Source organism: Stenotrophomonas sp. Sm10 (assembly GCF_030985515.1).
GTDB lineage: Bacteria > Pseudomonadota > Gammaproteobacteria > Xanthomonadales > Xanthomonadaceae > Stenotrophomonas > Stenotrophomonas hibiscicola.
Genome location: NZ_JAPTFO010000012.1, coordinates 1 through 54535 on the forward strand (window position 1 = coordinate 1; position 54535 = coordinate 54535).

The following is a 54535-nucleotide window of genomic DNA, read 5'->3' on the forward strand; positions in this document are numbered from 1 at the left end:
CCCCCCCCCCCCCCCCCCCCCCCCCCCCCCCCCTACCGGGTTGGGCGGGCCGGGGGCGGGCAACTTCGTGATCCGGGTGCGGATCTGCTTTGGGTGGGTGCGGACCGTTGGTCCGCGCTGTTTGGGCTGGATGCAGGCTGACCTGCCGTGCCGACCAACGGTCGGCACCCACCGAAGCTGATCCGTAGCCTGCCCTCGACCCCACGTACACGCCCACGCTGGCAAGGTGGGCCGCATGGCTGAACCGCTCCCCCTGCGTCCGCCACCGCCATTGCTGGACGACGCCTGTGCGTTGTTCCTCGATGTCGATGGCACCCTGATCGAGTTCGCTGCGCGCCCGGATGCCGTGCAGCTGCTGCCGGATGTGCGCGACGCCATCGGCCGCATCAGCGACCGCCTGGAAGGTGCCGTGGCACTGGTCAGTGGTCGCCCGCTTGAGCAGCTCGATCAACTGTTCGCTCCCCTGCAACTGCCTGCCGCGGGCCTGCATGGCCATGAATTGCGCGGCGAGGACGGTCGTGTGCTGCGCGAGGAGCACGACGACGACACCGCCGAGTGGCTGCACGCGCTGCACCAGCAGGCGATGCGCTTCGCCCATGGCCACCCCGGCGTGCTGGTGGAAGAAAAGGGTGTCGGCCTGGCGCTGCACTGGCGCGGCGCGCCGCACGCCGCCAGCGACGTCCGCGCCTTCGCCGACCGCCACGTGCGCGGCCGTTCCAGTTACCGCCTGCAACCCGGCGACCACGTGGTCGAGTTCGTCCCGGTTGGCAGCGACAAGGGCCGTGCGGTGCGGAGAATGATGCAGTACCTGCCCTTCCGTGGCCGCCTGCCCGTCTTCCTCGGTGACGACCTCACCGACGAATTCGGCTTCGACGCTGCCAACGGCCAGCATGGCTGGAGCGTGCTGGTGGGCGAACGCGAACCCAGCGTGGCCGTGTTCGCGCTGCCCGACATACGCAGCGTGCACGCCTGGCTGCGTGAGAATGCCTATTGACCCGGCCCCCCCACGGCCGCAACCGAGATGTACCGCGTGATGACCCAACCCGATCTTGATCTGGGCGTGGTCGGCAACGGCAGCTTCGGCGCCCTGGTCGACAAACGTGCCCGCGTTGTCTGGAGCTGCCTGCCCACCTTCGACGGCGACCCCACCTTCTGTGCCCTGCTCGGCCCCAACCAGCAGACCGGTGGTGACTTCGCCATCGAGCTGGAAGACTTCGCCAGCAGCGAGCAGGAGTACCTGACCAATACGGCGATCCTGCGCACCGTCCTGCGCGACACGCACGGCGGCGAACTGGAGATCCTCGACTTCGCGCCCCGCTGGCGCCAGAACGACCGCTTCTACCGGCCGGTCAGCCTGATCCGCCAGGTGCGCCCGCTGGCCGGTAGCCCACGCATCACCGTGCGCGCCCGCCCGCTGGCCGATTGGGGCGCGCGCGTGCCGGAGTCCACCTGGGGCAGCAACCATGTGCGCTGGATCCTGCCCGAGCACGTGCTGCGGCTGACCACCGATGTGCCGGTCCGCTTCGTGCGCGACGGCCTGCCGTTCGTGCTCAGCCATCCCGTCCACCTGATCCTGGGCGTGGACGAATCGCTCAACCGCTCGATCAGCGGCTACGTGCAGGAAGCCTTCCAGCGCACCCGCGACTACTGGCGCGAATGGGTGCGCTACCTGTCCATTCCCCTGGAGTGGCAGGACGCGGTCATCCGCAGTGCGATCACGCTGAAGCTGTGCCAGTACGAGGACAGCGGCGCGATCATCGCGGCGATGACCACCTCCATTCCGGAAGCACCCGGCAGCGTGCGCAACTGGGACTACCGCTACTGCTGGCTGCGTGACGCAGCCTTCGTGGTGCGGGCGCTGAACCGTCTCGGCGCAACGCGCACGATGGAACAGTTCCTCGGCTACATCTTCAACCTGGCCACCACCGACGGCACGCTGCAGCCGCTGTATGGCATCGGCTTTGAAGCCAAGCTGGACGAGGATGAGGTGCCCAGCCTGTCCGGCTACCGCGGCATGGGCCCGGTGCGCCGCGGCAACCTGGCCTGGGTGCAGCGCCAGCACGACGTGTACGGCAGCGTGGTGCTGGCGTCCACGCAGCTGTTCTTTGACCGTCGCCTGCAGGATCCCGGCGACGCGCACACGTTTGCCCGCCTGGAACCCCTGGGCGAACAGGCCTTCGCCCTGCACGACGTCCCCGATGCCGGCCTGTGGGAATTCCGCGGCCGCACCGAAGTGCACACCTACACCAGCGCGATGTGCTGGGCTGCGTGCGACCGCCTGTGCAAGATCGCCGTGCGCCTGAAGCGTGATGACCGCGCACACTATTGGCGCGAGCGCGCCGACACCATCCACGCCCGCATCATGGCCGAATCCTGGAGCGAGGAGCTGGGCCACTTCACCGATACCTTCGGCGGCCATCGCCTGGATGCCTCGCTGCTGCTGCTGGCCGACATCGGCTTCATCGACGCGATGGACGCCCGGTTCATTGCCACCGTCGATGCCATCGGCCGCGACCTCAAGCACGGCAATTCACTGTACCGCTACGTCGCGCCGGATGACTTCGGCGAACCGGAAACCAGCTTCACCATCTGTACGTTCTGGTACATCGATGCGCTGGCGGCGATCGGGCGCATGGATGAAGCACGCGAGATGTTCGAGCTGCTGCTGAAGCAGCGCAACCACCTGGGCCTGCTGTCGGAGGATCTGGCCTTCGACAGCGGCGAGGCCTGGGGCAATTTCCCGCAGACCTATTCGCACGTCGGCCTGATCACCGCCGCGATGCGCCTGTCGCGGTCCTGGCAGGAGGCATCGTGAGTCGTCTGGTCGTGGTTTCAAACCGTGTGGCCGTGCCCGGCGAGAACCGCGCAGGCGGGCTGGCGGTCGGCCTGCTGGCCGCCCTGAAGGAGCGCGGCGGCCTGTGGTTCGGCTGGAGCGGCAAGACCGTAAAGGAAGGCAGCGGCACGCTGCACCGGCAGAAGGACGGTGACATCGACTACGTCACCATGGACCTGAGCAAGCGCGAGGTCGATGGCTACTACAACGGCTTTGCCAACCGCACACTGTGGCCACTGCTGCACTTCCGCCTGGATCTGGTCGACTATGACCGCGGTACCCGCGAGACCTACCACAAGGTCAATGCGCTGTTCGCCGACAAGCTCGCGCCATTGCTGCGCGAGGATGACATCGTCTGGATCCATGACTATCACCTGATCCCGCTCGGCGCACTGCTGCGCGAGCGCGGCGTCGGCTGCCGCATCGGCTTCTTCCTGCATATCCCGATGCCGTCGGCCGACCTGCTGCAGGCGATGCCCGATCACCTGCGGTTGTTCTCCGCGCTGTACGCCTACGACCTGGTCGGCTTCCAGACCCAGCGCGATGCCGATCGCTTCCAGACTTACCTGCGCCTGTTCGGCGGCGGGCGCGTGCTCGACAACGGCGAGCTGGAAGCGCCGGGCGGGCGCCGCTTCCGTGCAGCAGCCTTCCCGATCGGCATCGACACCGAGCTGATCGCACGCCAGGCCGGCACAGCCGCCACCAAGACCGCCGTGAAGAATCTTCGCGCCAGCCTGCGCGACCGCCAGCTGGCAATCGGCGTGGATCGCCTGGACTATTCCAAGGGCCTCCCCGAGCGCTTCCTTGGCTTCGAGCGCTACCTGCAGCGCCACCCTGACCAGCGCGGCTCGTTGACCTACCTGCAGATCGCCCCGGTCTCGCGCGGTGATGTCACCGAGTACCGGCAGTTGCGCAGCCAGCTGGAGCAGATCGCTGGCCACATCAACGGCGGCCATGCCGAGCCGGACTGGACGCCGCTGCGGTACGTCAACCAGAACTTCACACATGCCACGCTCACCGGCTTCTACCGGGCGGCGGCGGTCGGCCTGGTCACGCCGCTGCGCGATGGCATGAACCTGGTGGCCAAGGAATACGTGGCGTCGCAGGACCCGGAGGATCCGGGCGTGCTGGTGCTGTCACTGCTGGCTGGCGCCGCCGACGAACTGAAGCAGGCACTGCTGGTGAACCCGCATGATCTGGACGGCGTGGCCGATGCGATCGCCACCGCAGCCACGATGTCGCTGAGCAGGCGCAAGGAGCGCTGGCACGCGATGATGGAGCACCTGCGCACCTACGACATCAACCACTGGCGCCGCAGCTACCTGGACGCGCTGGAGGGTTGAAGCACGCGTTCCTGTAGAGCCGAGCCATGCTCGGCTGCGTTTTGTAGAGCCGAGCCATGCGCGGCTGCTATTGGCAGGAGAAAAAAGCAAGTCGAGCATGGCTCGACTCTACAAAAGACAGGCGATCAATCCAGGAACCGCGCGGCCTGCTCCGGTGCGGGCAGGTAACAGGCCTCATGCCGACCGAACCAGTGGTAGCGGTTGCGTGCCAGCGCGCGATACGCCGCATCACGCCAGCCGCGCGGCACGAGCCGCAGCACGCCGGCCAAGCGCCAGGCGCCGCCCAGCCCGGCCAGTACGCGCAGCATCGCATCGGTATCGGTCCAGGCACCCTGTGCGTCCAGCAGCAGGAACGACATCGGGTCCTGCGGATCAAGCCCGTGCGCGCGCAGCATCGCGCTGCCCTTCTGCCCCTGCATCGCTGCAAAGCGATAGCGCCCCCTGCCGTCGAAGCGCAGCAGGAAGCGCACCCAGCGGTTGCACAGCGCGCATACGCCATCGAATACGATCACCGCGGTCCCAGCCTCGGCGGCGGCCTCACCGCGGTTCGAGCCAGCCTTCATAGCGGATCAGGGCTCCCACCCAGGGCAGCGTCACATCGACCAGGAAAGTGTAACGCTCGCCCTGCCAGGCTTCGCGGCAACGCGCGCCATCAAACCAGCGCCTTGGCAGCGGCAGCAGCCCGAACGCCCAGACCCGGCGCACCGACCAGTCGATGCCACCCTCGCGGGCCTGCAGATCAAATTCGAAGCGCACCGCGCCCAACTGCTCACGCAGATGCCCGTCGTGCGCCCACAGCCGCGACACCATTGGCCAGCGGCCGAACCGCCGCGCCCATTGCTCGCCCTGCCCGTGTGTGCTGAATACCACTTCGGTTGGCAGCGCGTCGCCGCTCTTCGGCAACCGTGCCACTGCGGCCAGCAGCGGCACCAGCCCGTGACGCCCGCGCTGGATCCGCGCCTTCCCCACGTAGCGGCACGGCTGTGGTGCGGCGTGCAGCGCCTGCACCGGCGGTGCCAGGGTGGCGAAGGCCAGCCCCAGCACCCGTGCAAACAGGGGCGTAGTCAGGGTGCGATCCAGGCCAACGTCGCCATGCGTCCGGTGCGGCGGTCGCGCCGGTGCGAGTACAGGTCCGGATCGGCCATGGTCGACACCGTGCCGCCGTATACCTGCGCCGGGTCCATGCCCGCCGCCTGCAGGCGCTGGCGGGCCAACGCGAACAGGTCCACCTTCCAATGACCTGCGCGGGTCGCTGCGAACGCCACCTCGGCGGCCGGATCGTGTCCGACGAAGGCGTGGTAGACCTCTTCACCGATCTCGTAATCGGCCGGCCCGGCTGCCGGTCCCAGCCAGGCGCGCAACTGCGCCGGCGGCGTCTGCAGGGCGGCCACCGTTGCCTCCAGCATGCCGTCGGCCAGCCCCCGCCAGCCGGCATGGGCCGCGCCCACCTCGCTGCCGTCTGCGGCGGCGAACACCACCGGCAGGCAGTCGGCGGTCAGGATCGCCAGCACCACGCCGGGCACCGAGGTCACCGCGGCGTCGGCCACCGGCTCGGCGGCACCCGGCACCGGCGGCGCGTTGAATCGCAGCACGGTGCTGCTGTGCACCTGGCGCAGCCAGTGCGGGGCCGACGGCAGCGCCAACCCCTGATGCAGCAGCTGGCGGTTGTGCTCGACGTTGGCGGGGGTATCACCATCGGCCGCGTGCCGGTTGCCCAGGTTGAACTGCGCGAACGGCGCCGGCGAGATGCCCGCACCGTGCCGGCGCGTGGTCAGCGCATGGACGCCCGGAGGCGCCGGCCAGTCCGCCTGCAGCAAGGGCAGCGCGGCGGCCATCACCAGCGGTCCCGCTCGCGTGCGGCGAAGGCTTCGCTGTCTTCGCGCAGCACCTTCATCAGGTGCAGCATGTCCTCCGGCACCGGCGCAGTGTTGCGCACCGGCTCACCGGTGATCGGGTGCGTGAACTCCAGCGTCTCGGCGTGCAGGGCCTGGCGCTTGAAGCCGCGCAGCGCGGCCACCAGCTCGTCGCTGGCGCCCTTGGGCAGCTTCAGCGCGCCGCCATACAGCGGGTCGCCGATGATCGGATGGCGCACGTGCGCCATGTGCACGCGGATCTGGTGGGTACGACCGGTTTCCAGGCGGCACTCCAGCGCGGTGTGTGCCCGGAAGCGCTCGCGCAGGCGGTAGTGGGTCACCGCTTCCTTGCCGTCCTCACGCACCGCCATCTTCAGGCGATCGCGCGGGTGGCGGTCGATCGGGGCATCGGCAGTACCACCGGCCACCAGCGCGCCCATCACGATGGCCAGGTACTGGCGGTGCACGTCACGTGCCGCCAGCTGCTCGACCAGCGCGGTCTGCGCTTCCAGGGTCCTGGCCACCACCATCACGCCGCTGGTGTCCTTGTCCAGGCGGTGCACGATGCCGGCGCGCGGCAGCACCGCCACCGACGGGTCGCGGAACAGCAGGGCGTTGACCAGGGTGCCGCTGTGGTTGCCCGCGCCCGGGTGTACCACCAGGCCGACCGGCTTGTTGATCACCAGCAGGTGCTCGTCCTCGAACAGCACGTCCAGCGGGATGTCCTCCGGCTGGGCGTCGGTCTGGGTTTCCAGTACCACGTTGAGGGTCACCACCTCGCCGCCGCGCAGCGGATCGCGCGGGCGCACCTGGGCACCGTCCAGCAGCACCTCCCCGGCCTTGATCCATTCGGTCAGGCGCGAACGCGAGTATTCGGGGAACAGTTCGGCCACGACGGCGTCGAAACGGCGCCCGGCAGCGGTGTCGGGGACGATGGCCTGGCGGGCCGATTCAGAGGGTTGTTCAGACATGGCAGGGGGCATTCTTTGAAATTTTGGGGTCCCGGCGGCCGGTTTCAGTCGCTGGACAGGACACTAGGCTATCATCGACCCTTCGTATTCCAGCCGCGTCCCGCCTCGACCCCATGATCCGACGCTCCGCCATGCTCTCCGCGCCCGTCCGCCTCACCGCCCTGCTGCTGGTGCTGGTCATCGCCGCCACCGGCTGCCATCGCGGCGCCAAGAAGGGTGATCGCCCCGATGAAGGCGTGCCGGTCGAACAGCTGTACGAGAAAAGCCACAAGCTGATGCAGGGCGGCAACTGGAGCGGCGCCGAGGCCAGCTTCCGCCGCCTGGTGGCCCAGTATCCGTACGGTCCGTACACCGAGCAGGCGATGATCGAGACCGCCTACGCCCAGTACAAGGCCGGCAAGCACGATGACGCGGTGTCCAGCATCGACCGCTTCATCCGTACCTACCCGACCCACCGCAACATCGCGTACCTGTACTACCTGCGCGGCCTGGCGAACTCCAACCGCAGTACGGTTTTCCTGCGTCGCGTATGGGCGTTGGATGCCAGCCGCCGCGACCTGTCCACGCCGCACCAGGCGTATTCGGACTTCAACATCGTGGTGGACCGCTATCCGAACAGCCGCTACGCCGCCGATGCGCGCCAGCGCATGCTGGAACTGCGTGACGTATTCGCCCAGCACGAACTGGACAACGCCCTGTACTACATGCGCCGCGGCGCCTGGGTCTCGGCCGCCGGCCGCGCCAACTACCTGCTGGAAACCTATCCGCAGAGCGCGTTCCAGTACGACGCCGTCGCTGTCCTGGCCGATTCCTACACCCACCTGGGCAACAAGACCCTGGCCGATGATGCGCGCCGCGTCCTGCAGTTGAACCAGCCGGACCACCCGTGGCTGGAAGGCAAGTGGCCGAAGTACCCATGGATGATCCGCAAGCTGAACCCGTTCGCTGGCGAGAAGTCCGCCAGCACCGGCCAGCGCAACGCGCGACTGGAAAAGAAATAAGAAAAAGGCCCCGCAAGGGGCCTTTTCTTTGTCGGTTATCCACGCCATGCGTGGATGGTTCGTGCGCCCATGGACCACGACACTAGGAATTCTACGAATCCCCGGCGGATGCGACGCCGGCCCCAATCGGCGCGGGCGAGCCCCTCCACACTGCGGCGCAACGGCCATCCCGGCCGTGAAGGAGCGCCTCATGACCCCACCGCCACGCCATTTCCGTCCCCGCGCCTGCCTCCTCGCCACTGCCCTGCTGGCGCTGTCCTCGGCCTCCCTGGCTGCCGCACCGGCAGCACCGGGCGATCTGCTGTCTGCAGCCCCCTATCGCGCGTCGTGGGTGCCCTCCAAGGCCGCGCACGCCTACAAGCTGTACTACCGTACCCCGGATCATCGCGGCCAACTGGCCGAAGGCACCGGCCTGCTGTACCTGCCCGCCGGCACGGCGCCGGCGGGCGGCTGGCCGGTCGTGTCCTGGGCGCATGGCACGCAGGGCATCGCCGATCGCTGTGCGCCTTCGGTCTCCGGCCCGTACCAGCCCGCGCGCGACGGGCGCTTCCTCGATCAGTTCCTGGCGCAGGGCTATGCCGTGGTCGCGGCGGATTACCAGGGGTTGGGCAGTCCAGGCAGCCATGCCTATCTGCATGTGCGCACTGCCGCGCGCAACGCCATCGACATGATCAAGGCCAGCCGCCAGTACCTCGGCAACGGGACGCTGTCGCCGCGCTGGGTCTCGGTCGGCCATTCGCAGGGCGGTGCCGCCGCGCTCACGGCGGGCCACATCGCCCCCTCCTATGGTGGGCCGTCGTTGCAGTACCGCGGCAGCTTCACCACCGGAACGCCCACCGCAGTCGAACTGACCGCGCTGGTGATGAAGCCCGACAACCGCACCGCCAATCCGGGCGCGCTCAACGCGTATCACGCGTATCTGCTCGATGGCCTGCTGCAGGCCGCGCCGCAGATCGACCGCGTCCTCAGCGATGAAGGCCGCGCGCGGGTGGCGGTGGCACGCGAGCAGTGCCTGGGCGAACTGGCCGTCACCCTGGACGGCGCGGACACCGGCAGCATGTTCACTGCACCGCTGACCCACGTGCCGGGCATCTGGGCCGTGCTGTACGACTACCTTGGCGTACCGCGCCGCGGCTTCAGCCAACCGCTGATGCTGGGCCACGGCAGCGAGGACCGCGATGTGCCCTATCTGACCACCCTGCTGTATGCCGCAGGCCTGGCCCTGCGAGGCGAGCCGGTCGCGTTCCGGCGCTATCCGGTCGATCACCGCGGCACGCTGGACGCGGCGGCGGCGGATGGCCTGGCGTTCGTACGTGCGCGGTTTGAGGATGGCCACTTCAGCGACGCTGCGGAAACTGCCGGCATCGAAAAGCTGCTCGACGAAGTCCCGTAGATCCATGCCACGCGTGGATGATCTTCGACCACCGTGCGGACCAAGGTCCGCACCCACCGGAGAGGGCCGACGGGTTGCCGGCCAGCGGCCGGCACTGCCCACCCACCGTTGCCTCAGCCCTTGTAGCCGTTGCTGATCGGGTAGCGACGCTCGCGACCGAACGCCCGGCGCGACACCTTCGGCCCCGGCGCGGCCTGGTGCCGCTTCCACTCGCTGATGCGTACCAGGCGCAGCACGCGGTCAACCACGGCCGCGTCGTAGCCGGCGGCCACGATCTCCGTGCGCGACTGTTCCTGGTCGATGTAGCGGTACAGGATGCCGTCCAGCACGTCATAGGCCGGCAGCGAATCCTGGTCCAGCTGGTTCTCGCGCAGCTCGGCCGATGGCGGGCGGCTGATCACCGCCGGCGGAATCACCGGCGCGCCGCCCACGGTATTGCGCCATTTGGACAGGCCGAACACCTCGGTCTTGTACAGGTCCTTCAACGGCGCATAGCCACCGCACATGTCGCCGTAGATGGTGGCGTAGCCGACGGCGTACTCGCTCTTGTTGCCGGTGGTCAGCAACAGGCCGCCGAACTTGTTGGCCAGTGCCATCAGGATCACCCCGCGGCTGCGCGACTGCAGGTTCTCCTCGGTCACGTCCGGCGCGGTGCCTTCGAACATCGGCGCCAGCGATTCCATCAGGCCCTTGAACGCCGGCTCGATCGAGACCGCTTCCAGCTTCACGCCCAGTGCCTGGCACTGCTCGGCGGCCAGGTCGTTGGACATGCCGGCGGTATAGCGCGACGGCAGGCGCACGGCGGTAACGTTCCCAGCGCCGAGCGCGTCGACCGCCAGCGCCAGTACCAGCGCCGAATCAATGCCACCGGACAGCCCCAGCCACACCTTCTTGAAGCCGTTCTTGCGGCAGTAGTCCTGGATACCACGGGTCACGGCACGCCAGGCCAGCGCGTCCATGCTCTCGTCGCCATCGTCCATCCACACGTGCGGCATGAAGCGGCGGGTCTCACCGTCGTACTCCACCACCAGCCACTGGTCGACGAAGGCAGCGGCAGCCGGGTGTACCGTGCCGTCACCATCTGCCACCACCGACGCGCCGTCGAACACCAGCGCATCCTGGCCACCGACCACGTTGAGATAGGCGATGGCCGCCCCGCTCTCGCGGGTGCGTGCGGCCAGCACCGCGTCGCGCTGGGCGTGCTTGCCCCGCTCGTACGGCGAGGCATTGGGCACTACCACCAGTTGCGCCCCCGCGCGCACGGTGTCGGCCAGCGGCTCGGCGAACCAAAGGTCCTCGCAGATCAGCAAACCCACCGGAATGCCATTGACCTCGAACACACAGCTGCCGCCGTCCGGATCGACATCGAAGTAGCGACGCTCGTCGAACACCGCGTAGTTGGGCAGCTCGCGCTTGCGGTAGGTCTGCTCCAGCAGGCCATCGCGCAGCACGCTGGCGGCGTTGTAGACCACCGCACCAGCCGCCTGCGGCCAGCCGACCACGGCGGTGATGCCACGGCAGGCAGCAGCGATACGGCCCATCGCCTGCTCGCATTCGTACAGGAAGCCGGGACGCAGCAGCAGGTCCTCCGGCGGATAACCGCTCACTGCCAGCTCGGGGAACATCACCAGCTCGGCGCCATACTCGTCGCGCGCCTGTCCGATCATCTCGATGATGCGCTCGGTGTTGCCGGCGACATCGCCGACCGGGAAATCGAACTGCGCCATCGCGATGCGGATCGAAGCCATGGGAATCCAGCCTGTGGTTGCAATGCGCCCATTGTAGCGCCGCGTCGTGCGCGCGCCGGGGGCGTTCACTGCGTGGACAGCCCCGGCTCAGTAGATCCACGCCATGCGAGGATGGGCCGACCAGGCGGCCGCCAGACGCAGAAAAGCCGCCCGAGGGCGGCTTTTCCAAAGCAAGCCGAGCGTGGGCTCGGCTCTACAGAATCGGCTGCCAGAGGCAGTCGTTCTTATTTCACCAGCTTGGCGATGGCAGCGCCCAGGTCGCCCGGCGAACGGACGGTGACGACGCCAGCAGCTTCCATGGCGGCGAACTTGCCTTCGGCAGTGCCCTTGCCGCCCGAGGCGATCGCACCGGCGTGGCCCATGCGCTTGCCGGCCGGAGCCGACGCACCGGCGATGAAACCGACGACCGGCTTCTTCACGTGGTTCTTGATGTACTCGGCACCGGCTTCCTCGGCGTCACCGCCGATTTCGCCGACCATGATGATGCCTTCGGTCTGCGGGTCTTCGTTGAACAGCTTCAGGCAGTCGACGAAGTTCAGGCCATTGATCGGGTCGCCACCGATGCCGATGCAGGTGGACTGGCCCAGGCCGACTTCGGTGGTCTGCTTGACCGCTTCATAGGTCAGGGTGCCCGAACGCGACACGATGCCGATCTTGCCCGGCTTGTGGATGTGGCCCGGCATGATGCCGATCTTGCACTCACCCGGGGTGATGACACCCGGGCAGTTCGGACCGATCAGGACGGTGTCCGGGTAGGAACGGGTCAGCACGTTCTTGACGCGCAGCATGTCCAGCACCGGGATGCCTTCGGTGATGCAGACGATGACCTTGATGCCGGCAGCAGCGGCTTCCAGGATCGCATCGGCCGCGAACGGCGGCGGCACGTAGATGACCGACGCGTTGGCGCCGGTGCTCTGCACGGCGTCGGCAACGGTGTTGAAGACCGGCAGGTCGATGTGGGTGGTGCCACCCTTGCCCGGGGTCACGCCGCCAACAACCTGGGTGCCGTACTCGATCATCTGAGTGGCGTGGAAGGTGCCCTGCTGGCCGGTGAAGCCCTGCACGATCACCTTGGTGTTCTTGTTAATCAAAACAGACATGGGAATTTCCTTCGGTGTCGTGGATCAGGCGGCGTTCTTGACCGCTTCAACGACCTTCTTGGCGCCGTCGTTGATGTTGTCAGCCGGGATGATGGCCATGCCGCTGTCACGCAGCAGCTGCTTGCCTTCTTCCACGTTGGTGCCTTCCAGGCGCACCACGACCGGAACCTTGACGCCCACTTCCTTCACGGCGGCGATGATGCCTTCGGCAATCATGTCGCAGCGGACGATGCCGCCGAAGATGTTGACGAAGATGCCTTCGACCTTGTCCGAGGACAGGATCAGCTTGAACGCTTCGATGACGCGCTGCTTGTTCGCACCGCCGCCCACGTCCAGGAAGTTCGCCGGCTCGCCGCCGTTGAGCTTGATGACGTCCATGGTGGCCATGGCCAGGCCGGCACCGTTCACCATGCAGCCGATGTTGCCGTCCATGGTGACGTAGTTGATGTCCAGCTCCGAAGCAGTCACTTCGGTTTCGTCTTCCTGGGACTTGTCGCGCATCGCGACCAGTTCCTTGTGGCGGAAGTTGGCGTTGTCGTCGCTGTTGAACTTGCCGTCCAGCGCGTACAGGTTGCCATCGTCCAGGATGGCCAGCGGGTTGATCTCAACCAGCGCCAGGTCCTTTTCGTTGAAGATGCGGTACAGGTTCACCATGATGTTGGCGAACTGGCCGGCCTGCTTGGCGGTCAGGCCCATCTTGAAGCCGATGTCACGGCCGTGGTAACCCTGCACGCCTTCGACGAAGTCCACGTTCAGGGTGTGGATCTTGTCCGGGGTCTCGGCAGCGACCTGCTCGATTTCCATGCCGCCTTCGGAAGAGGCGATGTAGCTGATGGTGCGGGTGCCGCGATCCACCAGGACCGACAGGTACAGCTCCTTGACGATCTCACCGGCGGTGGTCACCAGCACCAGGTTGATCGGCAGCTCGACGCCGGCGGTCTGGTAGGTGGCCATCTTGGTGCCGAGCATCTTGGCCGCTGCGGCCTTCACATCATCGACGGTCTTGCAGAACTTGACGCCGCCAGCCTTGCCGCGGCCGCCAGCGTGGATCTGCGCCTTGACCATCCAGGGGCCCTGGCCCAGCGACTGGGCGACTTCAACCGCCTCGTCCGGGGTCGCCGCGACCTTGCCGGCCGGGACCGGGATGCCGTATTCGGCAAGCAGTTGTTTTGCCTGGTATTCGTGGAAATTCATGCGTCACCGTGGGAATAGGAACGACCGCACGCAATTCCTCAGGGCCCCTGGAAGAGGCACCGGCACGGACCGCGGCGGGCCCACTATTGTGGCCGAGCCGGCGCCGGGGCGCAAAGAAGTCTGTACAAAACGCCAGACGCGGGCGGATTTTCGCGGTCATTCAGGCAGTTGCGCCCGCCCTGGCGCTGGCCTCCGGTCTCCGCGGCGGGCCAAATGCGCGATGCGGGGCGGTCCCGCGGCGCCAGCGCAGGGGCCCTATACTGGCCCTCTCGAGCACGCTCGACACTACATCGACGCGACGTGCCCGCCCGGCCTCAGGGGATGCCAGGCAGGCCCGCCGCAGATTCCAGACCCAGGCAGCCAGAAGGGGAGTTCCGGCGTGTCACCCAGTGCTTCATTGATCGACCGCATCGAATCGATTCCGCGGCGTGAGCTGTACTTCTTCGCGCTGTACCGGGTGCTGATCGCCGCAGTCATCGCCGGCCTGCTCTACAGCCCCCTGTCCGGCATGGTCGGCGAGGCCCACCACCCGCGCCTGGCCGATACCGTTGCGGCCATCTATCTGGTGCTGTCGCTGCTGGCCCTGGCGATCGGCCGCAACGAACGCTGGCTGCGCCCCATCGTGGTCACCAGCGTGCTGGTGGATATCATCGCCGCCACCCTGCTGGCGCACGCCCTGCCCGGCGCCAGCGCCGGCATCTCGATGTCGCTGCTGTTCAACATCGCCGCGGCCGCCACCCTGCTGCCGCTGAGCTGGGGGCTGGGCCTGGCAGTCGCGGCCAGCCTGGCCACCGGTACCGAATACCTGTGGAAAGTGCTGGAAGGCGGCGATCCCACCCGCACGCTGGCCGAGCTGGCCATGTTTGCCACCAGCTACCTGGCGCTGGCCTTCATCAGCTACCAGGTGGGCAGCCGCGCACGCCGCAACCAGCAGCTGGCCAACCAGCGCGGCGACGAAGTAGCCAACCTGTTCCAGATCAACGAACTGATCATCCGCCGCATGCGCACTGGCGTGCTGGTGGTAGACGCCGACAACCGCATCACCCTGGCCAATGAAGCGGCCTCGATGCTGCTCGGTGACAATGACGGCATCGGTGAGACAGGACGCCTGGATCTGGCCAGTGCCGCGCCGGAACTGGCGCGCCGCCTGCAGCGCTGGCGCAACGGCTGGGCGCAGGACGAACTGCCGCTGCAGCTCAACCCCGACCAGCCGGAAGTGCAACCGCGCTTCGCCCGCCTGCTGGCGGGCAGCGAGCTGGCCCTGGTGTTCCTGGACGATTCCAGCGTGGTCTCGCGGCGCGCCGAATCGCTCACCCTGTCGGCGATGGGCCGCTTCTCGGCCAGCCTCGCCCATGAAATCCGCAACCCGCTGGCGGCGATCAACTATGCCGTGCAGCTGCTGGAAGAAGGCACCGGCTTCAACGAAAGCGACCGCCGCCTGCTGCAGATCATCCGCCAGCAATGCCAGCGCACCAATGGCATCGTCGAAAGCGTGCTGGGGCTGGCACGGCGCGAACGCGCCACGCCCGAGAACGTCGACCTGGTCGCCTTCGTGCGCCGCTTCGTGCTGGAGTACAAACAAGGCCAGACGCTGGAGACCGACAGCATCGAACCGATCATCAGCGACACGGCGGTGATGGCGCAGGTCGACACCAAGCACCTGTACCAGGTGCTCACCGTACTGGTGCACAACGCATTGAAGTACGGCCGTATCGGCCAGCAGCCGGCCCGGGTGCGCCTGCGCGTGGCCCAGCACGAGCGCAGCGCGGTGATCGACGTGATGGACCGTGGCCCGGGCATTCCCGAGAGCGTGGCCGCACAGCTGTTCCGTCCGTTCTTCACCACCTCCGAGCACGGCACCGGGCTGGGCCTGTATATCGCCCGCGAGTTGTGCCGGGCCAACCAGGCACGCCTGGACTACATTCCCGTGCCCGCCGGCGGCTCCTGCTTCCGCCTGGTGCTGCCCGGCCCCCACACGCTGCTGCCCACCTGATTGCAGATCTGTGCGTCAAACATTTGTCGCTTCCAGCCCCCTCGTTTATCTTTCACGCCCATGAACGAAACCCGCAGCGCCCTCGTCGTCGACGATGAACGCGACATCCGCGAACTGCTGGTACTGACCCTTGGCCGCATGGGCCTGCGCATCAGTACCGCCGCCAACCTGGCCGAAGCCCGCGAGCTGCTGGCCAGCAATCCGTACGATCTGTGCATCACCGACATGCGGCTTCCGGATGGCAACGGTATCGAGCTGGTCAGCGAGATCGCCCAGCACTACCCGCGCACGCCGGTGGCGATGATCACCGCGTTCGGCAGCATGGACCTGGCCGTGGAAGCGCTGAAGGCCGGTGCCTTCGACTTCGTCAGCAAGCCGGTGGACATCTCGGTACTGCGTGGCCTGGTCAAGCACGCGCTGGAACTCAACAACAGCGAACGCCCTGCGCCCGGCCCCGCCACCGAACAGGCAGCACGCCTGCTCGGCGCTTCGCCGGCCATGGACGTACTGCGCACCACCATCAGCAAGGTCGCGCGCAGCCAGGCGCCGGTCTACATCCTCGGTGAATCCGGGGTTGGCAAGGAACTGGTTGCTCGCACCATCCACGCCCAGGGCGCGCGCGCGGCCGGGCCGTTCGTGCCGGTCAACTGCGGCGCCATTCCCGGCGAGCTGATGGAAAGCGAATTCTTCGGTCACCGCAAAGGCAGCTTCAGCGGCGCGCATGCCGACAAGCCCGGCCTGTTCCAGGCCGCGCACGGCGGCACCCTGTTCCTGGACGAAGTGGCCGAGCTGCCGCTGCAGATGCAGGTGAAACTGCTGCGCGCCATCCAGGAAAAGTCGGTGCGCGCGGTCGGTGCGGCCAACGAAGAGCCGGTGGACGTACGCATCCTCTCGGCCACCCACAAGGACCTGGCCGAGCTGGTCGAGGACGGGCGCTTCCGCCACGATCTGTACTACCGCATCAACGTGATCGAGTTGAAGGTGCCGCCACTGCGCGAGCGCCGCCAGGACCTGCCGGAACTGGCCGCTGCCGTGTTGGCGCGGCTGGCCCGCAGCCACGGCCGCGCCACCCCGCTGCTGGCGCCGTCGGCGCTGGAAGCGCTGGCCCACTATGCGTTCCCGGGCAATGTGCGCGAGCTGGAGAACATCCTGGAACGCGCGCTGGCACTGGCTGAAGAAGACCGCATCGGCGCCGACGACCTGCGCCTGCCGCAGCACGCCCCACGCACGCCCGGCAGCGCAGCCCCCGCCGAAGCCGTGGCCGACCTGCAGCCCGGCGGTGCCGCCCTGCCCTCCTATATCGAGCAGCTGGAGCGCAGCGCCATCCAGCGCGCGCTGGAAGAGAACCGCTGGAACAAGACCCGCACGGCTGCGCAGTTGGGGATTACCTTCCGCGCGCTGCGCTACAAGCTGAAGAAGCTGGGGATGGAGTAGAGCCGAGCCCATGCCCGGCTGCGCGGTGGTCGGGACCGCGCCATCCACGCACGGCGTGGAACTACTATGGGATCCGTGGCCGATCATCCACGCATGGCGTGGATCTACTGTAGAGCCGAGCCCACGCTCGGCTGCTCTTCGGTACCTCAGCCGAGCATGGGCTCGGCTCTACCTCAATCCTTGGTAACGCGATTGATCTCCGCCAGGCTGGTGATCCCGGCCGCAGCTTTCATCAACGCAGACTGCCGCAGGTCGTTCACCCCGATCTGCTGCGCCGCCTCTGCAATCTGCAGTGCATTGCCACCGGCCAGCACGATGGTGGCGATCTCATCGGTCATCGGCATCACCTGATAGATACCCGTTCGGCCCTTGTAGCCCTCGGTACACTCATCGCAGCCCACCGCCTCATACAACTGGATGCCCGCATCCAGCTGCGCCTGGGTGAAGCCCTCGGCCAGCAGCGCGTGCTCCGGCAGGTTCGCCGGGCGCTTGCAGTTCGGGCACAACCGGCGTGCCAGGCGCTGCGCGATCACCAGCGTCACCGAGCTGGTGATGTTGTACGGCGCGATGCCCATGTTCATCAGGCGCGCGATGGTCTGCGGCGCGTCGTTGGTATGCAGCGTGGACAGCACCATGTGGCCGGTCTGCGCCGCCTTGATCGCGATCTCGGCCGTCTCCAGGTCGCGGATTTCGCCGACCATGATGATGTCCGGATCCTGTCGCAGGAACGAGCGCAGCGCCGCAGCGAAGGTCATGCCACGCTTGTTGTTCTGCTGCACCTGGTTGACGCCGGGCAGGCGGATTTCCACCGGGTCTTCGGCGGTGGAAATGTTGCGCGTCTCGTCGTTGAGGATGCCCAGCGCGGTATACAGCGAAACGGTCTTGCCCGAACCGGTCGGGCCGGTCACCAGCACCATGCCGTAAGGCTTGTGGATCGCATCCAGGAACAGCTTCTGCTGGTCCGGCTCGTAGCCCAGTTTGTCGATGCCCAGCTTGGCCGCGCTGCCATCCAGGATACGCAGCACCACCTTTTCACCGAACAGGGTCGGCAGCGTGCTGACGCGGAAATCGATCTGCTTGGTCTTGGACAGGTTGAGCTTGATGCGCCCGTCCTGCGGCACGCGCTTTTCGGCGATGTCCAGCTGCGCCATCACCTTCAGGCGCGCGGCAATGCGCTGGTTCAACTTCACCGGCGCGCGCGCCACCATCTTTAGCAGGCCGTCGATGCGCAGGCGCACGCGGTAATCGTCTTCGTAGGGCTCGAAGTGGATGTCCGAGGCCCCCTTGCGGATCGCATCGACCAGTACCTTGTTGACGAACTTCACTACCGGGGTGTCGTCGCCCTTGGCGTCGATGCCGGCGTCGGTGCCCGCGCCTTCGTCGTCGCCCAGGCCGACATCGAGGTTGGCCATGCCCTCGTCGTCGCCGCCCAGCGCGTCGCCGATGGTGTCATGGCTGGCGTGCCACTGTTCCAGCGTGCGGCGGATCTGGTCCTCATCGACCAGGATCGGCTCCACCACCAGGTTGGTATGGAACTTGATCTCGTCCAGCGCATGGGTCGGATTGCTGGTACCCACGAACAGCTTGCCGCCGCGTTTGAACAGCGGCAGCACGTTGTGCTTGCGCAGCAGCTCCTCGCTGACCAGGCTCATGGCGTTCTGGCTGGCGTCGAACGTGGACACGTCGAACAGCGGCATGCCGAACTCGACCGCGTTGGCGGCGGCGAGCTGCGGGGCACTGACCAGCTTGTTCTGCGCGAACCAGGTAGGCAGCGGCTGGCGGGCGGCCGTGGCCTTGGCCATCGCATCGCGGGCGGAGGCCTCGTCCAGGGCGCCGTCCTGGACCAGGCGGCGGGCCAGGCCGGTGATGCCGACGAGGTTGGCGGTGGTTAAAGCACTCATATGAATCCTTGGCTCATGGGTCTGGCAGTACCACGCACCTTCCCGAGGCGAAGCACCGGGCAGCAGAACCTGCCACGGCCCCGTAGCCGTTGGCATCGCCCATCCATAAGCAACACTGCCGTGCCTGAACCTTCCGGTCCGGCAGGCATGATCCTGACTCCCCCAAGCATGATAGCCCCGTCAACGATCCGCCAACATCCCATTGGCGGACCAGAATTTCAGTCAACAGCCTGCCGGACGATACCGCGCTTCAAAGGCACTGCCATCGCAGCTCCAGATGCCATTCGCCGCACGGCGGAGGATGATATCTTTGCCCTGCACCGCGCTACCGCCTTGCAGCGTGCAGCGAATGCTGCCGATCCCGACGCTGTCCAGCTCCGCTTCAATCGTCGGGCAACGCTGAGTCGGCATCAGGCCAATGTAGGCCGCCGTTACAACACTGGCATCTTTTGCGTCCTGGGCCACGTACTCCATCGTGGTTTTCCCTGGTCGGATATCGGCCAACGCGGCACCTACTTGCGCCTTGGCAATGTAGATTTGGTAAAGAGGCACAGCGATGGCAGAGAGGATTGCAATGATCGCGATGACGATCATCAGTTCGACGAGGGTGAACCCCGCTTCGTTTGGATGCTTCACGACCAGTCTGTCCCCAAACAGATTGTCAAAATCTCACCTTCGGGCCGTTTGCGTCAGCGTCCCGATACCCCATACACAAGAGCCCCGCGTAGCGGGGCTCTTGCTCACACCATGAAAACAGCTATCCGATTACGGGTTTGCTGCAGCTTCGCCACAACCAGCCGGACGATACTTGCTTTCCAAATCAGTGGTGCAAGTCCAAGCACCGGCTGCACTGCGGTTCAGGGTGACATTCTTGGTAGCAACCTTGGAATTGCCCTTCAGCACGCAAGCAATCGAAGCGGTACCGGCCTCGGCATCGCCGGTACCGGAGATTGCGCAGCGCTCAGTCGACGCGGTCAGACCGATACCAGCAGCGTCGGCGTAGTTCTTGCCTTCATTCAGTAGAACTTCGGCCTGGGTCTTGCCTGGGGTGATTTCGGCGAGGCCGGCAGTTGCCTGCGACTTGGCCACGTAATCCTGGTACATCGGCAGAGCGATGGCGGCCAGGATGGCGATGATCGCGACGACGATCATCAGTTCGATAAGGGTGAAGCCCTTCTGGTTCTTCATTGTGGTACATCCCCAAGATAGTGGTGGTTGATTTCGGTGGACAGGTTCGGTCCGGCCAGCGCCGGTGAGCGGGTCCCGCCCCCTGCGGGTAGATCAACGCAGGTTGCGTGCCAACCCCGGCACGCCTCCCCAAGACTCCCCCTGCCAATGATGGCAGTAATTCTGCGAATGGGAACCCCCCACATCCGAATCTGCGATGGACGCGGCAATGTGACGCAGTACGTCACCTTTGGCCGTCCGCCGGCACGAAATCGCACGCCGGACCGCCTTCCAGCTGCCCAGATGGCGATGAACCGGCTACCATCGACGGCTAGACGCCCGCTGGGGATGGCGGGTCTTGGGGAGCCTATATGTCTGTCAGTGGCAGTGCGATCAAGAAGGAGCCCGTGGCGCGCAGCACCACGGAGCTGCAGCCGTTTGTCTGGGAGGGGACCGACAAGCGCGGAGTGAAGATGAAGGGTGAGCAGATGGCAAAGAACGCCAATCTGCTCAGGGCCGAACTCCGCCGACAAGGGATCAACCCGGGCCAGGTCAAGGCCAAGCCCAAACCGCTGTTCGGCGCAGCAGGCAGCAAGATATCGCCGAAGGACATTGCGTTCTTTAGCCGCCAAATGGCGACGATGATGAAATCCGGTGTGCCAATCGTCTCGGCACTGGACATCATTGGCAGCGGGCACAAGAACCCGCGCATGAAAAAGATGGTGGACTCGCTTCGCACCGATATCGAGGGCGGCTCGTCGCTCTATGAAGCGGTCAGCAAGCACCCGGTGCAGTTCGACGAGCTGTACCGCAACCTGGTCAAGGCTGGCGAAGGCGCTGGCGTACTGGAAACGGTGCTGGACACCGTCGCCACGTACAAAGAGAACATCGAAGCCCTGAAGGGGAAAATACGCAAGGCGATGTTCTATCCGGCAATGGTGCTGGCGGTCGCACTGATTGTCAGCGGCATTCTGCTAGTGTGGGTGGTTCCGCAGTTTGAAGACGTATTCAAGGGTTTCGGCGCAGACCTCCCCGCCTTCACCCAGATGATCGTGAATATGTCCCGGTTCATGGTGTCTTGGTGGTGGCTGATCCTGATCGTCATCATCGGCTCCATTGCGGGGTTCATTGCCGCCTACAAACGTTCACCCGCGCTGCAACACAGCATAGATCGGCTGGTCCTACGGGTGCCGGTTATCGGTCAACTCATGCACAACAGCGCCATTGCGCGGTTCGCACGTACAACAGCAGTCACCTTCAAGGCAGGTGTGCCCCTGGTGGAAGCACTGGGTATCGTTGCCGGGGCCACCGGCAACACGGTGTACGAGGAAGCCGTCTTGCGCATGCGCGACGACGTCTCCGTGGGCTATCCGGTGAACGTGGCGATGAAACAGCGCAACTTGTTCCCTCACATGGTCATCCAGATGACCGGCATCGGTGAAGAGGCCGGCGCCTTGGATGCCATGCTGTTCAAGGTGGCCGAGTACTATGAACAGGAGGTCAACAATGCCGTTGATGCCCTCAGCAGCCTGCTGGAACCGATCATCATGGTGATCATTGGTACCATCGTCGGCGGCATGGTCATCGGCATGTACCTGCCGATCTTCAAGCTCGCTTCCGTCGTCGGATAAAACATACATGGCATTTCTCGACCAGCACCCTGGCCTCGGCTACCCCGCCGCGGCCGCCCTGGGACTGCTGCTGGGCAGTTTCCTGAACGTGGTCATCCTGCGCCTGCCCAAGCGGCTGGAGTGGCAGTGGAAGCGCGATGCGCGCGAAGTCCTGGAGGAACCGGACTTCTATGAGCCCCCCCCACCGGGGATCGTGGTCGAGCCGTCGCACTGCCCGCACTGCAAGCACAAGCTGAGCTGGTACGAGAACATCCCGCTGTTCAGCTGGATCATCCAGGGCGGCAAGTGCCGCCACTGCAAGGCACCGATCTCGCTGCAGTACCCGCTGGTGGAGGCGCTGACCTCGGTGCTGGTGCTGGCTTGCGTCTGGCAGTTCGGCTTCGGCTGGCAGGGCTTCGGCGCCATCGTGCTGACCTGCTTCCTGATCGCCCTGTCCGGCATCGACCTGCGCACCCAGCTGCTGCCCGATCAGTTGACTCTGCCACTGATGTGGCTGGGCCTGATAGGCAACATCGACAACCTGTACATGCCGGCAAAGCCTGCATTGGTCGGCGCGGCGGTGGGCTACCTGTCGCTGTGGATGGTCTGGTGGCTGTTCAAGCAGCTGACCGGCAAGGAAGGCATGGGCCACGGTGATTTCAAGCTGCTGGCCGCGCTCGGCGCCTGGTGCGGGCTGAAGGGCATTCTGCCGATCATCCTGCTGTCGTCGGTGCTGGGCGCCATCATCGGCTCGATCTGGCTGTACAGCCGGGGCCGTGACCGCGCCACGCCCATTCCCTTCGGGCCGTATCTGGCCATCGCCGGCTGGCTGTACTTCATGTGGGGCGCACCGCTGGTGGATCAGTACCTGATGATGAGCGGGCTGCGCTGAGGGGAGTCCCCATGAGCCGCTATGTGGTTGGCCTGACCGGGGGCATCGCCTCCGGCAAGACCGAAGTAACCCGGCGCTTCGAGGCGCTGGGCATTGTGGTGGCCGATGCCGATCTGGCCGCACGGGCCGTGGTGGCCGCCGGCAGCCCGGCGCTGGCCCGCATCGCCGAGCGCTTCGGCGCCGACATGCTGCTGGCCGATGGCAGCCTGGACCGGGCCCGCCTGCGCGCTCACGTGTTCGCCGACCCGGCCGAACGGACGGCGCTGGAAGCGATCACCCACCCGGCCATCCGCCTGCTGATGCAGCAGCAGTGCGAGCAGGCTGAGAGCCCCTATGCGGTTGCCGCCATTCCGCTGCTGACCGAGGTGGGCGGGCGGAAGGCCTACCCATGGCTGGACCGGGTGTTGCTGGTGGATGCGCCCGAAGCCGTGCAGCACGCCCGGCTGATGCAGCGCGATGGCATTGATGCTGCGCTGGCCGACCGGATGATTGCTGCGCAGGCCAGCCGCGCGCAGCGGTTGGCGCTGGCCGATGACGTGGTGGTCAATGATGGGCAGCCGGAGGACCTGCAGGTGCAGGTGGAACAGCTGCATGCGCGGTATCTGGGGTTGGCCGGGGGTTGAGGCCGGGTTGCCGGCCGGCGGCCCGCGCTACCGAAGTGCATCCACGCATGGTATGGATCTGGGGATCTGCTGTAGAGCCGAGCCGATGCTCGGCTGCGACCATCAAGCCGAGCATCGGCTCGGCTCTACAAAACGCTCTGCATGCACGCGTGGCGTGGATCTACTCCAGCTGCAGGCGGGCGTAGCGGGCAAGTTCGCGCGCGCCGAGCAGCAGGCCGTCGACGACATCGGGATTGAGCTGCTGGCGGGCACCGCCCTGCTCCCGCGCGATTTCGGCGGCGTGCAGTAGCTGGATCAGGGTGTTCAGACCGGCAAGCGTGCGGCTGAGGCCGGCCATCGTGGCGGCCTGCGCCGGGCTGGCCCCCTGCACGTCCAGCCGCTGGCCGTCGGCGGCGTCGCGGCCATCCATGCGCGCCAGCAGGGCGGGCAGCAGGTCCTTGGGGTCATCCAGCAGCACTTCGACACGCTCGGCGACGTCGGCAGGCAGCAGGTGGGCGGCGTCGCCGATCAGGGCGTGCAGCTGGGGGAACAGCGGGCGGGTGGACATGGTGGAGTTCCTCGCAGTCGGCAGGCCACCTGCAGATGCAAGGTGGCGGACGGTGCGGGTTGGCGTACCGGAGACCCAACAACTCAAAAGCGAAGGAAAAAGACTCCAGCGGATTCTGGCGAATCCCCACGCACCGTCCGCCAAAGCCAAGGCAGACGATGCATTTTCCATGATGAGCTAGAGCACATCCGGAGCTTTTGATTTGTTGGTTTTTTTCAGGACGCCAATCCCGGCCAAGGCACCTGCCCCGGCCAGGTCATCAGGCCATCGCCGCGCACGGCAATCTGTAAGGAAATTCTCAAGTGCGGCGCGGGCTTGCCAATGCGTGCACTGGAACACGCGCGGGGCGCGGCAGCGATCACGGTGGTGTCGCGTTGGGCCTGATGCCTGATCATCGCGCGAGGGTAATTCAGTGGCACAAGCGACACAGAGCGCGATGCAAGGTCGGCAGGGTCCGTGCCGACCAAGGTCGGCACCCACCAAAGCAGGGGCCCTTACAACGGCTTCGGCGAGAACGTCAGGGTGGCGATCACGCCACGCTCGCCACCGGGGCGCACGCTCACCTGCCAGCCGTACAGATCGCACAGGCGGCTGACGATCGACAAGCCGATGCCGCCGCCCTGCGAATGGCCAGCATGCGTGCCGCGGTAGCCACGCTGGAACAGCTTGGCGGCATCTTCCTCGCTCAGGCCCGGGCCACTGTCGGTCACCGAGACCGAATTGGCGCCGACGAACACGCGCACCTCGCCGTCCTGCGAGTACTTCACCGCATTGCCGATCAGGTTGCCCAGTGCCACCGACAGCGCCGCCTCGGGCGCGTCGATCACCAGGTTGCGCTCACCTTCGAGCACCAGCTCCAGCGGCTTGCCGCCCAGCTGCGCACGGTGCGCATCCAGCAGCTGCTCGGCTACGCGGGCCACGTTGCTGGTGCCCTGACCGCGTTCGTTGCGCGACAGCAGCAGCAACGCGCCGATCAGATCGCTGCACTGCTGTTCGGCACGCTGGATGCGCTGCAGGCGCTGCAGCACCTTTTCGTCCAGGCCGGGCCGGGTCAGCAGCAGCTCGGTGGCACCCCGGATCACCGCCAGCGGCGTGCGCAGCTCATGGCTGACGTCGGCATTGAACTCACGGTCGCGCTGCACAACTTCGGTCAGCCGCGAGGAATAGTCGTCCAGTGCCTGTGCCAGCTGCCCCACTTCGTCATCGGGGAAACGCGGCGCCAGCGGCTCAGGGTCACTGGTACCACCACGGTAGGCGCGCAACCGTGCGGCCAGGTCCGATACCGGCTTCATCACCTTCGAGGCCGACCACCAGCCCAGCACCAGTGACAGCAGGCTGAACACCAGCACCGACAGCACCAGCGCGCGGTTGAGCTGCTTGCCGCCGCGCACGCTGTCGGTCATGTCATAGGCGAGGAAGAACCAGGCGTCCGGCGTCTTGCGCACGGCCAGCTTGTAGGAGTACGGCTCGCCGTGCTCATCACCGCTGACGCTGTGGATGCCATCGGAGAAGCCCGCCCACTGCGCGCGTTCTTCGCGCACCCGGTCGAACTTGTCCTTCGAATAGGCATAAGCCCTGATCTGCAGCACCGGTGCATCCGGGTTATGCCCGGGGTGCTCGTAATAGCGGCGCGCATACTCGTCGATGTTGCGGTTCATCAGCTCTTCCACCAGCTGGTTTTCCACGCGCAGGCGGGCCCAGTTGGTGGCGAACGCGAACAGCGTTGTCAGGCAGAAGCCCAACAACACGAACGAAACGATGATGCGGCTGCGCAGGCGCCGCCGATACGGCGTGCGCCGGCGCTCCCCCTTGCTTGCCACCGAATCAGGCTTCCGGGGTGGCGATGCGGTATCCGATGCCATGGCGGGTCTGGATCAGCGGCACTTCAAACGGCTTGTCGACCACCGCACGCAGGCCGTGGATGTGCACGCGCAGGGAATCCGAATCGGGCAGTTCTTCGCCCCACACGCGGGTTTCCAGTTCCTGGCGGGTCACCACGGCCGGGGCCGCTTCCATCAGCGCCTGCAGGATCTTCAGTGCAGTCGGGTTGAGCTGCAGCAGCTTGCCCTGGCGGCGCACTTCCAGCGTATCCAGGTTGTATTCCAGATCGCCGGTTTCCAGCACGCGGGTCTGCACGCCCTTGCCGCGTCGCGACAGGGCGTTCAGACGCACTTCCACTTCCTGCAGCGCGAACGGCTTGATCAGGTAGTCGTCCGCGCCGGAATCGAAGCCGGCCAGCTTGTTGTCAAGCGAGTCGCGGGCGGTGAGCATCAGTACCGGGGTCTGCTTGCGCGCTTCGTTGCGCAGCTTGCGGCAGACCTCGATGCCGTCCATGCCTGGCAGGTTGAGATCCAGCACGATCGCGTCGAACTCGTGCACCACGGCCAGATGCAGACCGGTAACCCCGTCAGCCGCGAAGTCCACGGTGTGGCCCCGGTCCTCCAGGTAGTCGCCCAAGTTGGCCGCAATGTCGCTGTTGTCTTCGATTACCAGGATTCTCACTGTCACCTCTAATTGACGAATTTGCCGACGCGCTGGGCCTGGCCCATATCACGCTGTGCCTTGTCCTTCCGTCGCGCGCGCTCGGCTACGGTCGTGCACTGCGTCGTGGACCGGTTCGAACCCGTGGCCTTTTCACGTTGGCATATTAGACGACTATCTTCACGGGCCTGTGTCAAAACCGTGTTCACGATCTGCTGATCGTTGAAGACATCGGTTCGTACCTGTTCAGGCATGGAATCGCGGTCGGGATGCTGCTCGACGGCCGTACGCATGCGCACCAGCGCCTCGCGCACGCGGCTGCGGTCGGCCTGTTTCAGTTCGCTGTAGGTCTCGCCATCGTTGAGTTCGATTTCGATGCGCTCGATCTGCTGCTGCAGCGGCTTGCCCGGAATAAAGACCTCACCGGCCTGGTTGGATGCGGAGGCGGCGGTGGCCAGGGTCAGGCCCGAGACCAGGACCGCCGACATCAGGAGGGACTTCATGACAAACGAATCCTTGTTTGAGTTGAGGGTTGACTGTATTCGCACCGCCTTCACGCGAGCAAGTGCCGGTCGCTCGGGCGGCAATCGGCCCGGCTAGCGGTTACTGGGAGGCGTGAGATTGTTGAAGGTGCGCTGGTCGTTGAGCAGGGCCTTGCCCTTTTCCTCGATCCGGCGGCGCTCGGCCACCGTCAAGCAGCGGCTCTTGGGCATGTTGCTGCCCGTGGTGCGGGTGTGCTGGCAGATCTGGCGGCTGTCTTCGTGGGCGCGGACAAGAACGGTGTTGATCCGCTCCTGGTCGTTGAAGACCTCTGCCTGGACCTGCGGCGGGAGCTCCTGAAGCGTGCTGTGGTCCCCCATGCGCTGGGTGATGCGCGCCAGGGCCTGCTGCACCTGGGCGCGGTCGTCAGCGGACATCTCGCTGTACTCGCCGTCATCAAGGGCCCTTTCAACCCGCCGGACCTGCTCGGCCACCGGTGCCTGCCCGTCCATCTGTATGGCGGTCTTCTCCGGCTTGGCGGAGACAGTGCCAGACAACCCCAGCAACAACGCGATCATCGTGATGCGGTACATCGCCAGCCTCCGGATCCATCCAGGAACGATGGCCACTCTACGGCCGTCACGCGGCCTCCACAAGGGACTTCCGGCAGGTATAAAAAAGACCCAGGCGGTGGCCCGCCTGGGTCTGAAGTCGTATCCCGATACCGATCCTGCTGAGAGGCAGAGCTGCGGTTCGCTGAAGGCTACGCCGGCGCCGATTAAAGGCATGTTAAAGCCGGCCTCATTTGCCCATGAGAATCTCAAAATATTGATTTGTCATGGCTTTTTCAGCTTCTCGACGTGCTCGATGATGCGCGTGGCCACATCTACCCCGCAGGCGGCTTCGATCCCCTCCAGCCCCGGCGTGGAGTTGACCTCCAGCACCAGCGGGCCGCGCGCGGAGCGGATCAGGTCCACCCCGCACACCGACAGGCCCAGCGCCTTGGCCGAACGCACCGCCACCTGCTGTTCGGCGCGGCTGGCCTTGGCCGCCACCGCAGTGCCACCGGCATGCAGGTTGGAGCGGAAGTCGCCTTCCGGCGCCTGGCGTTGCATCGAGGCCACCACCTGGTCGCCCACCACGAAGCAGCGCAGGTCGGCGCCCTTGGCCTCACCGATGAACTCCTGCATCAGGAAATTGGCATACAGCCCGCGCAGGGCCTCGACGATACCGCGCGATGCGCTGGCCTTTTCGGTGAGGATCACGCCCCGCCCCTGGGTGCCCTCGTTGAGCTTCACCACGTGGGGCGGCGGGCCGAGCATGGACAACAGGTCGACGGTGTCATCCGGGTTGTCACCGAACACGGTGACAGGCATGTCGATGCCCTTGGCGGCCAGCAGCTGGTGCGCACGCAGTTTGTCGCGCGAACGCAGGATCGCGTCGGAGGGGTTTGGGGTGCGTGCGCCCATCAGCTCGAACTGCCGCAGCACGGCGGTGCCATAGCGGGTGATCGAGGCACCGATGCGCGGGATGACCATGTCCACGCCGGTCATCGGCCGGCCCTTGTAGTGCATCGAAAAACCATCGGCGGCGATGCGCATGTAGCAGCGTAGCGGGTCGAGGATGCGAACGGTATGGCCACGCGTGCGTGCCGCCTCGACCAGCCGGCGGGTGGAATACAGGGAACTGTTGCGGGACAGGATGGCGAGCTTCATCGCGGCGGGATCGGGCGGCAGGCGCGCAGCATAGCGCGGGCGTGTGGCGGGTGGATGATGCCCCGCAGGCCGCCGCATCTGCATGCCTGCCGGGGCTGTGCGAATATGCCGTTGCCGGCTGATGGACAGAAACGGCCGGCTTGCACAATCCAAGGAGAACCACAGATGCGAATGGGAATTCCGCTGTTGTTGCTGTTTGGCCTGGTGGGAGGTGCCGCAGACGTACGGGCTGCGCCGACCCACGCAGTCTCCCGGCTCTACTTCGATGCCAACAACACCCTGATCGGCCAGGGCCTGCGCTACTGCACGGGCAAGACACAGCACCAAGGCGTTGCCTCACACGCCAACACCCGCTGGATCGATGTTTCCTACGCCTGCCAGGGCGACTCGACCGACGTGTCCTACGGCAGCTGGGTGCCTGTGCAACTGCGGCAGGACTTCTGCACGCTGTATGACGCCTGCACATCACTGATGCCGTGGCCGGAACCCAGCCTGCCCGGCACCCTTGGCAACGGCTTCTACTCAGACTGACAGCCGATAGTCGCCGCACCGTCTCCGGCGATGACCGCACCGTCGTCGGGGACATCCTCATGGCTCATCCAAGGGATGCCTGCCGCCGCTGATCAGCGCGGGGGCAGGCGCAGCGAGAAGTGCCCATCGCGGACACGCACGGCCAGCGCGGTTTCCCGCCATTCCACAGGCAGGGCGAGCGCCGTGTGTGGCGTGGGGATGCGTGTGATCGCGTCGAACGTCCAGTGTTCCTCATAGGCTTCGCAGCGAAGCGAACCGTCATCGCCGGCCTCGATCACATCGATCCAGGCACCACTGCGGGCCTTGCCGCTGCCGCCCGTCGCACGGCGGCCAATGGCCTGCCAACACCCCTGCCAGTGGACGAGCCATACGCCCTCGATGGGACGCAGATCCCCATCAAGCACGCTGCCCGCCACCGCCACGCACCGTCCGGACGGGCTGGTGATCACCGTTTCCAGATCGCAGGCGTGACGGTCACTGGGCTCGCCATCAAGACAGAGCGCGTACGGGCAGATGCGCGCGAACAGCGTCGGATGCGCGGTCAGGCGCAGATCGTCGGGCAGCAGCGGTATGGCCTGCAGCACCCGGGCATCCGGCAGGACATGCCGCAATGCCTGCGGCAACCCGGCGGCCAGCGCGGGATGCTCCGGTTCCAGCCATAGACCCCGGCAGGGCCGCAGCGTGGTCGATCGACAGGGGATATGCCGCAACCACATTGCGGCTTCGGCATCCCCGCCAAGCTGCCGGCGCTCGTGCAGTTCCTGCCAGAACAGACTGGGAACAATCGCCTGAAGGTGCATCACCCGCTTGTCCGCTTCGTCGTAGACGATCACCGCTTCGCTGCGATCAACATAGCCACTGGCCACACGCAGCCCGCTTCCCGCCAGCGTCTGCCACTCGCCACTGGCGTCGTGGCTGCCTCCAGTGGATACGCCCTCGACAATGGCGCCATCGCGCAGCATCTGGGTGCTGTAGGCCGGACCTCCCATGCCCAGTTCGCCCCAATCCAACAGGACATCATGCGTGGGCGGCCGGGTAGCAAAGGGCAGCGTCGCCCGCGAGCGGAGCAGTGCGCCGCCTACGGTATCGCCGACCAGATCAAGGCGCTGCAGCACACCACCCACTGCAAGGCACGCGGCCAAGGCGACAACCACGCCCAGCGGCGACCACCAGGCCACGCAGATGGCGACCAGGACCAGGAACGGCAGCCACTGGGTGAAACGGCGGAGGGCGATTCGATCAACGGTCATGCGGGCATGGTGACTGCGATTGCGCACCATTCAAACCTTCAACGCGGTGCCAGGCAATGGGGGTCGAACCGGCATTGCCGCTAGACTTTCCCTGATGATGGAACCGATGACTGCCGTGAACCGCCGGAATCTGCTGCTGGACGTACTACCGCGATGGAGAGCACTGGCCAAGGATCCGGGAGTACCGCGCCGCATGCTTCGCCTGCCGGACTGGCAGGCAGACTGGAACGCGGGCATGGCCCTGCTTGCGCGTCATGCGCGCAATGGCGGTGACCCTGCGGAGGAACCGCTGCAGGGGCATGCGGCGCTGGAACATGCGTACGGCTGGGAAGCGGTTGCCCAGACCGGCAGCAACCTGCTGCTGAAAGGCATCGACCGTGGATTCGCCCCCACGGCATTGCAGCAGATGCATGCCGACGTTGCAGAACTCTGGCTCGAGCATGCACGTTTGCTGGCCATTGCCCGGAACAGCCTGCAACAGCAGGGCCACGACATCGCGCTGGCCGCGCCGTTGCAACCGCGCACAACGCAGCACTACGAGTACGCCCTGCAGCTGTTGTCACTGGGCGTGCTGCTGGATGCGCAGGACCGTCTTCCAGCGTTGGTGGAGAAGGTGCTCTGCTTCGACACCGACCGCGTGCTGGACTACCTCAGCGCACCGGCACTGGGCCTTGCCGAAGCCAGCGATGCGATATTCCATCCGCGCCCGTTCGCCGAGCTGTTCGCGCCGTTGCGCGACGGTGAAGCGTTCGTTCCATCCCTGCTGACCGGCTACCTGCAGGTGCACTACCGTGACTTCTTTCTACTGTCGCCCCAGGCTCAGAAGCGGACCCGACGGCTGACCGGACCGCATGCGTGGGGTTACTGGGCGCTGGAGGTAGCAGCGCTGGTGGTGCTGTATGGCGGCGACGACACCGCGCTGCGCACCTGCCCGCACTATCCTTCCGACCTGGTGGACTTCGCCCGGCCGCAAGCGGGCGCATAAGCCACTCGAGCTATGGTTCGAAGGGGCCACAGCCCAACACTGAGGAGGAGATTGCGGCGCTGCTGCCACACGCTCGAGCTGGGTGTGGTGCATCGAGTACGCCGCGTCTGCCGGGGGTGAATACCCTGGAGACATGGAGCGGGCGATGGGAATCGAACCCACGTCAGTAGCTTGGGAAGCTCGTCAGGAATACATGCGTTTCAATGGGTTATTCCTGATTTCCGCTCCGCAATGCGCCCCGTTGCAGGGTCATTTTTACCGAGAGAAACACAACATCCGCAGCAATTGCGGAGCGCGCCCGGACCTCTCAGACGCTCCGCCGAAGCTGCTCCAGTCCTGCCCTCACCCACGCCTTGGTGCGGACGTCCCTCGCTCGGGGTTTCGTCTCTGCCGGCAGCTTGCGCGGCTCAAGCGCCGCCTTGATCCGCTCGATTTCCCTCGCCCCGGCCTCAGCCAGGCGCCGGGCCTGTTGCCGCTGCTCGCGGGTCGGAGGCAAGCCGGGCAGTGGCGGCTCCGGTTGGATCGGGGTGCTGTCGGTCAGCCGGGCGACGGCCTCACGCAGCGGGAGCTCGGGGTAGAGCCTGGCGGCGCACCAGCGCTCGGCATACCGCTTCGCCTGCCGGACGTTGGCGGCGCGCACTTCCTTCACCTGCCACATCTTCTGGCCTTCCATACATAGCCTGACGCCAGGGCCACCATCTGGCGTGACGCTGGCCGTCTCCCGGCCGTTGTACCAGAGCGCCCAGCGCTCACCGGTCTGGACCCAGCCAGAGGGGATCGGGGCGGTGCGGAACCCTTGGTAGCCGTGCGAGGGAAGCATGGCCGGAAGGATACGGCCGGGCGTCGCAGATCCTGCGAACGCGGCGGCGACCTGGCTGAATCGTTCGAGGAAGGAGTTGTTAAGCACTGCATCGGCGGTTTGACGAAATCGTCAATTTCCCCGAACTGCAGGGCCGAGCCTTGCTCGGCCCCCTCCGTAATCCGTCACTGCTTGCGCGGCTCAGGCTTGCAGCATCTGTTGCGCCCGGTCCAAGAAGTATTCGCGGACGGAAGGGTCATGGATCTTGTCAGCGGCGTGGAAGCTGGCATCTGCCAACCGGGCCTCGTTCGCGACCAGGCTTGCCAGGAACTCGTCAGCGATTTGGCGACTGTGGATTTCAAACTTTTCGATCATCTGCATGCTCCGTGTTTGGGAGCGCAGAACGTAGACCCAGCAAACTCGCGAGTCAACGAAAATTCCATTATTTCTCTATATTTTTCAATGTCTTGTAACTCAACCATACCAACAGTGTTATGCGCGCAGGACGGAGCCGTAACGCCGGCGCTGGAGGCTATACACGCCTTGAGCACGGCAGGCCGGGCTACCCTCCGGCCATGTGCGGCCGATTCGTCCAGCTCCCCGTTGTCGACTTTGGCCAGCCGGGGCTCGCTGACCTTGCCCCCGGCCTGGCCGAGATTCAGCCCAGCCACAACCTCACGCCGACACGACGCTGCTCACGTGCCACGAGTTGAGCTTCCTGCCACCCAGGAACTTGCAGGACTCACGCCCAAGGACTTAGATCTGACCTAAGTCCTGGGTCACCACCTGCCCTTCCCGAAGCACGGTAGCAAGAAGCCGCCCCCCGGCCACCTGCCGCCCCACCCGCTTATTAAGCCATGCCGCTTGGATCTTGCCAGCTGCGAGCACATCAGCCGGAGCGAAGCTATCTGGCCTTCCGGCAAGAGGCTCTCCGGGCGAAGCTAAGCCACCCTCCAGCGGTTGCACAATTGCTGGCCTAGAGCTGTCGCTCTTGGCATACGCAGTAGCCACCATCCGGCCGCTCTTTGGCGACCAACCGCCCAGCACCAACTCCGTGCCCAACGCGTCCATTTGCAGACTCGCCTCGGCAGCCGCTCTCTCATAGCTTGGCCACAACTTGTCGATCACAAGCCCGAGCTCCTTTGTCAGCTGCTCCATTGTGAAATCGGCCCGGAAGCTTGCCTGGAGCGCGAGCTCGTAGATGCGAAGAAAGAACTGAGTGGACCCACGTGCCGCCAACACCAAGTTGTACTGAGGGATCAGCAGCATCTTTGCGCCGGACGAATGCGCTCCGGTGCGGGCGTCCTCCGCGAGGGTATCGACCGCGACCAGGAGCTGGTCAGGGCGTAACAGAACGTTGAGGATGCTCATAGCGGACTCGCTCAGAGGTCGCCAGACTATCGCCTTCCCCACCCCCAACTGTCGAGACCGTCATGACGACCGAAATCACGGAAACCCTCGATCGCCTCCACGCATGCGAGTCAGAACTTCAGATGCACCGCGGCTATCTCAAGGCAGCGGAATACGCGCTTCGAGTACTCACGCTGACTCACCCAGCACCCGAACGGCTCTCCGGTACTTGGCTGAGTCTTTTGCCCAGCATCGCCTCTAAGCACAGGCAAAGCGACGGCGATCTGTTCGCCGCCGCTTTCCAGCAGTCACTCACCGTGCTCACCGAGCAGATCGGGGAGCATCGCCAAGGGGATCAGGCGGCCACAGCGTAAGGCTCAACCAGCGAAGCTAGGAGATCCATAGCCGCTGGGTTTGCATCCTCGGCGTCGCCGCGCTGATTGAATCGAGTCCAGTCGGCTTTAGCCAACCGCTTCAGCTCTACCGGTTCTACCGGAAGCCATTTCATCGGCCAGAACGGCAGGCGGCGTTGCCCCACCCGGCCCCGCTGCAGTTCCACGATTCCGTTGTGGCTGCTCGCGCCCAGCACGCGGGAGTACGCCACTGACAACCCATCTTCCGGCCCCTCCAGGTACTGGAGGAAGCGTTCGCCATCGAAGAGGAGCACCCCCGTAACCCCAGCATTAAGGTTGAACCGGGCCGCGTCGTCCACAATCTGATCCAACTTTCCGTTGGACAGGCCCAGCTTGTCGCCGGCGATCTCCCCACCAGCACTGCTCACGTATACAACCGCCGTGATGGGCATTGCGCACCTCCTTGATGAGGCACGAGCCTAACAGACGCGTGAGAACGTTTACGTGAGGTGGCGACCACTTGCACAACAATTCAGGAACGCGTGATGCTGAATGCGGACCTTCATCACAAGACGGAGGCAGCGATCAGGGCAGCATCCCCAAAAATACTTGGTACACCGCAATGCCCGATACAGGCCTTTTCTACGTTCTCGATCTTGATGCAGTACGCGACCGCGATGGCAACCTCCACCGAGTCAGCGCAATCAGCGTCCGTTGCAACCACTGCAAGCACATCACCCATTCCAAGGCGCCGCAGCTGGAGACCATGCCAGGCGGCACGCTACTCGCGTGCGCCGGATGCGGCGAGCGTCAAGCCGTCAGCAATGCTCGCCTGGTTGAGTGCGACCACGTGCTGGGGCACACGCTACCCCAAGCGATGCCGGCCTGACTTGCCATGTGCGGCCGATTCGTCCAGCTGCCCGTTGTCGACTTCGGCCAGCCGGGGCTGGCTGACCTTGCCCCCGGCCTGGCCGAGATCCAGCCCAGCTACAACCTCGCGCCGACACAGCGGGCCTCGGTAATCCTGGACCGGGGCGAAGGCCGGCAGGTAACCCGCTTGGCGTGGGGGCTGCTACCGTTTTGGGCCAAGGCCAAGGGCCTGCAGGGCTCGACCATCAACGCCCGAATCGAGACGGTGGCCACCAAGCCGGCGTTCCGGTCGGCCTTCAAGAAGCGCCGCTGCGTTATCCCCATGGCCGGCTACTACGAGTGGTCAGTGAGCCCGATTGACGAGAAGAAGGATCCCTGGTTCATCCACGCCACCGGGCCGCTGCTGGCCGCTGGCCTCTGGGAGGACACCAGCCCGCTGCTGCCCGAGGGGAACCTGGGCACCTTCACCATCATCACCGGCGACAGCAGCGGCGTCTCGGCCGACATTCACGACCGCATGCCGGTGTGGCTGCATGCCCGCCAGATCGATGAGTGGATGGCCGCTAGTCCGGACGATGCGATGGCGATGCTGCTGGCCAGCGAGCCGCCGGCGATGGAGGCCTATCGGGTCAGCCGCGCGGTGAACGCACCGCGGAACAATCGCGAATATCTGCTGCTGCGGGTCGAGTAACACAGAGCCGCACTTGGTAGGCCCTGCCAAGACCCTTAGATTTCGATCCCGCTGACCGCGAGGGACGCCTTGGCCGAAGCGTAGATAGCGTCCAACTCCGCCTTCGTCAACGTCCCATTGAAGAACGCCACGAGCGCTCCCTCGGCCGGGGCAGTGTGCAGCGTATTCCCGAGCAACCGGATGGCACCAGCCGGAATCGTGGGCGTCGGGATCGCAGCGGTAGTCGTGGTATCGGTACGGGGGCGGTAGAGACTTGCCTGCGAAGCGCTCACGTTGAACGTGGCGAAAATCGCCTCCCATCGATCGCCCCCATTCGGTGTCATCTGTGCGTAGGTCGCGCCATTGACCATCACAGCAGCGTTCAACGAGTCTTTGCTTCGTACCACGCCGTAGGCCTGTGTGCTGTTCACTGCAGCGCCGCCGAGCCACTGCAAAGCGCCAGCGCCTGGGATTGAGCGCTGGCGACTGACAGTCAGCACAGTCACATTACCCGAGGGCATGTTCTGACCGGTCACACCTATCGTCTTGCCAGCGTTGGTCTGAACCGAGTACGGAGTAAACGTGGGATCAGCACCGGTGTCCACAACTGCGGCGGCTGGCCACGAACCGGCTCTCGGGTAGGCCGAGTAAGCGGCAGAGTTCCGAAGACGGTACGCACCCAGCGTGCTCGCCGGGAAGCTGATGGTCGGTTCAAGGTCAAGAATCAAGGAGCCATTGAACTGAGCTCCTGGGAATTGCCGAATCAGAGTCGCCATAGCGGGTCCTTTAGATATTGAGACTGTAGATGCAAGCCATGGAGAGAGCGGGCTTAGCGTTGGTATGAAAACCACCATCATTCAACACGGTGAGCCGCTGGCCATCGACGTGCACCCCCTCAATCGCTTGCGACCCTGACAGTGTGAATTGGCGAAGTTGAGCGCCGGTGGCCATGCTCGCTGCATAGACCGATCCGCTACTTCCGTTCGCACCAGCGGTGTACCACAGTGCGTTCGCGGAGGCGTCGTAGTAGGCCTGGTCATGGTCCGCACGGATGTCGCTGATGGTTCTAATCAACTGGCCCGATGCGCAGGAATACACATCAACCGTACCGGTGTTGTAGCGCGGCAGAATCAGAGCATCTTCCGAGGCGATACGCGCCACGGCGTTGGGAATGAAACCTGTATTGATAGCGTCCGGAAGCAACACACCGGACAGGTCCATATGCCGGACCAGATTGGCTCCCTGGTCGGCGAACCAGAAGGTGTCATCGGACTCATCCCATGCCACTCCTTGGATCGATCCCGGGCTGGTAACTTTGTCGAAAACGGTGAACTCGCGAAGAACCCGCGACATGTCCGGCGAAAGGACTACGACAGAGCATTCGTAAACCCCTGACCCCTCGACGGATCGACCGTCATTCGCTACCAACCAGCAGCTGGTCCAAGGGCCGCTTGTGATCTTGGCCAGCCCTGTGCAGGTGAATCCGCCGTTGGGATTCTCGCCACCAACACCGTTCGGCATCATCGCAAATGCAACCGGCGTAAGGGTACTTCCGGCGGGAAACACCTCCCTTCCATCACCGTAGGTGATCCGACCGACGCGGCCGAAGCCATCCACGTCGATCATGATGGCTCCAGGGAACTGCGCTGAAACATCGGCGCGATACTGGGTATAGATGCCCTCGACGTTGAGCTTACCGCTCGCGAGTGCCTCGCCGTCCGAACCCTTCACGGTGATGTGGTTTCCCACGCGCACCGACAGATGCTCGGCAGTTCCGTCAGGATAGAGTGCGAAGCAGACGTTTTGCTCTGGATCCGTCCACACTTCGACCGGATTCCCCCGAACAGTTGGCCCATACTTCCCCGCCACCAGCTCCAGTTCACTTTTATCGGCCTTCTGGCTAAGCACATCAGCACTCCGCCACTGGAGCCCTGCGGAGGTCATGACGTAGCGACCAGAGTTCGGCACGTCAGCGCCGGTTACGGGATCGAGGTGCGTGCCCTCGTCGCCGATAACAGCGACTTGCCGATCAAGCGGGATCTGTCCCGCGCCGGCCGCAGCACTGGCCGCCGCCCACGTTGGAAACTCAATGGTGCTGCCATCGGCAAGAAACTGCTGAAAATCCGTCTCTATGCCGTTCCAGCTCTTCCGAGTAACCCCTCGGCGATCCTGCCATGTCGGCGCGGTTCCGTTAATGCCGTTGTCCAGATTTTCGGCGTTGTCGTACAGATCTTTGGGCGAGCTCGAACCCAGCGGGTTGCCGGTATTGAAGGTCGTCATGTTGCAGCGTCTCCAGTGGCGCTACGGCGCGGTCGCGTCGTCGTATTGGTAGAAAACGGGGTCGTACTGCAGGGCGGTCAACTCAACCGAGCCGTCTTCGCCTGGCGTGAGTTCGGCCAGCACGGCGTCATACCCAGCGCGCGTGCTGTCGCAGAAAATCAGCTCCGGCGGATCAATCGTCGGGTCGTCCATGATCCAGGTGTTGAACGCGTGCTCGCCCGGAAGTGCCGAGGCGGCGATAGTCAGGCGATGCTCGTCCACGCGGGTGGGCACCATCACGCCGGACAGCGTTCCGTCTTGGAACCGGACCAGGCACCGCGGCGCCGGCAGGCTCCAGTCCAGGTACTCGCCCACCTCGATCAGGAGCCGGGTGCCATCCAGACTGGCGGACTCGATCATGGCACTGGTGGTACTAGAGCCGGGGATGTCGTCGAACAGCTTCACTCGGTCGCCATACTGGTAGACCAGGCCCATCATCTCGGTCTTGGTTTTGTAGGTCAGGCGCTGGCCCTGATGCTTCATCAAGCGGCGCATGCCGATCCGGTAGGCGCGATCACGTGTGCCGACGCCCTGTAGCTCAAACGCCTCCACCTTCCATGGCTCGGTCACGCCCGGTAGGCGGCACTCTACGGTTTCGGCCGCCCACGTCACCTCGTCGATATAGGTCACGTCCACCCCGTCGTAGTCGTCCGGGCCGGGTGAGATGAAGGACGTGCTCAGCGGCTCCAGCTGGCGCTGAGGCGAGATGCCGCCGCGCCAGGCTTTCACCCCTTCCCTGCCCGCCGAGCACATGGAATCGATCAACAGGAAGTAGCCCATACCGGCCTGGGCGGCCATCTGCAGCAGATCCAGCGCGCTGGTGCCGGTCTTCTCCGCGCTGAAGTCGAAGAACTCCCCGCGCGGCGTCCAGTAGGTGTCCTCCAGGTGCTGCAGGGTCTCCGTGTCGATCTGCTCGAGCGGCAGGCCCAGCGAGCGCATCACGTGGACCATCGCGCCGCTGATGCTGCGGGCCGCGCCGTCGTCATACAGCCGCGTGGCCTCCACGTTGAACCGGCGGTCGGTCTGGGCAGCCAGCTTCGTGCCGGTGGTCACCGTCAGGCCAATCGTGGTCAAGTCGTCGTAGCGAGTGGGCCGCTGCGGAAGGCGCGCGCGCAGGCCCTGCCAGAAGCAGGCGTCCCGCGCCGAGTTGCCGCCGCGCTCGGTCACGCGGCGCACGCGTACCTCGATCTGCCCGGGGGTGGCCAGCGTGATGCGCTCGGTGAAGCCCAGCGCGTCCTCGGAGATGGCTGTGTAGGTGTGGGTGCGTACGGACCAGGCATCGCCTGAGCCGAACACGCGGTAGGCCACGCGCACGGTCACGGTGAAGGTGCGCTTGTTGCCCTTGTCCGTGTACCAGATCAGGCCGCCGGGAAAGTTGAAGTCATATTCGAAGGTTTCGGTGGTTTCGCCGCTCGGGCACACCAGGAACGGCCCGAGCCATTCCTCGCCCTCTTGGAACCCTGTTGCCCGATAGTCCGTGGCGGTCCGGCTGACCCAGCCTGGCCAGCTGGTGTCGACCACGCCGCCTTCGGTCAGCCGCTGCACCGTCAGCGTGAAGCCAGACTTGGACGCGATGCGGTATTCGCTCTGGCCGCGCGACATGGCAAGCGAGATCGAGCCCGGCGGCAGCCCCCCGAAGGCCGTGCCGCCCGGGCCGTCATAGGCCAGCGTCACTCGCGGCTGTGTCGCCGGCGTGCCGCCGGTGGTGGCCACGCCAGTCGTGGTGGTCGGGCTGCTGCCGAAGACACTGGCAGGCAGACCGCTGTAGGTGATGTTGCCACCGGCATAAGGGCTCTCCGCCTCGGCAATGGTCACCACCCCGCCCGACTGCGTTGCCACCAAGCCGCTGTCGACCAGCTGGTCATTGATGGCAGTCAGAAGCACGCCCAGCGTGATGTAGTTGGCCACCAAGGCCACGCTGTAGGTGGTGCCGCGCCAGCTGATGCCGAAGGTGGCCGGCGTCCCACTGAAATCGAAGTTGCTGGCCGCCGCAGAACCGACCAAGCGAGCCGGACTGCCGCCCACGCCCGGCACCGCCGGTTCGCCGGCGGTGTAGCTGGCCACGAACAGTGCGTAATCCGCGCCGTTGTAGGTCAACAGCACCGGCATGCCGACGTAGGGGGCCAGCTCGGCCACCGCGCTGCCGGCGATGATCGAATAGAGCCCGCTCGTGGTCGCGGTGAAGGTCGCCGCCACTTTCAGCGTCAGCACCGCCCCCACCGTCCAGCTCACAGGCAGAGAGGTTGCTGGCCGCTCTTTGCCGTCGGCGTCGGTGATGGTCGCGTTGTTCAGGGTGAACACGTTCCCCGACACGGTCACCGAATCGGCATTGATGCCGGTGGCCACGTCCGCCGTATCGCTCAGGTCCAGGCCGGCAGTGCCGGAGGCCGTGGCGCCCACCTCGGTGGAGTTCACCCAGTTCTCGGACCGCGCATCGCCGCCCACATCTGCGCCAGGCGGGTAGATGGTGATATCCACGTCGCTGCCGAAGGAGCTGATGGGCGTATTGCCCAGCCGCGCGGAACCCAGCGGAATTATGTGCCGGCCCTTGCCCACGCACACGAACATCTGGGTGCGGTATGTCTTCCCTCCCACAAACCGCGACACCGGCTGCACCAGGTAGTCGGCCCAAACGCGGCACCGCCCCAGAACCTCGCGCACGGGGCTACCGAGCCGGGCCGTATTTGCCCGAGCCGTGTCCAGGCTGAGGCTGTCGCCCTGCCCGTTTCGGCTGCCAGGCAGGTTGTTGGCCATGTAGATGGCATATGCAGCCACCACAGCCACCACGACCCAGTAGATCACAGCGGCTACTCCCTCGTAGTGAGGGACGGGGTAGATCCGCACGTCGCTGCCGTGGTCGATCCAGGTGCTTGCCCACACCTGGGGCGCAATCGGCGTGCCGTCCACCTCCAGATCGATCGGCTGCTCACCCTCGCCGGTGTACCCGCGTACGTTCGCCCGTAGCCAGCCGTCCACCGTCACCCGGCCATGCTGGTGAGTTTCCAGCGCTTCGCCAGGCATCCGCGAAGGAAACACACGGATCACGCGTAATACTCCACACGATTGAAGCGTCGCTCGAAGCGCGCCACAGGCAGCACCGTCACGTTTCGGCCTTCGTTACACTCGAGCGTGCACATGCGGCCGTCTACCTCCACCAGCACGGCAACGTGGGTCACCATGCTGCCCTCGTAGCAGAACGCCACGGCGCCCTCCACCAGGTCGCTACCGGCATGCTGCAGAACCGCCTGCTGAGCCAGCTCGGGCAGATCTTCACGGGTGGCGCCAGGGTGCTCATCCCACGCCGGCAAGCCAAGATCCCGCCGCACCTCGTTGACCACGCCATAGCAGTCCAGTTCGGGGAACACGCGGCCGCCGCTGACCCAGACAACGTCCAGGTACTTTTCAAGGTCGATCGTCATGAGATATAGCGCAGTCCGGGGTGCTTGGAGAGGTTGAAGCGATCGCGCGGCCAGGCCGTGTCGAGAATGTTCATGAAGCCGGCCGTGATCTGGACCTCGGTGGCCGACCACTGGCCACCCTTGATGACCATCGACAGCGGGCGCTTGATTGGAGCGAGCAGATCGCTACTCAGGTAGACCCGCAGGGTTACCGTCATCTCCTGCCGCGCGGCCAGCGCGGCGCGGATCTTGGTACTCACCACGCCATCAATGTTGGTCAGAGCGAAGCGCAGATCCTGGACGCCTTCCGCGTTTCGGGCGGGCTTCGCTACGTCCATGCCGCAGGCCTTGAAAGTCACCGTCTGACCTGTCTCCAGAACCGCGGTCAGATCCTCCCAACCCTTGGTCAGGTAGTGGGTTTCGCCACCGACAGTGATAGCCAGCGTGTCGTGCTCAACCTCGCTGCCACCGGAGGCATACAACCGTTCGAGGATACTCATGGCTGCGGCCACTCCCTGTTTGCGGCCAGGTCGACGACATTGGCCTGCAGGAATCCTTCTGGGTACTCAGACCAACCATCGGCCAACAGCGGCCGGAGGTACAGTTCCAGCGGCGCGGTGAACATCCACAGGTTGCTGTTGGTCAACGTCGGCCCGTCGTAAATGTCGGTGAACCGCGCCCTGTAGTAGTCCATGCCCAGCGGGGTGCGAAGACGGCAGGCAAACCAAGCCACGCCATCGAACAGCTGCTCCTGAAACCACTTCTCGAACAGAGCAGCCTGCTGGTCATTCAACAGCCATCGGACCTCAGTCTGGCTCGGCGTCGCGGTGTAGGCCCGCCGGGGCAAGGATCGCCCGCTTACGAAGGTGGACCGCGTCTGAGGTGATACGTGGCGCAGCCCATAGCCCTCGCGCAGCGGTTCGGGCAACCACTTCGGCTGCATGATCAGTGCCATTACCCGACCTTCCTTCTGACATTCCAGTTCGATCGCATTGCGCGTGATTGGGGACCGGTGCCGGACGTGGTGTCCGCCACGCGGTCCTGCCGCGCCAGGGTCACTGCGCGCCGCACCGTCTGCTCCTGCATCAACCGCTCTCGCTCGCTGATGGACCCGTTCACGTTGAAATGCATCTCAAAGCTATCGCCCCGACCTCCGCCGGCGGAATCGCGTGACACGCGGTCGAGGGTTGCGTCCAGCTTGGCGCTGGTGGCCGCAGTGGTGACCCTCTCGCCCTTCTGCAGCAGCCAAGTTCCAGTCTCGGGAACGCTGTCGATGCCGTCGTGAGCCATGCCGACCGCGGCAATGTTGGAGACGATGCCGGCGGTCGCCGCCGCCACCGAGGCAATGGCGGCTAGGTTGGTCGGCCAAGGGTTCGCAGCCGCCATCGCCATGCCCTGCTGAATAGCAATGACCGACTGAGCGATCGCCGCAGCCTTCTGGACCACAAACGCCGCCTTGTAGAGGGCGGACTGCTCGCCGAAGCTGGTGCGCATCACATCGGTGATGCTCCCTAGTGCGGACTGAGCCTCCGTCGCTGCAACCTGCCACCGAGCCCGGTCAAGTCGGTCCAGGTTCGCCTGATGTTCCTCGCGGAGCTTCAGTTCCTTGGCGTTCCAGTCTGTTTCCAGATCGAGGCGCGCCTGCCTCTGCTCCTCCAGCGCCTCAAGCTTGGACTGCAGCTTCTTCTTCTCGGCCTCTTCCGCTTCATCGATCTTGGAGAATTCGCCTCGCGCACCACCGAAGAGCGCGTCAGGCCCCTTGTAGTCGGACGAGCCATTTCCGCCGACCTGGTCGATGACTTTCCCAGCGGTGGCAATGTAGTCAGCATCGTTGGCGGCGCCGACCGCCGCCGCTGCCTGCAGAACCTTAAGGCGATCCCGGGCCTGGTCGACGCCCAACGAATCCTTCTTGTTGAGCTCGTCCTTCAGCTTGCCGAAGGCTTCAGTGGCCTTGGCGGCTTCTTCATTGGCCGATTTCACACCGGCCAGTCGGTCAATCTCGGCGGCTAGTGCGCGAAGTCGTTCCTGGTGCGCGGAGTTCAGCCCCTGAAGGCTTCCGTGCGCCAATTCAAAGTTCAGCCTCTGCAACTCTGTCGCTCGCCCCGAGCGGTCCGAGCTGGTGTCGAACAGCGCGATCTGTCGCTGCAGCTGCAGGGAGGAAGACTCATAGGCACGCTGCAGCTGCTGCTGCGCAGCCAAGCGCTTTTTGGCATTCTCGGCATCAGCAGCCGCGGCAGCAGCGGCCTCGCGCGCAGCAGCATCCGCAGGATCACCCGTAACCCCTGTCGGCTCGACCTTCGCTGCACTGGCCGCCTTGGCTGCCAGCTCCAGCATGCGCCTGCCCTCTTCCAGCTTTCGCTGCTCGGCGGCGATCTCGCCACGCAAGCGCTGCATTACCTTGTCCGGGCTGGAAATCAGATCGGACGGAATCAGCTCGCTGGCGTTGAGCATCGAGAAGCCCAGCGTGCCCTTCGAGTTCTGCACGGCCGCCAGCGTCTTCTGCAGGCGCTCGATGCGGTCTTCCACGCGTACCACGTCCGCCATGTCAGGTCCGCTGACGCGTGCAGCCAGGCTCTCTGCCACGAACTTGGTCACGTTGGCCGCAGTGGATGCGAACTTGGCCATCGTGCCGATGGCTTCAACGGCACCCGAGATCAGATTGTTGAAGCCCTCCCTCGTGGCCGGATCGTTCAGTGTCTCGATCAGCGTATTGACCGCGTCCGTGGCGCCCTTCAGGCTCCCGTCCTTGGCGGTGGTGATGTCGTTGAGGGTGTTGCCCAGGGCCTGCAGCGCACCGCCGAAGGTGTCACGCGCCGCCTGCGCCGCGCCGGCGTACGACTCCTCAAGGATCTCCAGGATCATCACCTGGGCCTCGCCCTCCTTGCCGGCCTTGACCAGCTCGTCGATCGTGCCGCGCACCTCCTTCGTGAAGGCAGCGCCAAAGCCCTGCTGGGCGAGCGCCGCGGCCGCCTTGCTGGGCGATTCCAGCGCGCGGCCGATGGTCTCCGCCGACTGGCTGACACTGATGCCGAGGCGCGCGGACTGGTCGATGACCGCCTGCATGGCGCGCGGAATGTTAGACGCCAGAATGCCGGAGTAGGACAGCAGCCGGGTCTGGGCCTCGACGATCTCGCCGCCGCTGAACGTGGACTTGCTCGATAGGGTGTCGGCCATATCCAGCAGCTGCTGGCGGGTATACCCGGCTGCGCCACCGGTGGAGCGGATGATGGCATCCAGCTGGGCCACCTCGCGCTCCGCAGCGATGGTGTTTCTCCCGATCATTACCACCGCGGCCGCGATGGCGGTGCCCAAAGCGAGGCCGGCCAGCTTCGCCTCTGCCTCTACCTTCTTGCGCCACTTCTCCGCCCGGCGCTCGGACTTGTCCAGGCCGGACGCGAAGCCGCCGACCTCGGCGATTACGTCGATGGTCAGCGTACCAAGGGACCGGGACATAGCTCTCTCTGCTGCAGGGGCTGGCCGGTGGCCAGGTAGGTTGATGCGCGCCCTATGCGAGAGCTACCACTGCTTCATCGCCTCCTCGAGGCTGATGGGCTCGGCGTCCGCGTAGGGAATGAAGTCGGCGGGCTTGAACGGGGGCGAGCCAGGCTTCTTGTTGGCGTTGACGAACAAAGCGGCCAGCATCCCTGCAGCTGCATCCATCCGCCCGCCCAAGTTCAGGCTGCCGCGCTTGGCTCGGTACACGCTCCAGAGCTGGAACTCCCGGATGGAGAGGCGTTCCTTCGCCTCGCCGATGCTGCGGCCGCCGATCCCGTTGAGGACCAGCTCGCACCACAGCTCATCCTCCGGGGTCAGCTCGTAGCTTTTCCCAGGTTGTTCACCTCGCCGATTGCCATCAGCAGCGCCACCGACAAGTTGCCGTCCAATGCGCCGCGCTCCGGATCGGCCTCGCCTGTGATGTCAGCAACGGTGAACACCGCCTTGCCGTCCTGGTCGCAGATGCTGGCCGCGATGCGGCCGGCAACGCCGTCGTGCTTGTTCGTGGCCGACAGCACGTCCGACACCGCCGCCTGGAATCCCAGCGGCCGCACATACACGGTGGCGGTCAGCTCCTCGTCGCCCTGCTTCCAGCGAATCTCCTTCTCCACTGGCCGGCCAGTGAACGCTCCGGCCTGCAGCAGGCCGGCCACGCTCAGGCTCACTGCGCGTGCGCCGGCCGGCTTCTTGGCGCCCCGGCTCACGGCGTCTCAGCCTTGCGAAGCCAGACGCCCGACCCGCTGCGCTGCATGGTCGCGGCAGTGGTCACCACCGCATTGCCCTGGAAGTCGAACGGGAAGTCGCTCACGTAGGCCTGGAAGGTGTACCAGGTGCGGGTATTCGGCAGGACCAGCTCGTCTACCGTGGAGCGCTCGGCCGTAGCCGCGGCGCCGGTGCCAGCGCCGCCGGTGAAAGCGACAGTCGGTGTGCCGGTGTAGCCGGTGCCAGGATTGGTGATATTGACGCCGATCACCGAGCCAGAATCGACGATGGCAGTGGCCGTTGCACCGCTGCCACCGCCGCCAGTGATGGCCACGGTCGGCGCACTGGTGTAGCCGGTGCCGCCGTTGGTCACTTCGATGTTCGAGATGCTGCCGACCTGCAGCACAGTGGGTTCGATGTCCACGCCGTCGGACCAGCCGATGGCCCACTGGATCGGGTCGCCGCCGTCCACCTGCTCGGCCAGCTGCCAGAACAGGTAGTGGCTCTCGTTCTTCGGGTCGGCGTTGATGGTCACCGAGGCCTGGCCGGGCGTGCGCAGGCCCTTCTTGTAGGTGCGCGTATTGGTCTCCGACAGGCAGGTGTCGTCGATCTGGTCCGCCGGCGCGGTGCCGGGATTGAAGGCCGTGATGCACTCGATCTCGCGGACAACGCCGTTGATCAGGCCGTACAGCTGGGTTCCTTGGGTCAGGATGCTCATCGTTTCTCCTGCGGGCATAAAAAAGCCCCGCAGTGCGGGGCGTGGGTGGGGTTGTAGCGGGCGTTACCGGGGGACCAGCCAGTCCACATCGAACGACAGGCGCAGCAGCTTCGTTTCAGGGTCGAGCATCTGGCCTCCCCAGCGGGTGATGTACCCGCGCGGCTCGAAGGCATCACGCAGGGCCTTCGCACCCTGCAGCAGCGATGCTTCGTCCTTCGCGTAAACGTCGACCTGCGTGGTCAGCGCGTCCACGTCTGGCCGCTGGGCCAGGTAGTTCTCGGGAATGCCAGACACCGTCTGCCAGACCGCATAGGGCAGCGCTGGCGGCTTCTCGATCAGTCCGAACGGGTAGACACGGGTCGGTGCCTCGCCGAAGGCCAGCAGCACCGCCGGTGACGCGATGCAAAGCGGGAAGATGGGCGGGATCATGCCGCCCCCTGCTTCGCCAGCACGCGGTCAAGAGCCTGGTTGAAACTGCGCGCGAACACGTCGACGGCCTTCTGGCCGGCCTGGTCCGGCACCGGCCGGAAGATCGGCTGGGCGGCCATCTTTGACGTTCCGAACTCCAGCAGGCGCCAGTACCAGGTGATGCCACCGGGGTTGCTGGTCCCGAGCTGCGCTGCGCGGCCGGCCTGGGCACCGCCCAGAACGCCAACACGAAACGCCAGCACGCCATCCTGCTTGAACGCACGGCCATTCCAGCGCACCGCGACGTTCTTCCAGATGGCGGTCTCGGTTTCGTGGTCGTCCACCCGGCGGGCGTTGCTCTGCGCCTGGTCGCGCAGCACGTTGGCCGCCCGGCGCAGCGCGACCCTGCCACCCTTGTAGTTCACCTCGCGCTTCACCTGCGCCATCTTGTTGCGGATGCCGTCCAGGCCGCTCACGTCGAATCGGATGCCATCAGCCATCGTTGACACCCTCGCTACACGGAAGCGTGAGGTATTCCAGGCCGCTCACCGAGTCGGGCAGCACACCATGGATGTTCAGGATCTTGCCGCGGAACAGCACCCGGCACTTGTCGGTCATGTCTTCGCGGTGACGGATGGTCACCCGCAACGTGACCTCGCTGTCCACCGCCTTGGCTGCCACGAATTCGCGGGCCGACAGCGGCGCCACTTCGGCCCACACATCGGCCAGCGGCTCCCAGCTGACGGTCTGCGCGCCGGTCGCAGGCGACTGCCCGTAGACCTGACGCTGCAGCTGCACCCGATGGCGCAGGCGGCCGGCAGCGATCATCGCGGCTTCCCGCTGAGGTAGTTGCCGGCCCCGGCCGCCTCCGCCTCGCCGCCCTCGCTGTCGCAGAGGTAGTCCACCAGGCGATTAACTGCCTTGGCGTTCTCCAGATCGGCCTTGGTCTTTTCCTGCAGCGCCACCACCAGCTGGTGCGTCGCCTCGGTCTGGGCGCGCAGGGCGGCCAGCAATTCGCTTTGCTCGTTCATTCGCTTCTCGCATCCATTTCATGAGCCAGGCGCGCCGGCGCGCGCAGCCGGAGCAGGCCACGTCAGACGCCGAGCCCGACCCGGTGCGGCCACAGAAGGCTGTGCGCACCCATCGGGATCTTCACCGTGGCTCCTGCGCTGGACTGCACGTCCTCGCGGGTCATGTAGAGGTGTCCCAGCATCAGCAGAACCGCCGCTCGTATGGCGTCAGTCACTACCATCGGGTCACATCCGGCCGTTCCGTCCAGCACAGCGGCAGCCATGCTGGCGGCGTCAGGGAACACCTTCCGGTTCATGAACTCCTGCGCCGCCTCCTCGGCCGCGCCGCCGTAGAGCTCCAGCATCGCGTCGTCGGTGCTATCGGCCCGGCAGTGCTGCCGGGCCTGCTCGATGGTCACCAAGCGCATCTCAATCCACCTTCAGCGCAGCTTTCAGCGCCTCAACCACGGTCTTGCGATCCTTGCCGGCCTTCTCCGCATCGAGCGCGGACTGCAGAACGGTCTTGTCCTGCAACCCTTCCAGCGACGCGATGACGTCCGAAGCATTGCCGGCGACCAGCAGCTCGCCAGGCTTCGACGTGGTGCTGCCGCTGGTGCCGCCTTCAGACGCACCGCTGCCGGTGCCGGCGCCGTCGACGATGCCGCTATTCGCTTCCGTGCTGGCGCCTGTGCTGCCCATCTCCGGCGCGGCGCCCAAGACCTGCACAAGGCCCTTCTTCTCCAGCTCTTCGGCCTGCCGTTGGTTTCCCACCGTGAACCGTTCGCCCACCTTGCGTGAGCCGTGATGGTCAAAGCTGGCAATCGCCTGTACTTCGTACATTTCCTGTCTCCAGAAAAAAGGAAAGGGCGGCCCGGCCGCCCTCTCGTTGAACCGTCGCGCTGTCTTACGGCGTGTCGAGGTCGGACATGGTGCCCTTCACGAAGGCTTCCGGCCGGTAGACCGTCAGCGCCAGACGCTCTTCCATCAGGATCTTCACCATGTTCTTGACGAAGTCGCGGTCGTCCTGGGTGGCCACCATGACATTGACGTCCTCGCGGTCATGCAGTTCAGCAGCGATGCCGCCGCCGAAGGCACCCACCAGGAACTCGCCACTGCCCATCGACTGGGTCGGCACCACGTTGCGGCCCCACAACGCCGGCGTGGTGATGCCGCGCGGGTTGGCGAACAGGTAGGCGTTGTCATCGGTCTTCTGCAGCTCGATAGCCGCCCAGTCCAACGGGCTGATGACGATACCGTCGGCCCACGCTTCGGCCAGCTCAACCTGGAGGAGAGCAAGACGCAGGCGGTCGATGCGGGTTTCGTTCTGCACGGTGACGCCCGGATTGGCGTACGCGCGGGCCTGGGTGTACAGGCCATCAATGTTCAGGCCGACACCGGAGCCCTTCAGCAGCTGGGTTTCTTCCTTCAGCTTCAGGCCGTAGCGCAGGCGACCGTCGATGTAGCCACGCAGCGTCGGGATATCGGCCAGCACCTGGCGGGAGGCATGGATCCAGTGGGCGATGGTGGTGACCGCCGCCTGGTCGGCCTCGAACGTCAGGTTCGATTCGGGCTTCAGACCAGTCGGGTTTTCGGCCACAACGTCCGCGTTGTTGGTGTAGCCGGTCTCGCGCACGTACTGGATGGCGTTGGAGCTGGTCGGCACCACGTTAAGCAGGTCGCGGATGGTCAGGCGGCGCAGGCCAGGGGCAATGATCCCCTCGCGGCGCTGCGGAACGATCAGGTCACCGGCAGATGCGCCGTCGCTGGTCACGACCGCCTTCACGTCCATATTGAACTTGCTGCCGCCGCCACTGGCCGCCCGTGCCGCCCACGCCTGGAAGTCTTCGTTGGTGGTGAGCTGCTCGCCCATGGACTGCGGCGCCGCGTACTGGCCGCCACCCTGTTCCAGCTTGGCCACCAGCTGCTCGGCGGACTGCAGGCGCGCCTGCAGGGCGCCCTGCTCGGTCAGCAGCTTGTCGACGTTGGCACGGGTTTCATCGGTAAGCCGCGCGTTCGCCTTGATCTCTTTCTCGGCGGTTTCGGCCTGCGACTTGATCTGATCGCTGATCTTCTCCAGCTCAGCCTTGATCGCATCCGGCAGCGCGGCGGCCATCACCGGTGCCATGAGCGCACCTTCGGGGCTGGTGAACAGTGTGGACAGCAGGTGGGTGCCGGCGAACGCGTCTGCGGAAATGACCAGCAGCGCCAGCGTGGTGACAATGGCGGCCAGGGTGTATTTGCTATTCATTGGGGTTACCTCAGCGGTTGGAGATGGAAAACGACTTGAGAGCGGCCAGGTAATCGGCCTCGGTTGGTGCGACGGCAAGGGTTTCCTGGCCGTGATCGGTGGGATCGCCCGCACCGCCGCCAGTGGGATCGCCCGCGCTGGACTTGAGTTCACTGATCAGCTGCACCGCATCGGACTTCGGCATGCCAGACGCGCGCAGTGCGGATTCGATCCGCCGCACCGCAGAAGCGCTGGTCTTGCCAGCGCCGCGCTCGACTTGATCGGTCGGGAGCAGCTCGTCGGCGAAGCCGCCCTCAATTGCGTCGTTTCCGGCGATCCAGGTCTCGGCGTCCATGAGCTTCGCCATCGCCTTCTGGTCCTGGCCGGTGCGGGCTGCGTAGATATCGGCCATAGCCCGATCAAACGGCTCCAGCGTATCGGCATACTCTCGCAGGTCGTTGCGGTTTCCGGCGGCAACCACCCAGGCGTTGTGGATCATCAAGAACCCGGCCCGGGCGATCTGCACGGTATCGCCTGCCATGGCGATCACCGAGGCCGCCGACGCCGCAAGGCCAAGCACCTTCACGGTTACCTCGCCATCGTGCTCGCGCAGCAGGTTGTATATGGCCAGACCCTCGAACATGTCGCCGCCCGGGCTGTTGATGTTCACAATGATGGGGCCCTTGCCGAGAGAGCGCAGTGCGCCTGCAATCCGCTTGGCGGTGACGCCTTCGCCGGTCCAGTAGTCCTGGCCGATCACGTCGTACACGCTGATCGAGCGATCGGCGTCGTCATTTGCGGCGGCTCGCACGCCCGGATTCCAGCGGTCCAGCGCACGGGGCTGGATCTGGCTGCTAACACCCGCGCACACCCTGCCCTCCGGTGCGCCCGGCAGCTTCTTGATCGTCATGCGGTCAGTCCTTCTGTGGATCGTCTTGGAATCCCAGGAACGCGCGCGTCGCGGACCGGGCCTGATTGGACTCGGAGGCCTGCCCGAGGCTGTCCAACGTGGTCATGGCGCTCTGCACCGTCAGCACCGCGGCGTTACCCCCCATCGGCTCCCGGTCCTCCAGCTCCCGCACTTCGTCGCGAGTCAGCACGCCGTTGTTGACCATGGCGGTGTAGAACGCGGCGCGGCCGGCGCTGTCGGCCCGAAGCAGACCCTCCACAGAGAACTTCGGATAGAAGCGCGCCCGGTCTGCGGGAGTCATCAGATCCTTCGCAATAGCCTGCTCTATCCGCTTGAGCCAAGGCGCGAGCGTGAACGTCAGGAAGCCGATCATTTGCTGCTCGATGCCGGTGCCCCAACTGCTCGACTTTTCGGTGTGGCCCACCATCCATGGCGGAACACGGAACCAGCGACACACTTCCTCTACGCTGAACCCACGCGATTCCAGCAGCTGCGAGTCCGCCGGATTGATCCCGATGGTTCCGACGTCCGTGCCCCCCTCCAGCAGCGGGGTTTCCCCGCGTTCGACCGAGCCAAGCACGTTCTGTCGAAATTCGTCACGCTGATTGGGCTTCAGGAAGGCCGCGATCTTGTAGTAGACGGTCTGCAGCATGCCGTTGCTGAAGGTCCGGGCTGCCGCCCGGTCGGCAGCGATAGCGCCGCCGAAGACATGCGCGCCATACGCAATGACCGAAACACCGTTCTTTCCATCAAGGGTGAAGCCGGGAATCTCCCAGAGCCGCTCGCGCGGGATAACCCGCTGCCGGCCGTCTTCGCCGGTATAGCGCCACTCCTTCTTGCCATCGGAGCCGCGCGATACCGTCAGTCGATCTGGGTTGAGGAACTGCAGCCCAACCACCCGTCCGCCAATCATCAGTTTTTCGGCACGCCCGGCGCCCCGCAGCAGCATCGCGGCGACGGTGGCCTCCCAGTATACGGACGCGGCCGAGTCAGGATTTGGCTGGTCGCGAATTACGAAGTGCAGCGGATGCTGCGGGGCCGGTCGCTTTCCGCTCGCGGAACGTTCGTACATCCCCAGCGGCAGCGTAGCAATCGTCTCCGAGATCAGGCGGACGCAAGCCCATACGGCAGAGACCTGCATCGCGGTTGAGGGGGTCACCGAAACGCCGGCGGGCCCACGCGCACCGGCGACGGGCGACCACCCTGCCTCATCGGTAAGCGCCAGTGGGATCCCAAGCCACGCCCGAACGGCGCTTGCTATTCGACCTGGGTGCTTCAACGCGACCGCCGTCATGCTTTGCTCCTGATCGGGGCGGACAGAAAGCCTTCCATGTCGCCCTCATCGTCGCCTGTCGGCATTGATAGGCCGATCCCCATCAACAGCGTGGCCATGTCGTCAATCTTGTCCGGCGAGCGCTTCTTGTCAGGTTTCATGTTCAGGTTCCCATCCTTAACGGCGATCAGGTTGGAAGCGCACCAGTTCAGGACCGGGTCGTTTCCATGTTGGATGCTCTTGCTGATGTAAGCCCGTTCCAGCTCCTGCATCGCCGGGTGGTAATTTTTGGTGGTCTGGCTGAACTCGATCAGCGGGTGGCCGTCTTCCAACAAACGCTGGCTGATCTCCTGGGCATTCCACCGGTCGTAGCCGATCGCTCGCGGATTGAATCGCTCGACGTCCTGACGGATGCGGCTTTCCACCACGGTGTAGTCCGTCACCTCGCCGTCGGTTACCTCGATCAGACCAGCAGCCACCCAGCCTGCGTAAGGCACGACGCCGCGCTCCGTACGCGCTCGGACGGCTTCCGAAGGAACAAAGCGCCTACCCCACGTGTAATAGACGCCGTCAACCTTCCAGACCAGCCGCCAGGATGTGAGGTCAAGGGTGCTTGCCAGATCCAAGGCGCCCCAACAAGGGTGGCCGGCGAGCCAATCCAGATCGACCTTGCCACCGCACCGCTGCCACTTAGTCAGGTCCACCCAGCCTGTTGCCGACGAGGCGGGCCGATTGAGGCGCTTGATCTTGAATTCGGCCAGCTTCGATGGCATCTGCCGCGCTTCGACAGCCTCCTTGCGGATGGCTTTCAGCAAGTGCGGGTTGGCGTCCATCAGCGGGTTGGCTTTGGGCCACGCTGACTCGTCGAACTCGTCGTCGTCCTCGTCGACCGCGTAGAACACCACCAGGAAGTGGTCTGCCGATTCGCCGAGGATGCCCTGCAGCACCTGCTTGGCGAACTGCCGAATTTCTCCCCATGGCCCAGGGTTGGTGTACCCCTCTGTCGTGGTGTATAGCCACAGCGGGTTGCTGCGCGCGCCGGCCGCTGAAGTCAGCACGTTCAGCAGGTCTGCCGACTTGTGCGCATGGATCTCGTCCAAGCCCACATGCGACGGGTTAAGACCGTCCTGCGTGCTGGCCTTTGCGTTGATGGGCTTGAAGCTGGCACCGGTCTCCATCCGGCTGATCGAATTGGCCCAGCAGGCCAAGCCGAAAGCCTCCTGCAGGTCCGGCGTCTTCTCCGTCATCCGTTTGGCGACGTTGAAAATGATGCGTGCTTGGCTGCCGGTGGTGGCCGCCGAGATGATCTGGGCGCCCTCCTCCTCCTCGCAGCACTGGCAGTACAGCAGGATCGCCGCCGCCAGGGTCGACTTTGCGTTCTTGCGCGCCACCGCGAACAGAGCCGAGGTGAAACGCCTGCTGCCGTCCAGGTTGCGGAACCCGAACAGCTGAACGACGAAGAACACATGTGACCGATGCAGCTCGATCTCAGGCCGCGCCCACTTCCCTTCGACATGCGGCAGCTTCTCGATGAAGTCGCACGGGTCGCACGCATGCCACTCGTCGAAGACAAACGGCGGACGCTTCCGCCTCGCTCGCTTCAGGTCCGCAAGGAACCGTTTCGCGGCCAGGCGCACCCACTTCCCGAACTTCCGGCCCTTCCTGTCGGCTACGGCCTCTTCTGCATAGGCCGTGGCGATGCCGACGTAATCACGCACGGGGCTTCCGCTTCGCACCATTGCTGGCGAACGCGTTCCCCGTCTTCTCGACCTCTCCGGATGGCTTCACCTTGCCCTGGGCAACCGGCGTCAGGCCAAAGTCGTTCATCAGCCCGCGCAGCTGGGAGACCATCGACGCAACGGGCGTCAGCCCGGCCGCATACAGCTGCACGGTGTTGCCGTGCAGAGCGCAGAGCTGGCCGAACGCCGAAAGCCCGGCCTCGGTGAGTAGCTTATTCGCGTGGAGAATCGGCGCGAGCCGGTCCCACTCCTTGATGGCATGAGCATTCGGCAGCCAGTCCGGTGCCGGCGGAACGTCCGACACCAGCGGAAGGTCAGCAGCTGGCGCCGGCGGCGCGCGGTCGGGGCGATCCGTGCCGGCCACCACTTTCAGCGATGTCGGTTTGCGCGGGTTCGCCATGGGTAGTCCAGGAGCGGCAACCTTGCCGCGAAAAAATGGTTTTTCTCAACTGACGGTGCAATAAAACGCCTGGGCGCACGGTCAGGGAGGCGAACCGCCCCAACTTTTGACCCTCCCCCCGCCCTATCTGCCGTTGTTGCGATTCATTCTCGTCCACGCGCGCGTTTCGGGGTCGCCTTGGCACCTCGGTGCCAGTTGCCGAACCCGCCGTCCTTGGTCGCGGTCTTGCGGTCGTGGCAGGGCTTGCAGAGGGGCTGCCAGTTGTCGGTGTCCCAGAACAGCGCCTGGCTGCCCTTGTGCGGGGTGATGTGGTCGACCACCGTCGCGACCGTGACGTGCCCCGACCGATGGCACTCAGCGCACAGCGGGTGCCTCAGCAGGTAGGTCGCGCGCGCTCGCTGCCATCGGCTGCCGTAGCCGCGCTCGGCTGTGGTCTGCCTCACCGCTGCAGCAGGCACGTGCACGACCGCCTGCCTCGGCATGGCGTTGTGCTTCGGCGCTCGGCGTGGCATCAGCCTGGTCCAGGGATTCGGTCGGCCTCGATCACGGCTTGGCAGGCACGGACGTGGTCGTCGGCGTCTCGTCCGATTTGAACAAGAGCGCCCGCGACCTCTGCTCGTAGTTGGGCTGCCTGGTCACGTTCGACGGCGCCGGCGGCGGCTTGGGACAGGCGAGCGGTGTTACAGGTGGCGAGGTCGTCGCGCAGCTGGAGGCTGCCATCGCGCACGCCAGCAGTAACAGCAGCAGGGATAGCCGTGGCCGCAGTGCGGTCTTCTTCATGCTTGGCTCCGATGGTGGCGAGCGCCTCGGCCTGATTGTGCTCGGTGGCGTGCGTCTGGTTGACCTGCT

At 65.4% G+C, this 54535-nt stretch carries 58 protein-coding genes (1 of these 58 cut by a window edge); 14 read left to right on the plus strand and 44 right to left on the minus strand.

Going from position 1 to position 54535, the window contains the following annotated elements:
- The first annotated feature begins 235 nt into the window (after positions 1 to 235).
- From otsB to otsA, 3 genes are read left to right on the plus strand one after another with little or no spacing between them, the layout of a single operon-like run.
- On the plus strand, positions 236 to 994 hold the full coding sequence (otsB, locus tag O0J15_RS05285; protein WP_134732523.1) for a trehalose-phosphatase: 759 nt from the start codon (positions 236 to 238) through the stop codon (positions 992 to 994).
- A 39-nt stretch (positions 995 to 1033) separates the two neighbouring features.
- Positions 1034 to 2815, plus strand: coding sequence for a glycoside hydrolase family 15 protein (locus O0J15_RS05290; RefSeq protein ID WP_031269310.1), 1782 nt, complete (start codon positions 1034 to 1036; stop codon positions 2813 to 2815).
- Positions 2812 to 4176: an alpha,alpha-trehalose-phosphate synthase (UDP-forming) gene (gene otsA / locus O0J15_RS05295; RefSeq protein ID WP_134735764.1), complete on the plus strand. Its 1365-nt coding sequence runs from the start codon at positions 2812 to 2814 to the stop codon at positions 4174 to 4176. The genes O0J15_RS05290 and otsA overlap by 4 nt, the downstream gene beginning before the upstream one ends.
- A 125-nt stretch (positions 4177 to 4301) precedes the next feature.
- Here the strand turns inward: otsA and O0J15_RS05300 are convergent, their stop codons facing one another.
- Genes O0J15_RS05300 through rluD form a run of 4 tightly spaced genes read right to left on the minus strand, consistent with a single transcriptional unit; the run spans position 4302 to position 7000 of the window.
- Positions 4302 to 4739 carry a thiol-disulfide oxidoreductase DCC family protein gene (locus tag O0J15_RS05300; protein ID WP_308305233.1) on the minus strand — a complete coding sequence of 146 codons (438 nt, stop codon included), beginning with the start codon at positions 4737 to 4739 and terminating at the stop codon, positions 4302 to 4304.
- Complete coding sequence (locus O0J15_RS05305; RefSeq protein ID WP_308305234.1) at positions 4714 to 5220, minus strand: DUF4166 domain-containing protein; 507 nt, start codon at positions 5218 to 5220, stop codon at positions 4714 to 4716. Before O0J15_RS05305 ends, O0J15_RS05300 begins: the two co-directional genes overlap by 26 nt.
- Before the next feature lie 20 nt (positions 5221 to 5240).
- Complete coding sequence (gene pgeF / locus O0J15_RS05310; protein ID WP_308305235.1) at positions 5241 to 6011, minus strand: peptidoglycan editing factor PgeF; 771 nt, start codon at positions 6009 to 6011, stop codon at positions 5241 to 5243.
- Positions 6011 to 7000, minus strand: coding sequence for a 23S rRNA pseudouridine(1911/1915/1917) synthase RluD (gene rluD / locus O0J15_RS05315; RefSeq protein WP_111098290.1), 990 nt, complete (start codon positions 6998 to 7000; stop codon positions 6011 to 6013). The genes pgeF and rluD overlap by 1 nt, the downstream gene beginning before the upstream one ends.
- A gap of 113 nt (positions 7001 to 7113) precedes the next feature.
- On the opposite strand from rluD, the gene O0J15_RS05320 reads away from it, so the two are divergent.
- Together O0J15_RS05320 and O0J15_RS05325 are read left to right on the plus strand one after the other, a co-directional pair.
- Positions 7114 to 8001, plus strand: a complete 888-nt coding sequence (locus tag O0J15_RS05320; RefSeq protein WP_031270743.1) for an outer membrane protein assembly factor BamD — start codon at positions 7114 to 7116, stop codon at positions 7999 to 8001.
- Positions 8002 to 8191: 190 nt separating this feature from the next.
- Positions 8192 to 9394 (plus strand): lipase family protein, encoded by a 1203-nt coding sequence (locus O0J15_RS05325; protein ID WP_308305236.1) that lies wholly within the window; start codon positions 8192 to 8194, stop codon positions 9392 to 9394.
- Positions 9395 to 9507: 113 nt separating this feature from the next.
- Here O0J15_RS05325 and O0J15_RS05330 read toward each other — a convergent pair whose 3' ends face one another.
- The 3 genes from O0J15_RS05330 to sucC form a co-directional block, all read right to left on the minus strand.
- The gene (locus tag O0J15_RS05330) at positions 9508 to 11142 is read right to left on the minus strand and encodes an NAD+ synthase (RefSeq protein ID WP_021204204.1); all 1635 of its coding nucleotides are present in this window, start codon (positions 11140 to 11142) and stop codon (positions 9508 to 9510) included.
- Between the two features lie 224 nt (positions 11143 to 11366).
- Positions 11367 to 12242 (minus strand): succinate--CoA ligase subunit alpha, encoded by an 876-nt coding sequence (gene sucD, locus O0J15_RS05335; protein ID WP_005418610.1) that lies wholly within the window; start codon positions 12240 to 12242, stop codon positions 11367 to 11369.
- A gap of 24 nt (positions 12243 to 12266) precedes the next feature.
- Complete coding sequence (sucC, locus tag O0J15_RS05340) at positions 12267 to 13436, minus strand: ADP-forming succinate--CoA ligase subunit beta (RefSeq protein WP_005418614.1); 1170 nt, start codon at positions 13434 to 13436, stop codon at positions 12267 to 12269.
- Positions 13437 to 13815: 379 nt separating this feature from the next.
- Between sucC and O0J15_RS05345 the strand changes: the two genes are divergently transcribed.
- Both O0J15_RS05345 and O0J15_RS05350 read left to right on the plus strand, forming a co-directional pair.
- Positions 13816 to 15429, plus strand: a complete 1614-nt coding sequence (locus tag O0J15_RS05345) for a PAS domain-containing sensor histidine kinase (protein ID WP_019660167.1) — start codon at positions 13816 to 13818, stop codon at positions 15427 to 15429.
- Between the two features lie 60 nt (positions 15430 to 15489).
- Complete coding sequence (locus tag O0J15_RS05350) at positions 15490 to 16863, plus strand: sigma-54 dependent transcriptional regulator (protein WP_134731295.1); 1374 nt, start codon at positions 15490 to 15492, stop codon at positions 16861 to 16863.
- Between the two features lie 173 nt (positions 16864 to 17036).
- On the opposite strand, the gene pilB is transcribed toward O0J15_RS05350, so the two are convergent.
- The 3 genes from pilB to O0J15_RS05365 form a co-directional block, all read right to left on the minus strand.
- A complete protein-coding gene (gene pilB, locus O0J15_RS05355; protein ID WP_308305237.1) occupies positions 17037 to 18764 on the minus strand; it encodes a type IV-A pilus assembly ATPase PilB in 1728 nt (575 codons plus the stop codon).
- Between the two features lie 222 nt (positions 18765 to 18986).
- Positions 18987 to 19400, minus strand: coding sequence for a pilin (locus O0J15_RS05360; RefSeq protein ID WP_235652518.1), 414 nt, complete (start codon positions 19398 to 19400; stop codon positions 18987 to 18989).
- A gap of 129 nt (positions 19401 to 19529) precedes the next feature.
- On the minus strand, positions 19530 to 19952 hold the full coding sequence (locus tag O0J15_RS05365; RefSeq protein WP_235652517.1) for a pilin: 423 nt from the start codon (positions 19950 to 19952) through the stop codon (positions 19530 to 19532).
- 350 nt (positions 19953 to 20302) lie between these two features.
- Between O0J15_RS05365 and O0J15_RS05370 the strand changes: the two genes are divergently transcribed.
- Genes O0J15_RS05370 through coaE form a run of 3 tightly spaced genes read left to right on the plus strand, consistent with a single transcriptional unit; the run spans position 20303 to position 23056 of the window.
- Complete coding sequence (locus tag O0J15_RS05370; protein ID WP_021204210.1) at positions 20303 to 21562, plus strand: type II secretion system F family protein; 1260 nt, start codon at positions 20303 to 20305, stop codon at positions 21560 to 21562.
- Positions 21563 to 21569: 7 nt separating this feature from the next.
- Positions 21570 to 22433 (plus strand): A24 family peptidase, encoded by an 864-nt coding sequence (locus tag O0J15_RS05375; protein WP_021204211.1) that lies wholly within the window; start codon positions 21570 to 21572, stop codon positions 22431 to 22433.
- A gap of 11 nt (positions 22434 to 22444) precedes the next feature.
- Complete coding sequence (coaE, locus tag O0J15_RS05380) at positions 22445 to 23056, plus strand: dephospho-CoA kinase (protein ID WP_155030019.1); 612 nt, start codon at positions 22445 to 22447, stop codon at positions 23054 to 23056.
- A gap of 160 nt (positions 23057 to 23216) precedes the next feature.
- Here coaE and O0J15_RS05385 read toward each other — a convergent pair whose 3' ends face one another.
- From O0J15_RS05385 to rimK, 6 genes are all read right to left on the minus strand, one after another.
- On the minus strand, positions 23217 to 23603 hold the full coding sequence (locus O0J15_RS05385) for a hypothetical protein (RefSeq protein WP_019660175.1): 387 nt from the start codon (positions 23601 to 23603) through the stop codon (positions 23217 to 23219).
- 494 nt (positions 23604 to 24097) lie between these two features.
- Positions 24098 to 25465, minus strand: a complete 1368-nt coding sequence (locus O0J15_RS05390; RefSeq protein WP_031269244.1) for a HAMP domain-containing sensor histidine kinase — start codon at positions 25463 to 25465, stop codon at positions 24098 to 24100.
- Entirely contained in the window at positions 25428 to 26105 is a 678-nt protein-coding gene (locus tag O0J15_RS05395) for a response regulator transcription factor (RefSeq protein WP_005410804.1), read from the minus strand. The genes O0J15_RS05390 and O0J15_RS05395 overlap by 38 nt, the downstream gene beginning before the upstream one ends.
- Before the next feature lie 8 nt (positions 26106 to 26113).
- The gene (locus O0J15_RS05400; RefSeq protein WP_019660177.1) at positions 26114 to 26587 is read right to left on the minus strand and encodes a hypothetical protein; all 474 of its coding nucleotides are present in this window, start codon (positions 26585 to 26587) and stop codon (positions 26114 to 26116) included.
- A 93-nt stretch (positions 26588 to 26680) separates the two neighbouring features.
- A complete protein-coding gene (locus O0J15_RS05405) occupies positions 26681 to 27157 on the minus strand; it encodes a hypothetical protein (protein WP_227845085.1) in 477 nt (158 codons plus the stop codon).
- A gap of 243 nt (positions 27158 to 27400) precedes the next feature.
- A complete protein-coding gene (rimK, locus tag O0J15_RS05410) occupies positions 27401 to 28279 on the minus strand; it encodes a 30S ribosomal protein S6--L-glutamate ligase (RefSeq protein ID WP_026347043.1) in 879 nt (292 codons plus the stop codon).
- Between the two features lie 165 nt (positions 28280 to 28444).
- Here rimK and O0J15_RS05415 point away from each other — a divergent pair, with 165 nt between their 5' ends.
- Positions 28445 to 28810, plus strand: coding sequence for a hypothetical protein (locus tag O0J15_RS05415; protein WP_308305238.1), 366 nt, complete (start codon positions 28445 to 28447; stop codon positions 28808 to 28810).
- A 92-nt stretch (positions 28811 to 28902) separates the two neighbouring features.
- Here O0J15_RS05415 and O0J15_RS05420 read toward each other — a convergent pair whose 3' ends face one another.
- Entirely contained in the window at positions 28903 to 30060 is a 1158-nt protein-coding gene (locus tag O0J15_RS05420) for a hypothetical protein (protein WP_308305240.1), read from the minus strand.
- Positions 30061 to 30175: 115 nt separating this feature from the next.
- On the opposite strand from O0J15_RS05420, the gene O0J15_RS05425 reads away from it, so the two are divergent.
- Complete coding sequence (locus tag O0J15_RS05425) at positions 30176 to 31045, plus strand: PoNe immunity protein domain-containing protein (RefSeq protein ID WP_308305241.1); 870 nt, start codon at positions 30176 to 30178, stop codon at positions 31043 to 31045.
- A gap of 307 nt (positions 31046 to 31352) precedes the next feature.
- Here the strand turns inward: O0J15_RS05425 and O0J15_RS05430 are convergent, their stop codons facing one another.
- From O0J15_RS05430 to O0J15_RS05440, 3 genes are all read right to left on the minus strand, one after another.
- A complete protein-coding gene (locus tag O0J15_RS05430; protein ID WP_236509526.1) occupies positions 31353 to 31865 on the minus strand; it encodes a hypothetical protein in 513 nt (170 codons plus the stop codon).
- A gap of 180 nt (positions 31866 to 32045) precedes the next feature.
- Positions 32046 to 32219, minus strand: coding sequence for a hypothetical protein (locus O0J15_RS05435; RefSeq protein WP_236509477.1), 174 nt, complete (start codon positions 32217 to 32219; stop codon positions 32046 to 32048).
- Between the two features lie 381 nt (positions 32220 to 32600).
- Complete coding sequence (locus tag O0J15_RS05440; RefSeq protein WP_021203823.1) at positions 32601 to 33215, minus strand: hypothetical protein; 615 nt, start codon at positions 33213 to 33215, stop codon at positions 32601 to 32603.
- A gap of 62 nt (positions 33216 to 33277) precedes the next feature.
- Between O0J15_RS05440 and O0J15_RS05445 the strand changes: the two genes are divergently transcribed.
- Positions 33278 to 33568: a hypothetical protein gene (locus tag O0J15_RS05445; protein WP_021203822.1), complete on the plus strand. Its 291-nt coding sequence runs from the start codon at positions 33278 to 33280 to the stop codon at positions 33566 to 33568.
- On the opposite strand, the gene O0J15_RS05450 is transcribed toward O0J15_RS05445, so the two are convergent.
- On the minus strand, positions 33550 to 33999 hold the full coding sequence (locus tag O0J15_RS05450; RefSeq protein WP_308305242.1) for a BLUF domain-containing protein: 450 nt from the start codon (positions 33997 to 33999) through the stop codon (positions 33550 to 33552). The genes O0J15_RS05445 and O0J15_RS05450 overlap by 19 nt on opposite strands.
- Before the next feature lie 443 nt (positions 34000 to 34442).
- Here O0J15_RS05450 and O0J15_RS05455 point away from each other — a divergent pair, with 443 nt between their 5' ends.
- Positions 34443 to 35108, plus strand: a complete 666-nt coding sequence (locus O0J15_RS05455) for an SOS response-associated peptidase (RefSeq protein WP_308305243.1) — start codon at positions 34443 to 34445, stop codon at positions 35106 to 35108.
- A 35-nt stretch (positions 35109 to 35143) separates the two neighbouring features.
- Here O0J15_RS05455 and O0J15_RS05460 read toward each other — a convergent pair whose 3' ends face one another.
- From O0J15_RS05460 to O0J15_RS05570, 23 genes are all read right to left on the minus strand, one after another.
- The gene (locus O0J15_RS05460) at positions 35144 to 35863 is read right to left on the minus strand and encodes a hypothetical protein (protein WP_308305244.1); all 720 of its coding nucleotides are present in this window, start codon (positions 35861 to 35863) and stop codon (positions 35144 to 35146) included.
- A 10-nt stretch (positions 35864 to 35873) separates the two neighbouring features.
- Positions 35874 to 37367, minus strand: a complete 1494-nt coding sequence (locus O0J15_RS05465; RefSeq protein WP_308305245.1) for a hypothetical protein — start codon at positions 37365 to 37367, stop codon at positions 35874 to 35876.
- 21 nt (positions 37368 to 37388) lie between these two features.
- Positions 37389 to 40451 (minus strand): host specificity factor TipJ family phage tail protein, encoded by a 3063-nt coding sequence (locus tag O0J15_RS05470; RefSeq protein WP_308305246.1) that lies wholly within the window; start codon positions 40449 to 40451, stop codon positions 37389 to 37391.
- Positions 40448 to 40825, minus strand: a complete 378-nt coding sequence (locus O0J15_RS05475) for a nitrite transporter (RefSeq protein ID WP_111099117.1) — start codon at positions 40823 to 40825, stop codon at positions 40448 to 40450. The genes O0J15_RS05470 and O0J15_RS05475 overlap by 4 nt, the downstream gene beginning before the upstream one ends.
- Complete coding sequence (locus O0J15_RS05480; protein WP_111099151.1) at positions 40822 to 41304, minus strand: DUF1833 family protein; 483 nt, start codon at positions 41302 to 41304, stop codon at positions 40822 to 40824. Before O0J15_RS05480 ends, O0J15_RS05475 begins: the two co-directional genes overlap by 4 nt.
- On the minus strand, positions 41301 to 41759 hold the full coding sequence (locus O0J15_RS05485) for a hypothetical protein (protein ID WP_308305247.1): 459 nt from the start codon (positions 41757 to 41759) through the stop codon (positions 41301 to 41303). The genes O0J15_RS05480 and O0J15_RS05485 overlap by 4 nt, the downstream gene beginning before the upstream one ends.
- Positions 41759 to 44257: a phage tail length tape measure family protein gene (locus O0J15_RS05490; protein ID WP_308305248.1), complete on the minus strand. Its 2499-nt coding sequence runs from the start codon at positions 44255 to 44257 to the stop codon at positions 41759 to 41761. Before O0J15_RS05490 ends, O0J15_RS05485 begins: the two co-directional genes overlap by 1 nt.
- A 63-nt stretch (positions 44258 to 44320) precedes the next feature.
- Entirely contained in the window at positions 44321 to 44506 is a 186-nt protein-coding gene (locus O0J15_RS05495; RefSeq protein WP_308305249.1) for a hypothetical protein, read from the minus strand.
- A 107-nt stretch (positions 44507 to 44613) separates the two neighbouring features.
- The gene (locus O0J15_RS05500) at positions 44614 to 45003 is read right to left on the minus strand and encodes a phage tail assembly chaperone family protein, TAC (protein WP_308305250.1); all 390 of its coding nucleotides are present in this window, start codon (positions 45001 to 45003) and stop codon (positions 44614 to 44616) included.
- Positions 45000 to 45719, minus strand: a complete 720-nt coding sequence (locus O0J15_RS05505) for a phage tail tube protein (protein ID WP_308305251.1) — start codon at positions 45717 to 45719, stop codon at positions 45000 to 45002. Before O0J15_RS05505 ends, O0J15_RS05500 begins: the two co-directional genes overlap by 4 nt.
- 63 nt (positions 45720 to 45782) lie before the next feature.
- Complete coding sequence (locus O0J15_RS05510; RefSeq protein ID WP_308305252.1) at positions 45783 to 46148, minus strand: DUF3168 domain-containing protein; 366 nt, start codon at positions 46146 to 46148, stop codon at positions 45783 to 45785.
- A complete protein-coding gene (locus tag O0J15_RS05515; RefSeq protein ID WP_308305253.1) occupies positions 46145 to 46627 on the minus strand; it encodes an HK97-gp10 family putative phage morphogenesis protein in 483 nt (160 codons plus the stop codon). The genes O0J15_RS05510 and O0J15_RS05515 overlap by 4 nt, the downstream gene beginning before the upstream one ends.
- On the minus strand, positions 46620 to 46955 hold the full coding sequence (locus tag O0J15_RS05520; RefSeq protein ID WP_308305254.1) for a phage head closure protein: 336 nt from the start codon (positions 46953 to 46955) through the stop codon (positions 46620 to 46622). The genes O0J15_RS05515 and O0J15_RS05520 overlap by 8 nt, the downstream gene beginning before the upstream one ends.
- On the minus strand, positions 46952 to 47158 hold the full coding sequence (locus O0J15_RS05525; protein ID WP_308305255.1) for a hypothetical protein: 207 nt from the start codon (positions 47156 to 47158) through the stop codon (positions 46952 to 46954). The genes O0J15_RS05520 and O0J15_RS05525 overlap by 4 nt, the downstream gene beginning before the upstream one ends.
- Positions 47159 to 47220: 62 nt before the next feature.
- A complete protein-coding gene (locus O0J15_RS05530) occupies positions 47221 to 47565 on the minus strand; it encodes a head-tail connector protein (RefSeq protein ID WP_308305256.1) in 345 nt (114 codons plus the stop codon).
- 1 nt (position 47566) lies between these two features.
- Positions 47567 to 47977, minus strand: a complete 411-nt coding sequence (locus tag O0J15_RS05535; RefSeq protein WP_308305257.1) for a hypothetical protein — start codon at positions 47975 to 47977, stop codon at positions 47567 to 47569.
- A gap of 64 nt (positions 47978 to 48041) precedes the next feature.
- Complete coding sequence (locus O0J15_RS05540) at positions 48042 to 49385, minus strand: phage major capsid protein (RefSeq protein WP_308305258.1); 1344 nt, start codon at positions 49383 to 49385, stop codon at positions 48042 to 48044.
- 10 nt (positions 49386 to 49395) lie between these two features.
- Positions 49396 to 50274, minus strand: a complete 879-nt coding sequence (locus tag O0J15_RS05545) for a head maturation protease, ClpP-related (protein ID WP_308305259.1) — start codon at positions 50272 to 50274, stop codon at positions 49396 to 49398.
- Positions 50275 to 50278: 4 nt separating this feature from the next.
- A complete protein-coding gene (locus O0J15_RS05550) occupies positions 50279 to 51568 on the minus strand; it encodes a phage portal protein (RefSeq protein WP_308305260.1) in 1290 nt (429 codons plus the stop codon).
- Positions 51565 to 53265 carry a terminase TerL endonuclease subunit gene (locus O0J15_RS05555; RefSeq protein WP_308305261.1) on the minus strand — a complete coding sequence of 567 codons (1701 nt, stop codon included), beginning with the start codon at positions 53263 to 53265 and terminating at the stop codon, positions 51565 to 51567. Before O0J15_RS05555 ends, O0J15_RS05550 begins: the two co-directional genes overlap by 4 nt.
- Positions 53258 to 53686: a hypothetical protein gene (locus O0J15_RS05560; protein ID WP_308305262.1), complete on the minus strand. Its 429-nt coding sequence runs from the start codon at positions 53684 to 53686 to the stop codon at positions 53258 to 53260. Before O0J15_RS05560 ends, O0J15_RS05555 begins: the two co-directional genes overlap by 8 nt.
- Before the next feature lie 143 nt (positions 53687 to 53829).
- Positions 53830 to 54198 carry an HNH endonuclease signature motif containing protein gene (locus O0J15_RS05565; RefSeq protein WP_308305263.1) on the minus strand — a complete coding sequence of 123 codons (369 nt, stop codon included), beginning with the start codon at positions 54196 to 54198 and terminating at the stop codon, positions 53830 to 53832.
- A protein-coding gene (locus O0J15_RS05570; RefSeq protein WP_308305264.1) for a lysis system i-spanin subunit Rz crosses the window boundary here: on the minus strand, positions 54198 to 54535 show its 3' portion. Its footprint extends 139 nt past the window's final position; the window shows 338 of its 477 coding nt (coding positions 140-477); the start codon falls outside the window, past its right edge — the gene reads right to left on this strand; the stop codon is at positions 54198 to 54200. Before O0J15_RS05570 ends, O0J15_RS05565 begins: the two co-directional genes overlap by 1 nt.

Bases quoted from the DNA above. Each gene is read 5' to 3' on its own strand.
- otsB (WP_134732523.1), top strand. From the start codon at position 236: ATGGCTGAACCGCTCCCCCTGCGTCCGCCACCGCCATTGCTGGACGAC.
- O0J15_RS05290 (WP_031269310.1), top strand. From the start codon at position 1,034: ATGACCCAACCCGATCTTGATCTGGGCGTGGTCGGCAACGGCAGCTTC.
- O0J15_RS05300 (WP_308305233.1), bottom strand. From the start codon at position 4,739: ATGAAGGCTGGCTCGAACCGCGGTGAGGCCGCCGCCGAGGCTGGGACC.
- pgeF (WP_308305235.1), bottom strand. From the start codon at position 6,011: ATGGCCGCCGCGCTGCCCTTGCTGCAGGCGGACTGGCCGGCGCCTCCG.
- rluD (WP_111098290.1), bottom strand. From the start codon at position 7,000: ATGTCTGAACAACCCTCTGAATCGGCCCGCCAGGCCATCGTCCCCGAC.
- O0J15_RS05320 (WP_031270743.1), top strand. From the start codon at position 7,114: ATGATCCGACGCTCCGCCATGCTCTCCGCGCCCGTCCGCCTCACCGCC.
- O0J15_RS05325 (WP_308305236.1), top strand. From the start codon at position 8,192: ATGACCCCACCGCCACGCCATTTCCGTCCCCGCGCCTGCCTCCTCGCC.
- O0J15_RS05330 (WP_021204204.1), bottom strand. From the start codon at position 11,142: ATGGCTTCGATCCGCATCGCGATGGCGCAGTTCGATTTCCCGGTCGGC.
- sucD (WP_005418610.1), bottom strand. From the start codon at position 12,242: ATGTCTGTTTTGATTAACAAGAACACCAAGGTGATCGTGCAGGGCTTC.
- sucC (WP_005418614.1), bottom strand. From the start codon at position 13,436: ATGAATTTCCACGAATACCAGGCAAAACAACTGCTTGCCGAATACGGC.
- O0J15_RS05350 (WP_134731295.1), top strand. From the start codon at position 15,490: ATGAACGAAACCCGCAGCGCCCTCGTCGTCGACGATGAACGCGACATC.
- pilB (WP_308305237.1), bottom strand. From the start codon at position 18,764: ATGAGTGCTTTAACCACCGCCAACCTCGTCGGCATCACCGGCCTGGCC.
- O0J15_RS05365 (WP_235652517.1), bottom strand. From the start codon at position 19,952: ATGAAGAACCAGAAGGGCTTCACCCTTATCGAACTGATGATCGTCGTC.
- O0J15_RS05370 (WP_021204210.1), top strand. From the start codon at position 20,303: ATGTCTGTCAGTGGCAGTGCGATCAAGAAGGAGCCCGTGGCGCGCAGC.
- O0J15_RS05375 (WP_021204211.1), top strand. From the start codon at position 21,570: ATGGCATTTCTCGACCAGCACCCTGGCCTCGGCTACCCCGCCGCGGCC.
- coaE (WP_155030019.1), top strand. From the start codon at position 22,445: ATGAGCCGCTATGTGGTTGGCCTGACCGGGGGCATCGCCTCCGGCAAG.
- O0J15_RS05385 (WP_019660175.1), bottom strand. From the start codon at position 23,603: ATGTCCACCCGCCCGCTGTTCCCCCAGCTGCACGCCCTGATCGGCGAC.
- O0J15_RS05390 (WP_031269244.1), bottom strand. From the start codon at position 25,465: ATGGCATCGGATACCGCATCGCCACCCCGGAAGCCTGATTCGGTGGCA.
- O0J15_RS05400 (WP_019660177.1), bottom strand. From the start codon at position 26,587: ATGAAGTCCCTCCTGATGTCGGCGGTCCTGGTCTCGGGCCTGACCCTG.
- O0J15_RS05405 (WP_227845085.1), bottom strand. From the start codon at position 27,157: ATGTACCGCATCACGATGATCGCGTTGTTGCTGGGGTTGTCTGGCACT.
- rimK (WP_026347043.1), bottom strand. From the start codon at position 28,279: ATGAAGCTCGCCATCCTGTCCCGCAACAGTTCCCTGTATTCCACCCGC.
- O0J15_RS05415 (WP_308305238.1), top strand. From the start codon at position 28,445: ATGCGAATGGGAATTCCGCTGTTGTTGCTGTTTGGCCTGGTGGGAGGT.
- O0J15_RS05420 (WP_308305240.1), bottom strand. From the start codon at position 30,060: ATGACCGTTGATCGAATCGCCCTCCGCCGTTTCACCCAGTGGCTGCCG.
- O0J15_RS05430 (WP_236509526.1), bottom strand. From the start codon at position 31,865: ATGCTTCCCTCGCACGGCTACCAAGGGTTCCGCACCGCCCCGATCCCC.
- O0J15_RS05435 (WP_236509477.1), bottom strand. From the start codon at position 32,219: ATGATCGAAAAGTTTGAAATCCACAGTCGCCAAATCGCTGACGAGTTC.
- O0J15_RS05440 (WP_021203823.1), bottom strand. From the start codon at position 33,215: ATGAGCATCCTCAACGTTCTGTTACGCCCTGACCAGCTCCTGGTCGCG.
- O0J15_RS05445 (WP_021203822.1), top strand. From the start codon at position 33,278: ATGACGACCGAAATCACGGAAACCCTCGATCGCCTCCACGCATGCGAG.
- O0J15_RS05450 (WP_308305242.1), bottom strand. From the start codon at position 33,999: ATGCCCATCACGGCGGTTGTATACGTGAGCAGTGCTGGTGGGGAGATC.
- O0J15_RS05455 (WP_308305243.1), top strand. From the start codon at position 34,443: ATGTGCGGCCGATTCGTCCAGCTGCCCGTTGTCGACTTCGGCCAGCCG.
- O0J15_RS05460 (WP_308305244.1), bottom strand. From the start codon at position 35,863: ATGGCGACTCTGATTCGGCAATTCCCAGGAGCTCAGTTCAATGGCTCC.
- O0J15_RS05465 (WP_308305245.1), bottom strand. From the start codon at position 37,367: ATGACGACCTTCAATACCGGCAACCCGCTGGGTTCGAGCTCGCCCAAA.
- O0J15_RS05475 (WP_111099117.1), bottom strand. From the start codon at position 40,825: ATGACGATCGACCTTGAAAAGTACCTGGACGTTGTCTGGGTCAGCGGC.
- O0J15_RS05480 (WP_111099151.1), bottom strand. From the start codon at position 41,304: ATGAGTATCCTCGAACGGTTGTATGCCTCCGGTGGCAGCGAGGTTGAG.
- O0J15_RS05485 (WP_308305247.1), bottom strand. From the start codon at position 41,759: ATGGCACTGATCATGCAGCCGAAGTGGTTGCCCGAACCGCTGCGCGAG.
- O0J15_RS05490 (WP_308305248.1), bottom strand. From the start codon at position 44,257: ATGTCCCGGTCCCTTGGTACGCTGACCATCGACGTAATCGCCGAGGTC.
- O0J15_RS05505 (WP_308305251.1), bottom strand. From the start codon at position 45,719: ATGAGCATCCTGACCCAAGGAACCCAGCTGTACGGCCTGATCAACGGC.
- O0J15_RS05510 (WP_308305252.1), bottom strand. From the start codon at position 46,148: ATGATCCCGCCCATCTTCCCGCTTTGCATCGCGTCACCGGCGGTGCTG.
- O0J15_RS05515 (WP_308305253.1), bottom strand. From the start codon at position 46,627: ATGGCTGATGGCATCCGATTCGACGTGAGCGGCCTGGACGGCATCCGC.
- O0J15_RS05520 (WP_308305254.1), bottom strand. From the start codon at position 46,955: ATGATCGCTGCCGGCCGCCTGCGCCATCGGGTGCAGCTGCAGCGTCAG.
- O0J15_RS05525 (WP_308305255.1), bottom strand. From the start codon at position 47,158: ATGAACGAGCAAAGCGAATTGCTGGCCGCCCTGCGCGCCCAGACCGAG.
- O0J15_RS05530 (WP_308305256.1), bottom strand. From the start codon at position 47,565: ATGCGCTTGGTGACCATCGAGCAGGCCCGGCAGCACTGCCGGGCCGAT.
- O0J15_RS05535 (WP_308305257.1), bottom strand. From the start codon at position 47,977: ATGTACGAAGTACAGGCGATTGCCAGCTTTGACCATCACGGCTCACGC.
- O0J15_RS05540 (WP_308305258.1), bottom strand. From the start codon at position 49,385: ATGAATAGCAAATACACCCTGGCCGCCATTGTCACCACGCTGGCGCTG.
- O0J15_RS05545 (WP_308305259.1), bottom strand. From the start codon at position 50,274: ATGACGATCAAGAAGCTGCCGGGCGCACCGGAGGGCAGGGTGTGCGCG.
- O0J15_RS05550 (WP_308305260.1), bottom strand. From the start codon at position 51,568: ATGACGGCGGTCGCGTTGAAGCACCCAGGTCGAATAGCAAGCGCCGTT.
- O0J15_RS05560 (WP_308305262.1), bottom strand. From the start codon at position 53,686: ATGGCGAACCCGCGCAAACCGACATCGCTGAAAGTGGTGGCCGGCACG.
- O0J15_RS05565 (WP_308305263.1), bottom strand. From the start codon at position 54,198: ATGCCACGCCGAGCGCCGAAGCACAACGCCATGCCGAGGCAGGCGGTC.